The sequence below is a fragment of the Saccharopolyspora sp. NPDC002578 genome, from assembly GCF_053592695.1.
Map to the genome: position 1 here is coordinate 115,343 of NZ_JBSFWJ010000004.1, position 57,396 is coordinate 172,738.

The 57,396-nt window shown below is 71.5% G+C and carries 50 protein-coding genes (1 of these 50 running past the window's edge); 11 read left to right on the forward strand and 39 right to left on the reverse strand.

Features of this window, described 5'->3' with window-relative positions:
• From ileS to ftsZ, 8 genes are all read right to left on the reverse strand, one after another.
• Positions 1-1,217, reverse strand: the 5' portion of a protein-coding gene (gene ileS / locus ACWD38_RS03860; protein ID WP_450123300.1) for an isoleucine--tRNA ligase. It extends 1,987 nt beyond the left edge of the window; only the first 1,217 of its 3,204 coding nucleotides appear in the window; its start codon is at positions 1,215-1,217; its stop codon lies off the left edge, out of view.
• A 402-nt stretch (positions 1,218-1,619) separates the two neighbouring features.
• Positions 1,620-2,099, reverse strand: a complete 480-nt coding sequence (locus tag ACWD38_RS03865; RefSeq protein ID WP_184481335.1) for a hypothetical protein — start codon at positions 2,097-2,099, stop codon at positions 1,620-1,622.
• 115 nt (positions 2,100-2,214) lie between these two features.
• Positions 2,215-3,042 carry a DivIVA-like cell division protein Wag31 gene (gene wag31 / locus ACWD38_RS03870; RefSeq protein WP_184481337.1) on the reverse strand — a complete coding sequence of 276 codons (828 nt, stop codon included), beginning with the start codon at positions 3,040-3,042 and terminating at the stop codon, positions 2,215-2,217.
• A gap of 47 nt (positions 3,043-3,089) precedes the next feature.
• Positions 3,090-3,389, reverse strand: a complete 300-nt coding sequence (locus ACWD38_RS03875) for a YggT family protein (protein ID WP_184481339.1) — start codon at positions 3,387-3,389, stop codon at positions 3,090-3,092.
• Between the two features lie 19 nt (positions 3,390-3,408).
• A complete protein-coding gene (locus ACWD38_RS03880) occupies positions 3,409-4,056 on the reverse strand; it encodes a cell division protein SepF (RefSeq protein WP_184481341.1) in 648 nt (215 codons plus the stop codon).
• Positions 4,057-4,126: 70 nt separating this feature from the next.
• Positions 4,127-4,864 (reverse strand): YggS family pyridoxal phosphate-dependent enzyme, encoded by a 738-nt coding sequence (locus ACWD38_RS03885; protein WP_450123301.1) that lies wholly within the window; start codon positions 4,862-4,864, stop codon positions 4,127-4,129.
• On the reverse strand, positions 4,861-5,580 hold the full coding sequence (pgeF, locus tag ACWD38_RS03890; protein WP_450123302.1) for a peptidoglycan editing factor PgeF: 720 nt from the start codon (positions 5,578-5,580) through the stop codon (positions 4,861-4,863). Before pgeF ends, ACWD38_RS03885 begins: the two co-directional genes overlap by 4 nt.
• A gap of 141 nt (positions 5,581-5,721) precedes the next feature.
• Positions 5,722-7,086 carry a cell division protein FtsZ gene (ftsZ, locus tag ACWD38_RS03895; RefSeq protein ID WP_184481347.1) on the reverse strand — a complete coding sequence of 455 codons (1,365 nt, stop codon included), beginning with the start codon at positions 7,084-7,086 and terminating at the stop codon, positions 5,722-5,724.
• Positions 7,087-7,528: 442 nt separating this feature from the next.
• Here ftsZ and ACWD38_RS03900 point away from each other — a divergent pair, with 442 nt between their 5' ends.
• Positions 7,529-8,437 (forward strand): SDR family oxidoreductase, encoded by a 909-nt coding sequence (locus tag ACWD38_RS03900; RefSeq protein ID WP_450123303.1) that lies wholly within the window; start codon positions 7,529-7,531, stop codon positions 8,435-8,437.
• Here ACWD38_RS03900 and ACWD38_RS03905 read toward each other — a convergent pair.
• The 16 genes from ACWD38_RS03905 to ACWD38_RS03980 form a co-directional block, all read right to left on the reverse strand.
• On the reverse strand, positions 8,380-9,402 hold the full coding sequence (locus ACWD38_RS03905) for a helix-turn-helix transcriptional regulator (RefSeq protein ID WP_450123304.1): 1,023 nt from the start codon (positions 9,400-9,402) through the stop codon (positions 8,380-8,382). The genes ACWD38_RS03900 and ACWD38_RS03905 overlap by 58 nt on opposite strands.
• A 69-nt stretch (positions 9,403-9,471) precedes the next feature.
• A complete protein-coding gene (locus ACWD38_RS03910) occupies positions 9,472-10,275 on the reverse strand; it encodes a carbohydrate ABC transporter permease (RefSeq protein ID WP_184481353.1) in 804 nt (267 codons plus the stop codon).
• A complete protein-coding gene (locus ACWD38_RS03915; RefSeq protein WP_184481354.1) occupies positions 10,268-11,152 on the reverse strand; it encodes a carbohydrate ABC transporter permease in 885 nt (294 codons plus the stop codon). The genes ACWD38_RS03910 and ACWD38_RS03915 overlap by 8 nt, the downstream gene beginning before the upstream one ends.
• Complete coding sequence (locus ACWD38_RS03920; RefSeq protein ID WP_450123305.1) at positions 11,149-12,474, reverse strand: ABC transporter substrate-binding protein; 1,326 nt, start codon at positions 12,472-12,474, stop codon at positions 11,149-11,151. The genes ACWD38_RS03915 and ACWD38_RS03920 overlap by 4 nt, the downstream gene beginning before the upstream one ends.
• 349 nt (positions 12,475-12,823) lie before the next feature.
• Complete coding sequence (locus tag ACWD38_RS03925; protein ID WP_184481356.1) at positions 12,824-13,636, reverse strand: ESX secretion-associated protein EspG; 813 nt, start codon at positions 13,634-13,636, stop codon at positions 12,824-12,826.
• Between the two features lie 46 nt (positions 13,637-13,682).
• Positions 13,683-15,119, reverse strand: a complete 1,437-nt coding sequence (locus tag ACWD38_RS03930) for a PPE domain-containing protein (protein WP_450123306.1) — start codon at positions 15,117-15,119, stop codon at positions 13,683-13,685.
• Between the two features lie 53 nt (positions 15,120-15,172).
• Entirely contained in the window at positions 15,173-15,700 is a 528-nt protein-coding gene (locus ACWD38_RS03935; protein ID WP_184481360.1) for a DUF3558 family protein, read from the reverse strand.
• A complete protein-coding gene (locus ACWD38_RS03940; protein ID WP_450123307.1) occupies positions 15,697-16,233 on the reverse strand; it encodes a hypothetical protein in 537 nt (178 codons plus the stop codon). The genes ACWD38_RS03935 and ACWD38_RS03940 overlap by 4 nt, the downstream gene beginning before the upstream one ends.
• 170 nt (positions 16,234-16,403) lie before the next feature.
• Positions 16,404-17,147 carry a cell division protein FtsQ/DivIB gene (locus tag ACWD38_RS03945; RefSeq protein ID WP_343071522.1) on the reverse strand — a complete coding sequence of 248 codons (744 nt, stop codon included), beginning with the start codon at positions 17,145-17,147 and terminating at the stop codon, positions 16,404-16,406.
• Positions 17,144-18,610, reverse strand: a complete 1,467-nt coding sequence (murC, locus tag ACWD38_RS03950; RefSeq protein WP_343071523.1) for a UDP-N-acetylmuramate--L-alanine ligase — start codon at positions 18,608-18,610, stop codon at positions 17,144-17,146. The genes ACWD38_RS03945 and murC overlap by 4 nt, the downstream gene beginning before the upstream one ends.
• Positions 18,607-19,737, reverse strand: coding sequence for an undecaprenyldiphospho-muramoylpentapeptide beta-N-acetylglucosaminyltransferase (murG, locus tag ACWD38_RS03955; RefSeq protein WP_450123308.1), 1,131 nt, complete (start codon positions 19,735-19,737; stop codon positions 18,607-18,609). Before murG ends, murC begins: the two co-directional genes overlap by 4 nt.
• Positions 19,734-21,158, reverse strand: coding sequence for a putative lipid II flippase FtsW (ftsW, locus tag ACWD38_RS03960; RefSeq protein WP_184481366.1), 1,425 nt, complete (start codon positions 21,156-21,158; stop codon positions 19,734-19,736). Before ftsW ends, murG begins: the two co-directional genes overlap by 4 nt.
• 4 nt (positions 21,159-21,162) lie before the next feature.
• Positions 21,163-22,548, reverse strand: coding sequence for a UDP-N-acetylmuramoyl-L-alanine--D-glutamate ligase (murD, locus tag ACWD38_RS03965; RefSeq protein WP_343071524.1), 1,386 nt, complete (start codon positions 22,546-22,548; stop codon positions 21,163-21,165).
• Positions 22,549-22,824: 276 nt separating this feature from the next.
• A complete protein-coding gene (mraY, locus tag ACWD38_RS03970; RefSeq protein ID WP_184481368.1) occupies positions 22,825-23,901 on the reverse strand; it encodes a phospho-N-acetylmuramoyl-pentapeptide-transferase in 1,077 nt (358 codons plus the stop codon).
• Positions 23,898-25,412, reverse strand: a complete 1,515-nt coding sequence (locus ACWD38_RS03975) for a UDP-N-acetylmuramoyl-tripeptide--D-alanyl-D-alanine ligase (protein WP_450123309.1) — start codon at positions 25,410-25,412, stop codon at positions 23,898-23,900. Before ACWD38_RS03975 ends, mraY begins: the two co-directional genes overlap by 4 nt.
• Positions 25,409-27,112 carry a UDP-N-acetylmuramoyl-L-alanyl-D-glutamate--2,6-diaminopimelate ligase gene (locus ACWD38_RS03980; RefSeq protein WP_450123310.1) on the reverse strand — a complete coding sequence of 568 codons (1,704 nt, stop codon included), beginning with the start codon at positions 27,110-27,112 and terminating at the stop codon, positions 25,409-25,411. The genes ACWD38_RS03975 and ACWD38_RS03980 overlap by 4 nt, the downstream gene beginning before the upstream one ends.
• Before the next feature lie 928 nt (positions 27,113-28,040).
• Here ACWD38_RS03980 and ACWD38_RS03985 point away from each other — a divergent pair.
• Positions 28,041-28,406, forward strand: a complete 366-nt coding sequence (locus ACWD38_RS03985; RefSeq protein ID WP_184481374.1) for a hypothetical protein — start codon at positions 28,041-28,043, stop codon at positions 28,404-28,406.
• Positions 28,403-32,575: a type VII secretion protein EccCb gene (gene eccCb / locus ACWD38_RS03990; RefSeq protein ID WP_450123311.1), complete on the forward strand. Its 4,173-nt coding sequence runs from the start codon at positions 28,403-28,405 to the stop codon at positions 32,573-32,575. Before ACWD38_RS03985 ends, eccCb begins: the two co-directional genes overlap by 4 nt.
• A gap of 34 nt (positions 32,576-32,609) precedes the next feature.
• Here the strand turns inward: eccCb and ACWD38_RS03995 are convergent, their stop codons facing one another.
• The 4 genes from ACWD38_RS03995 to mraZ all read right to left on the reverse strand — a co-directional run bounded on the left by ACWD38_RS03995 (position 32,610) and on the right by mraZ (position 37,047).
• Positions 32,610-34,460 (reverse strand): peptidoglycan D,D-transpeptidase FtsI family protein, encoded by a 1,851-nt coding sequence (locus tag ACWD38_RS03995; protein WP_184481378.1) that lies wholly within the window; start codon positions 34,458-34,460, stop codon positions 32,610-32,612.
• Positions 34,460-35,251, reverse strand: coding sequence for a hypothetical protein (locus tag ACWD38_RS04000; RefSeq protein ID WP_450123312.1), 792 nt, complete (start codon positions 35,249-35,251; stop codon positions 34,460-34,462). The genes ACWD38_RS03995 and ACWD38_RS04000 overlap by 1 nt, the downstream gene beginning before the upstream one ends.
• The gene (rsmH, locus tag ACWD38_RS04005) at positions 35,248-36,240 is read right to left on the reverse strand and encodes a 16S rRNA (cytosine(1402)-N(4))-methyltransferase RsmH (protein ID WP_184481381.1); all 993 of its coding nucleotides are present in this window, start codon (positions 36,238-36,240) and stop codon (positions 35,248-35,250) included. The genes ACWD38_RS04000 and rsmH overlap by 4 nt, the downstream gene beginning before the upstream one ends.
• Positions 36,241-36,615: 375 nt before the next feature.
• Complete coding sequence (mraZ, locus tag ACWD38_RS04010) at positions 36,616-37,047, reverse strand: division/cell wall cluster transcriptional repressor MraZ (protein WP_184481383.1); 432 nt, start codon at positions 37,045-37,047, stop codon at positions 36,616-36,618.
• Between the two features lie 536 nt (positions 37,048-37,583).
• Here mraZ and ACWD38_RS04015 point away from each other — a divergent pair.
• From ACWD38_RS04015 to ACWD38_RS04025, 3 genes are read left to right on the forward strand one after another with little or no spacing between them, the layout of a single operon-like run.
• Positions 37,584-38,648 (forward strand): AAA family ATPase, encoded by a 1,065-nt coding sequence (locus ACWD38_RS04015; RefSeq protein WP_343071525.1) that lies wholly within the window; start codon positions 37,584-37,586, stop codon positions 38,646-38,648.
• A 4-nt stretch (positions 38,649-38,652) separates the two neighbouring features.
• Positions 38,653-39,912 carry a DUF58 domain-containing protein gene (locus ACWD38_RS04020; protein ID WP_184481385.1) on the forward strand — a complete coding sequence of 420 codons (1,260 nt, stop codon included), beginning with the start codon at positions 38,653-38,655 and terminating at the stop codon, positions 39,910-39,912.
• The gene (locus ACWD38_RS04025; protein WP_450123313.1) at positions 39,909-42,155 is read left to right on the forward strand and encodes a transglutaminase family protein; all 2,247 of its coding nucleotides are present in this window, start codon (positions 39,909-39,911) and stop codon (positions 42,153-42,155) included. The genes ACWD38_RS04020 and ACWD38_RS04025 overlap by 4 nt, the downstream gene beginning before the upstream one ends.
• A 685-nt stretch (positions 42,156-42,840) precedes the next feature.
• On the opposite strand, the gene ACWD38_RS04030 is transcribed toward ACWD38_RS04025, so the two are convergent.
• Together ACWD38_RS04030 and ACWD38_RS04035 are read right to left on the reverse strand one after the other, a co-directional pair.
• The gene (locus tag ACWD38_RS04030; protein ID WP_184481389.1) at positions 42,841-43,257 is read right to left on the reverse strand and encodes a DUF3040 domain-containing protein; all 417 of its coding nucleotides are present in this window, start codon (positions 43,255-43,257) and stop codon (positions 42,841-42,843) included.
• 251 nt (positions 43,258-43,508) lie between these two features.
• Complete coding sequence (locus ACWD38_RS04035) at positions 43,509-44,234, reverse strand: class I SAM-dependent methyltransferase (RefSeq protein WP_184481390.1); 726 nt, start codon at positions 44,232-44,234, stop codon at positions 43,509-43,511.
• Positions 44,235-44,337: 103 nt separating this feature from the next.
• Here ACWD38_RS04035 and ACWD38_RS04040 point away from each other — a divergent pair, with 103 nt between their 5' ends.
• Both ACWD38_RS04040 and ACWD38_RS04045 read left to right on the forward strand, forming a co-directional pair.
• Positions 44,338-45,225, forward strand: coding sequence for an AAA family ATPase (locus ACWD38_RS04040; protein ID WP_184481392.1), 888 nt, complete (start codon positions 44,338-44,340; stop codon positions 45,223-45,225).
• Positions 45,225-45,995 (forward strand): DNA-formamidopyrimidine glycosylase family protein, encoded by a 771-nt coding sequence (locus ACWD38_RS04045; protein WP_450123314.1) that lies wholly within the window; start codon positions 45,225-45,227, stop codon positions 45,993-45,995. The genes ACWD38_RS04040 and ACWD38_RS04045 overlap by 1 nt, the downstream gene beginning before the upstream one ends.
• Before the next feature lie 240 nt (positions 45,996-46,235).
• On the opposite strand, the gene ACWD38_RS04050 is transcribed toward ACWD38_RS04045, so the two are convergent.
• From ACWD38_RS04050 to ACWD38_RS04085, 8 genes are all read right to left on the reverse strand, one after another.
• Positions 46,236-47,513, reverse strand: coding sequence for a solute carrier family 23 protein (locus ACWD38_RS04050; RefSeq protein WP_184481396.1), 1,278 nt, complete (start codon positions 47,511-47,513; stop codon positions 46,236-46,238).
• Between the two features lie 176 nt (positions 47,514-47,689).
• A complete protein-coding gene (gene pspM / locus ACWD38_RS04055) occupies positions 47,690-48,520 on the reverse strand; it encodes a phage shock envelope stress response protein PspM (RefSeq protein ID WP_184481398.1) in 831 nt (276 codons plus the stop codon).
• A gap of 12 nt (positions 48,521-48,532) precedes the next feature.
• Positions 48,533-49,354 carry a PspA/IM30 family protein gene (locus tag ACWD38_RS04060; RefSeq protein WP_184481400.1) on the reverse strand — a complete coding sequence of 274 codons (822 nt, stop codon included), beginning with the start codon at positions 49,352-49,354 and terminating at the stop codon, positions 48,533-48,535.
• Positions 49,355-49,674: 320 nt separating this feature from the next.
• Complete coding sequence (locus tag ACWD38_RS04065) at positions 49,675-50,166, reverse strand: helix-turn-helix domain-containing protein (protein WP_184481402.1); 492 nt, start codon at positions 50,164-50,166, stop codon at positions 49,675-49,677.
• Positions 50,167-50,354: 188 nt separating this feature from the next.
• Positions 50,355-50,831, reverse strand: coding sequence for a nicotinamide-nucleotide amidohydrolase family protein (locus ACWD38_RS04070; protein WP_184481404.1), 477 nt, complete (start codon positions 50,829-50,831; stop codon positions 50,355-50,357).
• Positions 50,828-51,454 (reverse strand): CDP-diacylglycerol--glycerol-3-phosphate 3-phosphatidyltransferase, encoded by a 627-nt coding sequence (gene pgsA / locus ACWD38_RS04075; RefSeq protein WP_184481406.1) that lies wholly within the window; start codon positions 51,452-51,454, stop codon positions 50,828-50,830. The genes ACWD38_RS04070 and pgsA overlap by 4 nt, the downstream gene beginning before the upstream one ends.
• Positions 51,451-52,893, reverse strand: a complete 1,443-nt coding sequence (gene rimO, locus ACWD38_RS04080) for a 30S ribosomal protein S12 methylthiotransferase RimO (protein ID WP_221315901.1) — start codon at positions 52,891-52,893, stop codon at positions 51,451-51,453. Before rimO ends, pgsA begins: the two co-directional genes overlap by 4 nt.
• A gap of 47 nt (positions 52,894-52,940) precedes the next feature.
• The gene (locus tag ACWD38_RS04085) at positions 52,941-53,567 is read right to left on the reverse strand and encodes a Uma2 family endonuclease (RefSeq protein WP_184481411.1); all 627 of its coding nucleotides are present in this window, start codon (positions 53,565-53,567) and stop codon (positions 52,941-52,943) included.
• A gap of 137 nt (positions 53,568-53,704) precedes the next feature.
• On the opposite strand from ACWD38_RS04085, the gene ACWD38_RS04090 reads away from it, so the two are divergent.
• Positions 53,705-54,238 carry an amino-acid N-acetyltransferase gene (locus tag ACWD38_RS04090; RefSeq protein WP_184481413.1) on the forward strand — a complete coding sequence of 178 codons (534 nt, stop codon included), beginning with the start codon at positions 53,705-53,707 and terminating at the stop codon, positions 54,236-54,238.
• A gap of 51 nt (positions 54,239-54,289) precedes the next feature.
• Here the strand turns inward: ACWD38_RS04090 and ACWD38_RS04095 are convergent, their stop codons facing one another.
• The gene (locus tag ACWD38_RS04095) at positions 54,290-55,021 is read right to left on the reverse strand and encodes an alpha/beta fold hydrolase (RefSeq protein ID WP_450123315.1); all 732 of its coding nucleotides are present in this window, start codon (positions 55,019-55,021) and stop codon (positions 54,290-54,292) included.
• Positions 55,022-55,222: 201 nt separating this feature from the next.
• On the opposite strand from ACWD38_RS04095, the gene ACWD38_RS04100 reads away from it, so the two are divergent.
• Both ACWD38_RS04100 and ACWD38_RS04105 read left to right on the forward strand, forming a co-directional pair.
• Positions 55,223-55,789 (forward strand): phospholipase, encoded by a 567-nt coding sequence (locus ACWD38_RS04100; RefSeq protein WP_343071526.1) that lies wholly within the window; start codon positions 55,223-55,225, stop codon positions 55,787-55,789.
• 135 nt (positions 55,790-55,924) lie between these two features.
• Positions 55,925-57,142 (forward strand): alpha-hydroxy acid oxidase, encoded by a 1,218-nt coding sequence (locus ACWD38_RS04105; protein WP_184481421.1) that lies wholly within the window; start codon positions 55,925-55,927, stop codon positions 57,140-57,142.
• Positions 57,143-57,396 lie beyond the last annotated feature (254 nt).

Below are 57,396 nucleotides of genomic sequence, written 5' to 3' on the forward strand. Positions count from 1 at the left end.
GCCTCGAACACCTGCAGGCCCTCGTAGGGCGCCACTTCGGAGGTGAACTTGCCGTGCGCGTCGACCGGGACGACCGGCTCGATGCCGTGCGCGTCGGTGACGAGCTTGTCGTCCTCACCGAAGGCGGGCGCGATGTGCACGATGCCGGTGCCGTCCTCGGTGGTGACGTAGTCCGCCGCCAGCACCTGGTGGGCGTTGGTGTGCCCCGCGAAGAAGTCGAACGGCGGCCGGTAGGTCGTGCCCAGCAGCTCGGTGCCGGTGAACCGGGCGACCACCCGGTCCGCCACGTCCTCGCCCAGTTCCCGCGCGTACGCGCCCAGCCGGGCCTCGGCGAGCACGTAGCGCTCGGCGCCCTGCCCCGGCTCGACCAGCACGTAGTCCACGTCCGGGTGCACGGCGGCCGCCAGGTTCGACGGCAGCGTCCACGGGGTCGTCGTCCACACCAGCGCCAGCGCATCGTCGAACGCCTTGCCCGGCGCGGCGAGGCGCAGGCCCACGGTCACCGCGGGGTCCTGGCGCTGCCGGTAGGTGTCGTCCATCCGCGTCTCGGTGTTCGACAGCGGCGTCTCGCAGCGCCAGCAGTACCAGAGCACCCGGAAGCCCTCGTAGATCAGACCCTTGTCCCACAGGGTCTTGAACGCCCACATGACGCTTTCCATGTAGTCGAGGTCGAGCGTCTTGTAGTCGTTGTCGAAGTCCACCCAGCGCGCCTGGCGGGTGACGTAGTCCTCCCACTCGCCGGTGTAGCGCAGCACGGAGGCGCGGCAGGCGTCGTTGAACTCGGCGACGCCCATCGTCTCGATCTCGGACTTGGACGTGATGCCGAGCTGCTTCTCGGCTTCGACCTCGGCGGGCAGCCCGTGGCAGTCCCAGCCGAACCGGCGCTCCACCCGGCGGCCGCGCATCGTCTGGTAGCGCGGCACCGCGTCCTTCACGTACCCGGTGAGCAGGTGCCCGTAGTGCGGCAGGCCGTTGGCGAAGGGCGGGCCGTCGTAGAAGACGAATTCGTTGGAGCCGTGCGTCCCGGCTTCCCGCGACCGCACGCTCTCCTGGAACGTCCCGTCCTGGGACCAGAAGTCCAGCACTTCCCGCTCGACCTGCGGGAACGACGGTTGCGCGGCGACGCCACGTTCTGGGGCCGGGCGCTCCTGATCCGGGCGCTCCTGGGCAGTGCCCTCGGCGGACGTGCCGCCGAAGCGGACCTTCGGATAAGCCATCGCGGGTGTACTCCTCGCCGGTGTGTCGTCATCAGCCGCACGGACATCTGACTCGATGCCCACACGGGGACGACACGGCGCGCGACCGACCGGCCGCCCGCGTCCCGCGGTACCACCCCGCTTGCCGCCGCTGGTCGCGGCGGCCACTCGTTGCCGGCTGTGACGGGCCGAACCCGTCCGGTTCTACTGGGGCGGCCGCGAGGCGCGGTGCACCCGTTCTTCCGGAAGCTCCCCGGTGATGGCCGGATCAACGCCGAATGCGGGCCGGTCGCTCCCCGGCGACCAGCCCGCATTCAGCATAACCATCCGATGCCACCTGTTTTCCGCGACCACCGGTAACGGCCCTCGGTTCGAGATCAGGCGCCCAGGGCCCTGGGCAGCTGCTCGACGTTCGGGCCGATCTCAGCGCGCGGCGCGCGCCTGACCCGCCAGCACCGCGTCCGGGGTGCATCGGGCGCACGCGGTGAAGCCCAGTTCCCTGGCTTCACGCACCGGCAAGCCCTGCACTTCCAGGTCGCCGAGCCACTGACAGCTCGACAGGTGGTAGCGGGGGCGTTCGTCGACCACCACGACCTCGTCGTCGGATTCGGACACCAGCAGCGCGTCCGCCGCGTCGGTGTCCTCCTCGTCCGGCTCGTCGTGCTCGGCGGTGTCGTCGTCGGCCTGCGCCGTCGAGTCCTGCCCCGCCTCGCTCTCGGTCGCGGGCTCCGGCGACGACGAGCTCGCTTCCCGTCGCCGCCGAATCCGCTGCACCACGAGCAACGCCGCGGCCAGCACGCTGAGCAGCACCGACAACCACGCCCATTCGGGCTGGTCGATCAGCACCGACGTCACCAGCACGCCACCGGCCGCCAGGACCAGGATCAGCACTACCAACAACACGCCGAAATCTCCTTCACCGCACCGTTCGGGGACCCCCTTGTCCCCTCCGCAGCCCGCCACCCGCGGCACCCCTGCCGCAGGGCGGTTCGAGGCCGGCGGATCCGGTCACCGACCGCTAGCCGGCTTCGGCGGCACGTGCTCCGAAGCTGTAGGTGTTCTGCTGGCTCGCCGAACGGCTGCCGCTCTCGGCGGGTGCCGCCGATCCGCGGTCCTGCAGCTCACGCAGCTGCGACTCCAGGTAGGTCTGCAACCTGGTGCGGTACTCGCGCTCGAACGTGCGCAAGGTGTCGATCTTCTTCTCCAGCGCGTTCTTCTCCTGAGTGATGTTGCCCATCACCTCGGCGTGCTTGCGCTGCGCGTCGCGTTCCAGACCGGCGGCCTTCTCCCGGGCCTGCCGCTCCAGCGTCTCGGCCCGGGTCCGGGCGTCGTTGAGCATCGTCTCGGCCCGGGTGCGGGCCTCGTTGACCATGCTGTCGGACTTCGACCGGGCGTCCGAGAGCAACTGCTCGGACTTGGTGCGGGCCTCGGAGAGCATGCCGTCGGCCTCGGCCTTGGCTTCGCCGGTGAGCCGGTCGGCCATCTCCTGGGCGAGCCCCAGGACCTTGGCCGCCTGCACGTGGTGATCACCCCCCGGCGAGGTCTGCTCGGCCGCGGTGGGGGCCGGGACCGGCGCGAGCCGGCGCGGTTCCTCCACCGGAGCGGGGGCGGCGGGAACCGCGGACGCCTGACTGCGGGCGTCGTCGAGGTCGACCTGCGCGGTCTGCAGCTGGTTCTCCAGCTGCTCCATCTGGCTGCGCAGATCGTTGTTCTCCTCCACCAACCGAGCGAGCTCGGCTTCAACCAGGTCGAGGAACGCGTCCACCTCGTCCTCGTTGTAACCGCGCTTCCCAATCGGCGGTTTACTGAACGCGACGTTATGCACGTCGGCGGGGGTCAGGCCCACAAGATCACCTCACGCACTCTTCGGCTGCGGGTCACCCGGGTTCCCCGTTACCCGGACTGCGCCCATAGTTTCAACAGCAGCTGCATCAGTATGAACACAACCAGCAGCAGCACCATAATGGATAGGTCCAGCCCTACACCGCCGATCCGGACCGTCGGGATCACCCGACGCAGCAGCCGGATCGGCGGGTCGGTCACTGTGTAGATGCTCTCCAACGCGATTGCAACCCCTCCAGCGGGGCGCCAGTCGCGGGCGAACACCCGGACGAGCTCGATCACGATACGGGCCGTGAGCAGCAGCCAGAAGAAGAAGACCGCGTAATAAAGGACGATCAGCGCCAGTTCCACAGCTCAACTCTGCCACCGGTCAGCCGTAGTTGAAAAAGGCACCCTCGGCCAAGCGGCGCTTGTCCTCGGCTGCGACGTCCACGTTGGGCGGTGAGAGCAAGAACACCCGGTTGGTCACCTTCTCGATCGAACCGCGCATCGCGAAGGCCAGACCTGCGGCGAAGTCGACCAGACGCTTCGCGTCCGCTTCGTCCATCTCCGTCAGGTTCATGATCACCGGAGTGCCGTCCCGGTACTGCTCCCCGATCGTGCGGGCCTCGCTGTAGCTGCGAGGATGCAGAGTTGTGATCTTGCTCAAGTTGAAGTGGCTGCCGGTGTCGGTGACCGCGCGCAGCCGGGAGACGGACTCCCGCTCGGCGGCGGTCCGCGCCGCGGTCTCCGGCGACCACTGCCTGCGCGGCGGTTTGACCTCGCGGTACTCCTCGCCGCGGTGGCCGGTGTCCCGGCGCGGCGCGTCCCGGCTGCCGTGGTCGTCGAAGCCCTCGTCGGCCTCGGCCTCGTCCTGGTAGCCACCGCGCACCCCGACACGCCGACGTCCACCGACGCGGTCCGCGGGCGAGTCGTACTCGTCGGCGTCCCCGTAGCGGTCGATGTCGTCGTCGAACTCGTCGACTTCGTCGGCAGGCACCATGCCGAAGTAGGCCTTCAGCTTGTGCATCGTGCTCATCGGCGTGCCCTTCTTCCGCGACTCCTTCGAGCCGAGCGCGGTTCGACCGGCTTTCGACCCTCCGCCCAGGCTACGGCGAGATTAGCCGTCGCCCTCCCAGCAGCGCCGTTCCGACACGCACCCGAGTGGAGCCGTGCGCCACAGCACTCTCCAGATCACCGCTCATTCCCGCTGAGATCTCCCCAGCCTCGGGGAAGTCACGACGCAGCTGCGTAGCGATCAAGGAAAGTGTGTTGAACGCCACGCCCGACTGGGTGGACTGCGGCGCCACCGCCATCACTCCACGCAACCGGAGTTCACTCGTCGTCGTGATGGCCTCCGCGAGCGGCAGCACCTCGCCCGCCGCGCAGCCGCCCCGGCCCGCCGCCTCGTCCAGGTTCACCTGAACGAGAACTTCGAGCGGGCGTGTCCGCTCCCCCGCTTCGAGGGCGTTGCGGACGGCTCCGGACAGCGCTTCCACCAGCCGCGGGCTGTCCACCGACTCCACGACGTCGGCCCAGCGGGCCACCGACCGCGCCTTGTTCCGCTGCAGCTGCCCGACCATGTGCCAGCGAGCTCCCGCGTCCGGGCGCAGCTCGTCGAACTCGGCGACCTTCGGCCGCGCCTCCTGCTCGCGGTTCTCCGCGAACGAGGTGAGCCCCAGATCGGCCAGCAGCGCCACGTCCCGCGCAGGGAAGGTCTTTGTGACCGCCAGCAACTCGACGTCCTCCGCCGGCCGCCCGGCGGCCGCACAGGCCGCGTCGAGGCGCTGGCGCACCTCGCTCAGCGACTCGGCCAGTTCCGCGCGGCGGCGGTCGTCCTCGCTCACGACTCCTCCTCCGGTTCCGCCCACACCACTGCCGCGAACCTGCCCGTGCGGGGCCCGTCGCGACGGTGGCTGAACAGCTCGCGGGTCTCAATGGTGCACCGCGGATCAACCCCGATCTTCGCGATGCCCGCACCTGCCAGCTGCTCCCAGAGCCCGGCGCGCAGGTCCAGCCCCGGAGTGCCTTTGCGGGTGCGGCAAGCGCTGCCCGGCAGGTACTCCTCGACGTCGTCGCGCATCGCGGCGGGGACCTCGTAGCACCGGCCGCACGCGGCGGGCCCGAGCAGCGCCTCGATGTCGTCGAGCCGGGCGCCCGCTTCCCGCATGGTCTTCAGCGCTTCCACGAGCACGCCCACCCGCGCGCCGACGCGTCCCGCGTGCACCGCGGCCACGACCCCGGTCACCGGATCGCCCAGCAGCACAGGCACGCAGTCCGCGGTCAGCGCCGCCAGCGCGAGCCGGGGCCGGGCGGTCACCAGCGCGTCGGTGGCCTCCACCGGCTCCGGCTGCGGCCCGTCGACGAGCGCGGCGCTCTTGCCGTGGATCTGCTCCATCCAGACGAGCCGGTCCGGTCCCAGGCCGATCCCGTCGGCGAGCTTGCGCTCGTTGGCGGCCAGCGCGGCGGGATCGTCACCGACCCGGCCGCCGAGGTTGAACGAGTCGAACGGCGGTGCCGAGCTGCCGCCTTCCCGCGTGGTGATCACGCGCCGGATCCGCACTCTGTCACTCCCGATCTCGAGGGTTCGTCGCCGACTGGCGAAGTGCCGCCGTGCGGCGTGCTCCGCGCCGGAGCCGCGCACATGAATGGGCACCGGGACGATGTCGTCCCGGTGCCCATTCTCGCCTACGCGTGCGGGCGATCAGCGCCGCATGAACGGAGGAATGTCCACGTCGTCGTCGTTGTCGTCGGCGACCGGCATCGGGCGGGACGGCAGCTGGCCGCTCATGCCCTGGGTGCCGGTGTGCGACGGGTAGCCGCCGCTGGACCGGGTCGGCACCGACACGCCGGGCGTGCCGCCTTCGCCGTAGCCCTGGCGCGGCTCGTAGCTCTGCTGCTGGCCGTACTGCTCCCGCGGCTCGGGCTGCGGGGCCGGTGCGGGCGGCGGAGCCTGTTCCGCGGCGGGCTGGGCCGGCTGCGGAGCGGGTGCCGGGGGCGGTTCCGGAGCGGGTTCGCTGGTGCTGTCGACGACCTGGCCTTCGGTGACCTGCCCGGCTTCGCCACCGGCGACGGTGTCGCGCCCGCCGACCTTGGTCGGCTCGAGCTTCTTGTGCGTGGGGGCGCCCGCGTCGAATCCGGCGGCGATCACGGTGACCCGCACTTCGTCGCCGAGCGAGTCGTCGATCACCGTACCGAAGATGATGTTGGCTTCGGGGTGCGCGGATTCCTGCACCAGCGAGGCCGATTCGTTGATCTCGAACAGGCCGAGGTCGGAACCGCCCGCTATGGCCAGCAGGACGCCGTGCGCGCCTTCCATCGAGGCTTCCAGCAGCGGCGAGTTGATCGCCTTCTGCGCGGCCTGCACGGCTCTGCCCTCCCCGCGCGCGGAGCCGATGCCCATCAAGGCGCTGCCCGCCCCGGACATGACGCTCTTGACGTCGGCGAAGTCGAGGTTGATCAGACCCGGCGTGGTGATCAGGTCGGTGATGCCCTGCACACCGGACAGCAGCACCTCGTCCGCGGAGCGGAAGGCGTCCATCAGGCTGACCCCGATGTCGCCGAGCTGCAGCAGCCGGTCGTTCGGGATCACGATGAGCGTGTCGCAGCAGTCGCGGAGTTCCTTGATCCCCTGCTCGGCCTGGTTGGCCCGGCGCTTGCCCTCGAACGAGAACGGCCGGGTGACCACGCCGATGGTCAGCGCGCCGAGCTTGCGCGCGACGTCGGCGATCACGGGGGCGCCACCGGTGCCGGTGCCGCCGCCTTCGCCTGCGGTCACGAACACCATGTCGGCGCCCTTGAGGACCTCTTCGATCTCTTCCTTGTGGTCCTCGGCGGCCTTGTGCCCGACCTCGGGGGCGGCGCCTGCGCCGAGCCCGCGGGTCAGCTCCCGGCCGATGTCCAGTTTTACGTCGGCATCGGACATGAGCAGGGCCTGGGCGTCGGTGTTCACCGCGATGAACTCGACGCCCTTGAGCCCGACCTCGATCATGCGGTTCACGGCGTTGACACCGCCGCCGCCGATGCCGACGACCTTGATCACCGCTAGATAGTTGTGCGGGGGCGTCATCGGGTCCGCCTTCCTGATCGTGGCTGAGCGCTCTGCGTTGCTCGGACCGCCGCGGGTGCGGTCACCGTGGGAACCGGACAGGTGTCCGGAGCCGGCACGGGCACCGGCCGTTGCCGGGATGTTCCCGTGCGAGCACAAGATCGAAACGCGGTCAACCCCGTACCCGGTGCGGACCGTAGGCTTGCCCGCGCCACCGCGTCCAGCAGCCACGCCGGGAGTTCTCCCAGGTGTGTCATGCCACCCACGTCGCAGATCCGCCTCGACCGTCGTTCTCGCCTGCGCGGTGATCCACGTCCGCGATCACCACCGTTCACCGTACCGCGCGCCCGGGCACGCCGGGCGGCCCACTCGAAAACAATGGCGAGGAAATCCCGACGGCGGTTGTCCGGATTCGCCGCCAGCATCGGTCGAGCAGGTGGAGGGCCGATGAGGGAGCACGACGATGAATCAGCCGCTGCGCGGGAAGATCGCGCTGGTCGCAGGTGCTACGCGAGGTGCGGGACGGGGGATCGCGGTGGAGCTCGGCGCCGCGGGCGCCACGGTGTACGGGTCGGGCCGCACGACGCGCGAGCAGCGTTCCGAGTACGACCGGCCGGAGTCCATTGAGGACACGGCCGAGCTGGTCACGGCCGCGGGCGGCGAGGGGATCGCGGTCCGGGCGGACCACGCGGCGCCCGCGGACGTCGAGGAGCTGGTGGCTCGGATCGAGCGGGAGCAGGGGCGGCTCGATCTGCTGGTCAACGATCTCGGTGGGGAGAACCTGACCGACTGGAACAAGCCGGTGTGGGAGCACTCGCTGGACATCGGCCTGCGGCGGTTGCGGGTGGGCATCGAGGCGCACCTGATCACCAGCCACTTCGCGCTGCGGTTGTTGTCCCGGACGCCGGGTGGGCTGGTGGTGGAGCTCACCGACGGCACCTCGGAGTACAACGAGCGCTACCGCGGGGAGCTGGGCGCGTTCTTCGATGTGACCAAGATCGCCGCGAGCAGGATGGCGTTCGGGCTCGCGGAGGAACTGCGCCCGCACGGGAGCACGGCGGTCGCGGTCACGCCGGGCTGGTTGCGCTCGGAGATGATGCTGGAGCTGTTCGGCGTCACCGAGCAGAACTGGCGGGAGGCCACCGAACCGCACTTCGGCATCTCGGAGACGCCGCGCTTCGTCGGCCGGGGCGTCGCGGCGATGGCGGCTGATCCGGAGGTGTCGCGCTGGGCGGGCCGGACGCTGTCGAGCATCGAGCTGGCGCGGTTCTACGACTTCACCGACGTGGACGGTTCGCGGCCGGACTCGTGGCGCTACATCACCGAGGTCGTGGAAGCGGGTCTGCCGGAGGACGTCACCGGGTACCGCTGATCCGCCGCGTAGAGCTCGGCGAGGGCGGCGGCCGACCGGGCCATCCGCTCGCGCAGCGGTTCGGGCGCGAGCACGCGGACTTCCGGCCCGAGCCCGAGCAGCTGCTCGTGGGCGACGTCGAGGGATTCGACGGGCAGGGTCGTGGTCACCCACCCCTGCTCGTCGGGTTCGGCCGCCGCGGCGCGGGCGTCGGCGGCCGACGGGTGCCCGACGTGGACGTGCAGCGCGCGCAGTCCGGCGGGGCTGATCCGCACCGCGATCTCGTCCCGCAGCAGGGCGCGGGCGAATTCGGCGCCGCGGCGCGCCCAGAACTCGGGCAGCGCGAAGCTCTCGTCCCGGTGGAACGGTTCGGCGAGCTCGACCTGCCGGAACCGGTCGGCGCGGTAGACGCGGAAGTCGCCGCCGGTGCGACCGGCGAGGTACCAGACGCCCGCTTTGAGCACGAGGCCGTGCGGTTCGATCTCGCGGTGCACGTCGTGCTCGCCGCGCCGGTAGACGGCCCGCAGCGCGCGGTCCTGCCACACGGCGTCGGCGAGCTCCGCCAGCAGCGGCGGGGCCGCCGCATCCCGGAACCAGCCGGGCGCGTCCAGGTGGAAGCGGCCGGAGACGCGGTCGGGCACGTCCCGGTGGCCGGGCGCGAGCGCGGCGGAGATCTTGCGGCGGGCGCTGGAGACGGCGTCGGTGAGCCCCATGTCGGCGGCGGGCCCGGGAATCCCGGCCAGCAGCAGCGCTTCCGCTTCGGCGCGGTGCAGGCCGGTGAGCCGGGTGCGGTAGCCGCCGAGCAGCCGGTAGCCGCCGTGGCGGCCGCGTTCGGCGTGGATCGGCACGCCCGCTTCGGAGAGCGCGAGCACGTCCCTGACGACGGTGCGTTCGGTGACCTCCAGCTCCGCGGCGAGCGCGGGCCCGGTCATGGTGCCCCTGGACTGCAGCAGCAGCACCAGTGAGATCAGCCTCGCCGCCCGCATCGCGCTCCCCTCCCCGCCCGTCGCCGCAACGCTACGGCGAACCCCCGACAGCGCCGCCGGGAGAAGGGATCACTTCAGCCCGGTGGTCTTGAGCGAGTCGATCAGCTTGCGCTGGCCGAACAGGAACACCAGCACGGTGGGGACGGCGGCGACCAGCGCGGCGGCGATCACGTAGTGCTGCTTCGAGGCGTACTGCCCTTGCAGCGAGGCGATGCCGACCTGGACCACGCGCAGCGACTCGTCCTGGGCGACCACGAGCGGCCACAGGAACGAGTTCCAGTTGGTGAGGAAGAACAGCACCGCCAGCGCGGCCAGCATCGGCCTGCTCAGCGGCAGCACCACGTGCCAGTAGGTCCGCCAGTGGCCGCAGCCGTCGAGCTGAGCGGCGTCCTCCAGTTCGCGCGGCACCCCGAGGTAGAACTGCCGCAGCAGGAAGATGCCGAAGGCGTTGAACACGCCGGGCACGATGAGCCCCGCGTAGGTGTCGACCATGCCGAGGGTGCGCACGACGAGGAACAGCGGCACCAGGATGACCGGCAGCGAGATCAGCAGCGTCGCGATGATGGTGGCGAACGCGATGCCGCGACCGCGGAAGTGCATCCGGGCCAGGGCGTACGCGGCCATCGAGTGCAGCAGCAGCGCGACCGCGGTCACTGCGGCGGAGACGAACGCGCTGTTGGCGAGGTAGCGCAGGAACGGCACCTCGGTCAGCACGTAGCGCACGTTGTCGAGGGTGAGCGAGCTCGGCCACGTCGCGGAGTACAGCTCGGATTCCGGCCGGAACGCGGCCAGCAGCAGCCACAGCAGCGGGGCGACGGTCAGCAGCGCCACCAGGTAGGCGAGCAGGGCCTTGCCGCGCACGCGGCTACGCATCGAACCGGCCTCCTCGGGTCGCGGCGAACAGCAGGCCGGTGACGGTGCCCAGCAGCAGCACCAGCAGCGCGCAGATCGCCGCCGCGTAGCCGAACCGGCCGAACTGGAACGCCTGCTGGTAGGCGTAGTAGACGATGGTGGAGGTCGCGTTCGCGGGACCACCGGAGGTGGTCACGAAGACGAGGTCGAACGCCTGGAGCCCGGTGACGGCGTTGACCATCGAGGTGACGAGCACGAAGAAGCTGGTGGGCCGCAGCATCGGCCAGGTCACGTGCCGGAATCGGTGCCACGCGCCGGCGCCGTCCACGGTGGCCGCGTCGTAGAGGTCGCCGGGGATGTCGTTGAGGCCGCCGAGGAAGATGAGCATCTGGTAGCCCATCAGGAACCACACGCTGATCAGCACCAGCGTGACCAGCGCCAGGTCCGGGTCGCCCAGCCAGGAGACGCCGCCGAGCCCGAACGCCGCGCCGATGCGGTTGACCAGCCCGGTCTTGTCGGTGAGCAGGAACTGCCAGAGCAGTCCGACGACGACGAGGCTCACCGCGTTCGGCAGGAACAGCGCGGCGCGCACCGCGCCGACGCCGGGGAAGTGGTCGCGCACCAGCAGCGCCAGGCCGAGTCCGCACGCGAACACCAGCGGCACGAACAGGATCGTGTAGAGCGCGGTGACGCCGAAGCTCTGCCACAGCAGGCCGTCGCCGGCCATCAGCCGGAAGTTGCTGAGCCCGGCCCATTCCACGTTGCCGAAACCGTCCACTTCGAACAGGCCGACGACCAGCGCCAGCACCGTCGGGACGGCGACGAACACCAGCAGTCCCAGCCCGTCGGGTGCCAGGAAGCCCAGTGCCGCGCGGCCTTCGGCGCGTCGAGCGCTCATTGGATCGCCGCCCCGTCGTAGCCGTCGAGGAACGCGTCGATCTGCTCGGCGGCGCTCGCCGCGGCGGCACCGGGGTCGGCGCCGTCGAGCTGGGAGGCCTGCAGCGCGTCGGAGATCGCCCGGTACACCTCGGGCGGGTAGCGGGGTTCCGGGCGCGCGTCGGTCATGACCTGGTCGGCGAAGACCTGCATCGGCCCGTCGCTGAACGCGCCGTGCTCTTCGGCGGCGCGGCGCACCGAGCGGCGCGGCGGGATGCCGGTCTTGGCTTCGGTGTTCCACTGGCGCATCCGCTCCACGCAGGCCGGATCGGTGGACCCGAGCGCCCAGGCGACGAATTCGGCCGCGGCTTCCGGGTTGGCGCCCTTCGCGTTGGCGACCATGGCCCAGCTGCCCAGCGCGGTGGTGGACGTGGCGCCGGGCGGCGCGGGCATGGGGGTCACGCCGTAGCGGAAGCCGGGGGCTTGTTCGGCGATCTCGGCGATGCCCCAGATGCCGAGCTGCTGCATCGCGCAGTAGCCCTGGGCGAGGTTGGAGATCGAGTCGTTGCCGCCTTCGCCCTGCACCCGGCGGGGTGCGCTGCCCGCGCCCACCGCGTCCTGCCACAGCCGCAGCGCGCGCCGGGTCGCGGGCGAGTCGAACGCGCTGCGGTGCTGGTCGGGGGTGAGGACTTCGCCACCCGCCATCCACAGCCAGGGGTACCAGGTGAAGTTCTGGTAGTAGCCGGGGTTGGTCTCGAACAGCATCCCGAACCGGTCGGGGGTGGTGAGGCGGTCGGCGAGACCCAGCAGGTCGTCCCAGGTCGTCGGCAGGTCGCCTTCGGACAGCCCGGCGCGTTCGAAGGCGTCCTCGGCGTAGAACAGCGCGAGCGGCTCGATCTCCATCGGCAGCCCGTACACCCGGTCGTCGACGAGGCGGGTGGCGAGCACTTCGGGCAGGAAGTCCTCGCGCACGCCGGGTTCCAGGTGCGGGGTGAGGTCGGCGAGCGCGCCGCCGTTGTAGTAGCGCAGGAAGTCGCCGGGGCTGAGCAGGAACACGTCCGGCCCGGCGCCCGCGCTGAACGAGGTCTGCAGGGTGGGACCCGCCTTGTAGTCCTTGTTCGGCACGTAGCGCAGCCGGACCTGCACCTCGTGGGTGGCGTTCCAGTCCGCGGCGAGCTTGATGATCCAGTCGTTCTGGCTCTTGGTCTGCCCGCCGGGTCCGTAGAAGTTCCACAGGCTGATCTCGTGCGGGTTCCGCGCGGGTGCGCACCCGGCGGCACCGGCGAGCAGCACCGCTCCCGCGCCGCACAACGCGGTCCGTCGGCTGATCGCGGCGTCGGCCATCACAACCCCCAGAAAACGATTTCTGAAACCTATTCCGGGGTTGGATCATCGTCAATGCGCCATTCAGGGCTGCCCGTCGCGGCGCCGATCAGGACCGAATTCGACCTGATCGCGAATGCGAGGCTCCTTTCGGAGCAATCCGCTCATGTCCTAGGAGGACTCGCGGCCGGCGAATGCGCTCACCTCGGCCGAATCCCCTTCGTACACCCGATATCAAGGCCACTGAGCAGGGAGAATGCTTCTTCCACAGGCCCTCGGCGACCTCCTTCCGGCGACGATTCCGCTCGTGGACGAGCCATTCGGCGCGCCGGGTCCCGCAGTGCGAAGAACGCCCCCAGCCGGGCGTCGATCAACCTCGCACCGAAGCGACGAGTGCGTCGAGATGCATTCTGATCGTCCGCGCATCGGCCGGGGTGAGCGAATACATCCGCTCCCCCGTGGCGCCCCGCTCGTGGTGGTCGAGGTAGCGCCCGTCGGGCTCGGCGTTGTCGAACCAGCGCGCCACCGCGGAGCGCCGCTGCCGCCCGCCCGGTTCCCGCGCAGAGGCGGCGAACTGCCCTGCCCGCACGTGGGTGTCCGCGCCGATGCCGCGGTACAGCTCGACGAGCCGATCACCGCTGCCGCGCACCGGAGACATCTGCCGCAGGAACCCGCCCGGCGCCGGTTCCGCGTCCTCCCGCAACGAGCTCTCCGGCACCTGCACCCGGCCCCGGTTGCCGGGCGGGGCCGACGGCAGGGTCGCCAGCAGCACCTCCGGCAGCGAGACCTTCTCGTGCACCTCCACGGTCAACGCGCCGCCGAACCGGCCGCCCTCGTCCGGGGACTGCACGCCGAGCACCACCCGGCCGCCGTCGGTCAGCGCGGCGACGGTGCGCCACGCCGCGTCGGCGCCGAACTCGGGAAACCACAGGGAATCGACCCACAGGTACGGCTTGGTGAGCACCCGCAGCGCTCGCGCGAGCTCCGCCGGGACGTCGTCGTCGACCAGGATTCCCAGGTCCCGCAAGGTGCCCGCCTCCCGCCGGGCGACCTCGCCCAGCTGCCGCCGGGTCCGCCCGTAGGCGGGACCTTCCAACGGCAACGTGAGGTCGTCCAACCCCAGGTAGCTGCGCACCAGGTACAGGTGCAGCGGGTGCAGCCGCCATCGCACGATCAAGCTCATCGCTCCCCCTCGACCGGTGATCCCCCCACCGGTGTCCGAACCGGATTCACTCGCCGAACACGGGCGGAGCGGTGTTCGGCATGCCGTCCATCCAGACGTCGTCCTGCTCCTGGAGCCAGCCGGGGCGTTCGTGCTCGTAGTCCTCGCCGCCCTGCCCGCCGCGGCCGGCACCGCCCATGCCGCCGCCCATGGCGCCGCGCGCCCCACCGGCACCTCCCGCGGCGCCTCCGATGCCCGCCGCGCGGGGTCCGGCGCCGACGTTCGGCGTGCCGACTCCGGCCCGGCCGCCCGGCCCCGGCGGATTCGTCGTGCTCGTGCCGGTCTTGCCGCTCCCGATACCGCCGCCCGGCCCGCCTCTGCCGGTGCCGCCGCCGGTCGCCGGTCCACCGGCACGACCCCCGCCGCCTCCTCCGTGCAGCGGTGGCGCCACGGCCCCCGGCGGGAACTGCGAGTGGCCCGGGGGGCGCGGCGGGGTGCGGTCCTGCGGCGCTTCGGGTCGGTCCGGCACCCACGAAGGATCGGTCTTGGCGGGACCGTCCGGCTTCGTCCCGTCGGGGTACGGCATCGGCTGGACCTTCCGGTCACCGCCGCGCTCGTCCCCACCTCGGTCGTCCCCGACCTGGTCGTTCCCACCCCGGTCGCCTCGGCGGTCGGATCCTCCGGTCCCGCCGTTGCGGTCCTCCCGCGGATCCACGGGAGGCGGCGGCGGTTCCACGGGAGGTGGTTCGCTCGGCGGAGGCGGCGGCAGCGGGGCGCCATCCAAGCCCGGATAGGCCGGGACCGTGGCGTCGACGTCCTCATAGGTCGGGGTCAGCACCCGCTGCATGGTCTCCTGAGCGGCGCGCTCGGCCTCCTGCCGTTCCCGCATCTGGGCCAGTGCGTCCACGCCGCCACCGACGAGCCCGCCGGGGATGCTCGAGGCGATGGTGCGTCCGATGCTGAAGTCCTGCGGTTCCGGCACCATCGCCTTCGCCTGCCCGGCGGCCGAACCCGCTTCCTCGATCTTGTTCCCGGTGAGGTGGAACGCTTCCCCGCTGTCGGCCATCCACTTCACCAGCGGATCAGCCGAAGCCTTCGCCGCGTCCGCGGCGTCACCCTCCCAGCCACCGTCGATCGCGGCCTGCGCATCGCGCTGCAGATCCGGGCCTAGTTCTTTGAGCACGGCGCCGATCTCCCGCCATGCTCGGGCGATTTCCCGCGCCTGCGCCTGGTCGATCGACCGCTCGTTGATCTCGTACAACTCGGCGTGGCCGTAGGACTGCCAGTTCTCCTGCTCCGTGATCGACGGCGGATCGAACTCCCCACCGGTGTGCAACCGCTCGTTCTGCTCCGCCAGGGCGTCCCGCCGCCGTTCACCTGCCCGCGTGGCGTCCTGCGCGCGTTCGCTCTGCTCCCGCTGCGCGTTCGTGTCGTAACCCAGCCAGTGCGCACCAGCGTCGTGGACGGCGTCCCCGACCGCACCCGCCCACTCTCCGAACCCCATGCTCGTCCCCCCCCAGTTCGACATCGCCCCGCCTCACCCGAATCGGTCGATGATCAGTGCGGCATCCTCGGCGCGATCAACTCGGCGAGCCGCCAGGACTCGGCGCACTCGTCCCGTCCCTCGTCGTTGAGCTCCCCCGCCGTCACGATGATCACGCCACCCCCGGCGTCGAACATCGTGGAGCAGATCCGGCTCTTGGTCGCACTCGCATCGATCGTGTTTGCCGCAGGCCGCCCTTGGAGCTCACGGCGGTCGAACTTGGCCCAGTTATCCTGCGCCCCGTACTTCGCCACAGACATCCGCTGGTTCTTGAAGAAGCTGTACCCGAACGGATCGCCGTCGAAGTCGCATCCCGGCTCGGACGTGATGCCGTTGTTCGGGTGGCCGGGAACCCAGGCTCCGCGCTCGGTCAGTTCGTCGGCGGTGAGCAGGGCGCAGGGATCGACCGGAGAAAGCCCCGTCGCGGGTCTCGGCCGAGCTTGGTCCGGTTCGTCAGCCTCGGAATTCAGCGCACAGCCAGAACTCGCCAGCAGCACGCACACCCCCAACACCGGTACCGCTGCGCGGGCCCGAAGGCTCATCGCTGCTCCCCTCGGCTCAAATCCTCCGCGATCGATTCGTCCATGGATGAATAGTCTTTTTCCGCCTGACGGAACAGCTCAGCCCTCTTGCCAAGTTCATCCCCAAGCTTCGTGATCAAGTCAGCGGCACCGACACCAGGATCCACCGCCTTATGCTCAAACTTCCGGGATAACTGAACGGCCGAGGAGTACTCACCTAGCCCCTGAACACGCCCCAGCCGCTCAGCATCTCTCCGAACTCGAGCCAACCGCATTTGCGCCTTCTCGTACGCGGCCGCCGCCTTCGCCGCCGCATCGGGCTCGAACTTGAGCTGCCCGGAGGCGACCTTCCCGCGCACTTCGTCGGTCTGCGCGGAGATTCCACTCAGCTGCGCGGAGATGTTCCCCCAGCCGCCACCGCCGCCACCGGGGCTCCCCGCCCCCTGTTCGCCCGCCACAACGTCTCCTCGTGCCGCCCCCGTGGACACGACGAACATTATCGAATGACTGAATGCGAATGCCCGAATTTCGCACGATACGTCGATCAGATACACCCGTTGGACGTATGCACAATGGGAACGTCGGCCGATTCAACACCCGATGAGACGTACGATATTTCCGGTCGGCATATGCCGAATCGGATCAATCCGCGAACACCACGTCATCGGCGCGATGTGGAACTAACGCTAATCCCGCACTCGCGCGCATTCCACTCGCGAGACCGTCACGCCACGGTCGGCAGGTCCGGGCTGGTGACGTCGTAGACCTGGCCCTCGCGGGTGAGCAGCGGGATCAGGATCGCCGCTTTCCGGGCCGAGTCGCCGCTCTCGCCCCAGTGCACCTGCCGGCCTCCCGTCAACCCCAGGTACAGGTTGTGCGGCCGATCGGCGCGAACCTCGGTCACCTGGGACCGCAGCTGCGGCGGCAGCGCCGTGAGCACGATCATCGCCACCCGGACGCCTTCGGCCCGGTCATCGCCCAGCCGCAGCTGCGCGAGCCCGGCGGGCGGGCGCGGCACCGTGCGGAACGGCACCCCGGCCGCGTCGATCAACCGCACCCCGCTGTCGCCCGGCCCGTCGGCGGGCAGGTAGGCGACGGCGGTGCGCTCGGTGATCTCCAGCCGCACCGTCGACGGCCAGTCCAGGTGCACCTCGGAACCCGCGATCTCCGGGACCTCGCCCAGCCGCGAGCGGATGCCGTCGGAGTCGACCTGCAGCATCGGGTTGCCGAGTTCGATCCCGGCGGAGTCGAGCACCGCCTGTTCGGGAACCGCCGCGGCGCCCTCGACCCGCACCGACCGCACCCCGAGGATCGGGGTGAAGTACAGCAGGACGACCACGCCGGTGATCACCGACATCAGCACCGGCAGCAACCACCGGCGGTCGGGGCGGGACGCGCCGCCGCGCACCGGACGGCCGCGAGTGCTGCGCACTCCCGGCCGCCGCGATGCCCGCCCCGACGCGTTCACCCCGTGGCTCCGTCGGTGCCCGCGGCCCGTTCCAGCTCGACCAGGATCTCCGGGCCGAGCATCGTCACGTCGCCCGCGCCCATGGTGAGCACCAGGTCGCCCGGCGCGGCCAGGCCCGCGACCAGCGGCGCCGCGTCCGTCAGCGACGGTTCGAAGTGCACCCGCCGCGGTGCGCCCGGGATCGCGTCGGCGATGAGCGCGCCGGTGACGCCGGGCTCGGGGTCTTCCCGCGCGCCGTAGACGTCGAGCACCACGACTTCGTCGGCGAGTCCCAGCGCGGTGGCGAACTCGGTGGCGAAGGTGGCGGTGCGGGAGAACAGGTGGGGCTGGAACACGACGATCAGCCTGCCGTCGCCGACGACGGGCCGGGCGGCGCGCAGCTGCGCGTCGACCTCGGTCGGGTGGTGGGCGTAGTCGTCGTAGACCTGCACCCCACCGGCCTGGCCCTTGAACTCGAAGCGGCGGCGCACGCCGCCGAACGCGGCGAGCCCGTCGAGCAGTTCTTCCAGCGGCGCCCCGAGTTCGAGCCCGGCCAGCAGCGCGGCGACGGCGTTGCCGGCCATGTGCTCGCCGGGCACGGAGACCTGCACGTCGACGCGCTGCGGTCCGTCCGGGCCGCCGAGTTCGACGGCCGCGACACCGGCGCCGTGCTCGGGCCGGTAGTCGACGATGCGCGCGTCGCCCACGCCGTCCGCGTGCTGCCCGTAGCGGCGGACGCGCAGCCCGGCCGCTTCGGCCTGCCCGGCCAGCCGCGCGGAGCCCGCGTCGTCGGTGTTGACGATGAGCACCCCGCCCGGCTCGATGCGGCGGACGAACTCGTCGAAGACCTCGGTGTAGGCCTCGGCGGTGCCGTGGTGGTCCAGGTGGTCGGGTTCGACGTTGGTCACCACGGCCACTGAGGGCGCGAACACCAGGAACGACCCGTCGCTCTCGTCGGCTTCGGCGACGAACACGCCGCCTTCGCCGTGGTGCGCGTTCGCCCCGGACTCGTTGAGGTCGCCGCCGATCGCGAACGACGGGTCGAGCCTGCAGTGCTGCAGCGCGACGGTGAGCATCGAGGTCGTGGACGTCTTGCCGTGCGTGCCGGCGACGCAGGCGACCCGGTGGTCGGCCATCAGCGCGGCGAGCGCTTCGGCGCGGCGCAGCACGGCCACCCCGCGGCGCTGGGCTTCGACGAGTTCCGGGTTGTCCGGCCGGATCGCGGTGGACACCACGATCGCCGTCGGGTCCTCGTCGAGCTGGTCGAGGTTCTCGCCGCGGTGCCCGAGCGCCACGTGCGCGCCTTGCGCGCGCAGCGCCAGCACGGTGCGGGAGTCGCGGGCGTCGGAACCGGACACCTGCCGGTCGCGGGCCAGCAGGATGCGGGCGATGCCGCTCATGCCGGCGCCGCCGATGCCCACGAGGTGCACTCGGGACAGCAGGTCGTCGGTACCGCTGCGTTGCGCGGTCTGTGGTTCGGTCACTGGCCGGCCACCTCCAGCACGATTCGTGCGAGCACCTGGTCGGCTTCGCGATGTCCGGTGCCCAGCGTGGCACGACTCATCATCTGCAGCCGCTGCGGGTCGCGGCCCAGCGGCAGGATCTCGTTGATGACCTTGTCCGGGGTCATGTCCTCATCGGACACGAGCAGCGCGCCGCCGGCGGAGACGACGGGCTGCGCGTTGAGCGCCTGCTCCCCGTTGCCGTGCGGCAGCGGCACGAACACCGCGGGCAGGCCGACCGCGGAGACCTCGGCGACCGTCATCGCCCCGGAGCGGCACACCACGAGGTCCGCCGCCGCGTAGGCGAGGTCCATCCGCTCCAGGTACGGCACGGCGTTGTAGATCGGCGCGCCCGGCACCTGCTGCACGGCGAGGGTGTTCTTCGGGCCGTGCGCGTGCAGCACTCCGATGCCCGCCCGGCCGAGCGCCTGCGCGGCACCGGAGAACGCGGTGTTCAGCGTCTGCGCGCCCTGCGAGCCGCCGAACACGAGGATCGTCGGCGCGTGCGGGTGCAGCCCGAAGAACTGCCGGGCCTGCATGCGCAGCGCCGCGCGGTCGAGGCCGGTGATGGATTCCCGCAGCGGGATGCCGATGGGCCGGGCCCCGGCGAGTCCGCTGTCGGGGGTGGCGGCCAAGATCCGCTCGGCGAACCGGGCGCCGACCTTGTTCGCCATGCCCGCTCGGGCGTTGGCCTCGTGCACGACGATCGGTGTCTTGCCGCGCGCCGCCAGGTAGGCGGGGAGCGATACGTAGCCGCCGAATCCGACGACGACGTCGGCTTCGACGCGTTCCAGCACGTCCTTCGTCTTGCGCACCGAGTCCCACACCTTGCCCGGCATCTTCAGGAGTTCGGCGCTGGGTTTGCGCGGCATCGGCACCGGCGGCACCAGTTCCAGCGGGTAGCCGCGAGCGGGCACCAGCCGGTTCTCCAGGCCGCGCTCGGTGCCGAGCGCGGTGATGCGCGCGTCGGGCCGCAGCCTGCGCACGGCGTCGGCCAGGGCGAGGGCCGGCTCGATGTGTCCGGCGGTGCCGCCGCCTGCGACGACGACCGACAGGCCGCGCCGGGCGGGGTATCCGGGGTATCCGGGGGCCGGTTGCTGCCCGCTCAACGGTGTCCTCCTCGTGTCTGTGCCCGGGATCCGGTCTTGCCGCGGGCCGCGGTGCGGTTCCGCGCGTCCGGTGATCCCCGGCGGGTCGGCTGTGCCCCTGCGCTGCGCGCACCAGGGCGAGTCGAGGGTGCGGTGCGCGCCGCGCGGCGTTTCGCCGGCGGGCGGTAGGGCTCGGGTGTGGACAGCCGCAGCAGTTTCCCGACGCGGCCTGGTCCGAGGGACCGTAGCGCGGCGATCGCTTCGGGTTCGTGCCGGGCGAAGTTCGCCAGCAGCCCGAACACCAGCATGCTGGTCACCACCGACGAGCCGCCGGAGGAGATCAGCGGCAGCGGCAGCCCGGTGATCGGCAGCAGGCCCACCACGTAGCCCACGTTGATCGCGGCCTGTCCGACGAGCCAGGCGGTGAGGGTGGCGGCGACGAGCCGGATCCACGGGTCGGTGTTGCGGGCGGCGATGCGCATGCCGACGTAGGCGGTGGTGCCGAACAGGATCAGCACGACGGTGCAGCCGACGAACCCGAGTTCTTCGCCGATCACGGCGAAGATGAAGTCGTTGTGCGCGTTGGGCAGGTACTGCCACTTGGACCAGCCTTGGCCGAGGCCGCGGCCGAACAGCCCGCCGTCGGCGAGCGCGAACAGCGCCTGCCGCGCGTGGTAGCCGCGCCCGGTGGGGTCGGAGGCGGGGTCCAGGAAGGTGGTGATCCGGTCCATCCGGTATTGCGCGACCATCGCGAGCACGACGGCGGCGGTGATGGCGCCGAGCACGGACACGCCGAACAGCCGCAGCGGTGCGCCCGCGAACCACATCAGGGCGAGCAGCACGATGAACAGCGTGATCGTGGAGCCGAGGTCGGGCTGGAGCATGACCAGCGCGAACATCATCATCGCGGCGGGCACCACGGGCACCAGCAGGTGCCGGTACTGCGCGAGCAGCCCGCGCTTGGTCACCAGCACGTGCGCGCCCCAGAGAGCGAAGGCGATCTTGGCGAATTCGACGGGCTGGAAGGAGACGCCGCCGAGCACGAACCAGCTCTGCGCGCCGTTGCGTTCGGTGCCCAGCGGGGTGAGCACGAGCAGCAGCATCAGCAGGCAGCCGCCGAACACGGTCAGGCTGTGCTTGCGCATCTGCCGCACCGGCAGCCGCAGCGCCCCGTAGAACAGCAGCAGTCCGGCGGCGCAGTAGATGACCTGGCGGATGAAGATGTCGTAGGACGATCCGGCGCTGGTGAACGAGTCCACGCTGGACGCGGACAGCACCATCACCAGGCCGAACACGGTGAGCAGCCCGAACACGGCCAGCAGCAGGTGGAACGAGGCAAGCGGCCGGGTGAGCCACGCGGTCAACGGCGTGGTGATCGCGGCGATGCCGGTGGGGCGGCTGCTGCGGCGCGGGCGGCGCGCGGTGGCGGTGGAGGTGGCCACGGCGTCACCCGTCGGAGGGGGCGATCGTGGCGGGCAGCGCCCGCACGGCGTCGGCGAAGGCCCGGCCCCGGTGCGCGTAGTCGGTGAACATGTCCATCGAAGCGGCGGCGGGGGCGAGCAGCACCGCCGTGCCGGGGTCGGCGAACGCGGCGGCCTTGGTCACGGCCTGGGACATGCCCTCATCGTCTCCCGACGCGACCTGCTCCACGGGCACGTGCGGGGCGTGTCGGGCGAGTGCTTCGGCGAATGCGGCGCGGTCGCGGCCGATGAGCACCACGGCGGCGAGCCGGTCGGCGTTGCGGGCGACGAGTTCGTCGACTTCGGCGCCTTTGAGCAGTCCGCCCGCGATCCACACGACGCGGTCGTGCGCGCGCAGCGCGGCGTCGGCGGCGTGCGGGTTGGTGGCCTTGGAGTCGTCGACGTAGGTCACTCCGGCGATGTCGGCGACCGTCGCGGAGCGGTGCGCGCCGGGTTCGAATTCGCGGAGTCCGCGCTTGACGGCGTCGGCGGGCACGCCGTAGGCGCGGGCGAGCGCGGCGGCGGCGAGCGCGTTGGCCAGGTTGTGCGGGCCGCCGGGGCGCACGTCGGCGACGTCGGCGAGGACTTCGCGGTCGCCGAAGGCGCGGTCGACGAGCGCGGCGCCGGAGATGCCGAGCTGGTCCGGTCCCGGCTCGCCGAGGGTGAACGACACGGGCCTGCCCGCTCCGGTGGACAGGCGGGTGGACCAGTCGTCGTCGGCGTTGTGCACGGCGACGACGTTGCCCGCGTACACCTTGGCCTTCGCCGCGCCGTAGGCGTCGAGGGTGCCGTGCCAGTCGAGGTGGTCGTCGGCGAGGTTGAGCACTGCTCCGGCGTGCGCGGCCAGCGACCGGGACCAGTGCAGCTGGAAGCTGGACAGTTCCACCGCCAGCACCCGGTGCCCGGCGCGCACCGCGTCGACGACCGGGAGCCCGACGTTGCCGCAGGCGACGACGTCGAGCCCGGCGGCGCGCAGGATGGCTTCGAGCATGGTGACGGTGGTGGTCTTGCCGTTGGTGCCGGTGACGGCGAGCCAGTCGGCGGGTTCCGGGCGCTGCCGGTCGAGCCACCAGGCGAGTTCGACTTCGCCGAGGATCTCGATCCCGGCGTTCTCGGCGGCGGCCAGCAGCGGCGCGGTGGGCCGCCAGCCGGGGCTGGTGACCAGCAGCTCGGTCCCGTCGGGCGGTTCGAGCAGTCCGGGCACGAGGTGACCTCCGCCGTCGCGCACGGTGTCGAGCGCGGCCAGCCGCTCTTCGGACGCGTCGGTGACGGTGACCTCGGCACCGGCGGCCAGCAACGCCTCCGCCGCCGAGCGCCCGGACACCCCGGCCCCCGCGACGAGCACCCGCCGCCCCCGCAACGTTCGCGCCACCGCACTCTCCGTTCCTGCTCGACGACCCGCTCACCCACCGGGTCGTGGAATCCTTACCGAAGATCTTTTGATCATTGTCCTGTCAGCGGCGAAGCCGCTGAGCAGTGACCACCCTGGCAGGTCGACCACCGGCGGGTTCTCAGCGGTCTTCTCGCGAGGACGGCTTTTTCCCTCGTGGCGGAGCCACTCGGGAAAAAGACCCCGCAGCGAGAAGACCGCTGAGGTTCCGCTACCCGACCCACTACGCAGACCACTCCGAATCACCTCGACGACTCATCACACGTCGACGAGGCTGAGCCAGTCTGCGTAGAAGAGTCCGACGCCGAACAGGCAGCTGATGCCCGCCAGCACCCAGAATCTGATGATCACCGTGGTTTCCGCCCACCCGGCGAGCTCGAAGTGGTGGTGGAACGGCGCCATCCGGAACAGCCTGCGCCGGGTGCTGCGGAACACGACGATCTGCAGCACGACCGACAGCGCCTCGACGACGAACAGCCCACCGATGATGATCATGAGCAGTTCGGTGCGGGTCACCATGCTCAGCCCGGCGACGAGGCCGCCCAGCGCCAGCGACCCGGTGTCGCCCATGAAGATCTTCGCGGGTGCCGCGTTCCACCACAGGAATCCGATGCACGCGGCCATCGCCGCGGCGGCTACCACCGCGATGTCCAGCGGGTCCCGCACCGTGTAGCAGGCCGGGCCGGTGCCGCTGCCGCCCGTGCAGTCGTAGCGCAGCTGCCAGAACGAGATGAGCACGTAGGTGGCCAGCACCATCGCGGCGGTGCCGCCGGCGAGCCCGTCCATTCCGTCGGTGAAGTTGACGGCGTTGGACCAGCCGCTGATCGCCACGTACGCGAAGATCACGAACCCGATCGTGCCGAAGGACACGACGGTGATGTCGCGGATGAACGACAGGTGCTCGGAGGCGGGCGTGATCCCGTTGTTGTCCGGGAACCGCATCGCCAGGATCGCGAACAGCACCGCCGCGACCAGCTGGCCGACGAGCTTCGCGGTCTTGTTCAGGCCGAGGTTGCGCTGCTTGCGGATCTTGATGAAGTCGTCGAGGAACCCGACGATGCCCAGCGCGGTGGTCAGCCCGAGCACCAGCAGGCCGGAGACGGAGGGGCCCTCTTCGGCGACGGTGAGGTGGGTGACCAGGTACCCGACCCACATGGCGACGAGGATCGCCATGCCGCCCATCGTGGGCGTGCCGCGCTTGGCGGCGTGGGACTTCTGCACTTCTTCGCGGATCTCCTGGCCGAAGCCCTGCTTGGAGAAGATCCGGATCAAGTACGGGGTGAACAGGATGGAGACGACCAGCGCCACCGCTGCGGCGACGAGGATGCTCTTCACGGGTGACCCCCGGCTTGTTCGGTGGCGGTGTTCTCGGTGACCTGCTCGGTCAGCTGTTCCGCGACGCGCCAGAGCGCGGCGACTTTGGACGCCTTGGCGAGCACGACGTCACCGGGACGCAGCTCGGCGCGCAGCAGCGCGACGGCGGCATCGACATCCGGCACCTGGACCGACTCCTCTCCCCACGACCCTTCCAGCGACGCACCTTGGTGCATCGCGCGCGCCTGCTCACCGACCACCACGAGGCGGTCGATGTTGAGCCGGACGGCGAGCCGCCCGATCTCGTCGTGCGCGGCGACCTCGGCGTCGCCGAGTTCGCCCATGACTCCGAGCACCGCCCAGGCGCGGCCCGGTTTGCCCCTGGTCATCGAGGCGAGCGTTTTCAGCGCCGCGCGCACCGATTCCGGGTTGGCGTTGTAGGCGTCGTTGATGACGGTGACGCCGCCGGAGGTCTCGGTGACCTCCATGCGCCGGGCCGAGACCCGCCGCACGCCGCCGAGCCGGTCGGCGGCTTCCTCGACGCTCGCGCCGAGTTCCATCGCGATGGCGGCGGCGGTGAGCGCGTTGCCGATGTGGTGCTCGCCGTGCAGCGGCAGCCGCACCCGCGCGGAACCGGCGGGGGTGGCCAGCGTGAACGAGGCCCGCGCCTGCTCGTCGAGGTCGATGTCCTCGGCGCGCACGTCGGCGGCGGGGCTCTGCCCGACGAGCACGACGCGCGCGGAGGTCCGCTCGGCCATGGCGGCGACCAGCGGATCGTCGGCGTTGAGCACCGCGACTCCGCCGTCGGCCGCGGCGGGCAGCGCTTCGACGAGCTCGCCCTTGGCCTGCGCGACCGCTTCCTGCGAGCCGAACTCGCCGAGGTGGGCGCTGCCGACGTTGAGCACGGCGCCGATGCGCGGCGGCGCGACCTCGCACAGCGCCGCGATGTGGCCGACTCCGCGCGCCGAGAGCTCCAGCACGAGGTGCCGGGTGGTGTCGTCGGCGCGCAGCGCGGTCCACGGGTGGCCGAGTTCGTTGTTGAACGAGCCGGGCGGCGCCACCGTCTCGCCGGCGGGGGCGAGCACCTGCGCGATGAGGTCCTTGGTCGAGGTCTTGCCGGACGAGCCGGTCACTCCGACGACGGTGAGGTCGGGCAGCCGGTCCACCACGGCGCGGGCGAGGCGCGCGAGTCCGGCGAGCACGGCGGCACCGCTGCCGTCGGTGTCCCCGGCGAGCGCCATCACGCGGTTCGGGTGGTGTTCGGGCAGCTCCGGAACGATCACCGTCGGGATCGGTTCGTCCGCTGTGGACACTTCACGCGCGGCGAGCACGCCGGCGGCTCCGTCTGCGACGGCGCGGGCGGCGAAGTCGTGCCCGTCGACGCGTTCGCCCGGGACGGCCACGAACAGCCCGCCGGGGCGGACCTGCCGGGAGTCGAACTCCACGGAACCGGTGACGATCTCGGTCCCGTCCGCGTGGTGGAGCCTGCCGCCGACCGCTTCCGCGATGTCAGCCAGGCTGAGCCGGATCACCTTGCCTCCTCGTTGCTGCCCCGGCCACCGGCCGGGTAGGTCGGCTCCCCCGAGCTCTGCGTTCCCCCGCTGCCTTCGCCGAGCCGGGCGCTGCCGGTGTCGAGCCTGCGCCGCAGCGCCGCCGCCACCTCGTCCCGGTCGGAGAAGGGGTGCACCACGCCGGCGACGTCCTGCCCGGTTTCGTGGCCCTTGCCCGCGATCACGACGACGTCTCCGACGCGGGCCCGGTGCACGGCCTCGGCGATGGCCTCCCTGCGATCGCCGACTTCGAGCACCTCACCGCGTTCGCCCTCCGGCACGTCGAGCGCTCCGCCGAGCATGGCGGCGCGGATGTCGGCCGGTTCCTCGCTGCGCGGGTTGTCGTCGGTGACGACGAGCAGGTCGGATCGGCGGGCCGCGGCTTCCCCCATCAGGGGCCGCTTCGCGACGTCCCGGTCGCCGCCGCAGCCGAGCACCACGAGCACCCGGCCGCCGACGTGCGCCCCGGTGACCTGCGCGCGCGCCGCGTCGAGCACGGCGGCGACGGCACCGGGTTTGTGCGAGTAGTCCACCACGGCGGTGAAGTCCTGCCCGAGCGCGACCCGTTCCATCCGGCCGGGCACGTCCACTTCGGCGAGGCCCTGCTCGATCGCCGCCGCGGGCACGCCCGCCGCGGTGAGCACCCCGGCGGCCAGCAGTGCGTTGGCGATGTTGAACGGCCCCGGCAGCCGCAGCCGCACGTCCAGCGTCCCGTCCGGCCCGTGCGCGCGGAAGCGCTGCTCCCCGGTGGGGAACGCTTCGACGTCGGTCGCGGTCCAGGAGGCGTCGCCGGTGGTGGACACGGTGATCGTGTCGTCGGTGACGAGCCGCTGCCCCCAGCCGCCGTCGACGCACACCACTTCGTGCTCGGAGCGGCCGTCGAACAGCAGCGCCTTCGCCTGGAAGTAGTCGTCGAGGTCGCGGTGGAAGTCCAGGTGGTCCTGGGAGAGGTTGGTGAACGCGCCGACCGCGAACCGGGTGCCGCCGACGCGGCCCAGCGCGAGCGCGTGGCTGGAGACCTCCATCGGCACGTGCGTCACGCCGTGCTCGACCATCACCGCCAGCAGCGCCTGCAGGTCGGGAGCTTCGGGCGTGGTGAACGCGCTGTCGAGGCGTTCGCCCGCGATGCGGGTCTCCACGGTGCCGACGAGGCCGGTGGTGTGACCGGCGGCGCGCAGCGCGGACTCCAGCAGGTAGCTCGTGGTCGTCTTCCCGGACGTGCCGGTGACGCCGAGGATGGTGAGCCGCTGCGAGGGGTCGCCGTAGATGCGGGCGGCGGCGGAGCCGAGCACGCCGCGCGGGTCCTCGTGCACCAGCAACGCGACCTCACCGGCGACCACCCGCGGGTGGTCCAGCAGGGCGACGCGGTCCACACCGGCCTGGTCGGTGAGCACCGCGGTGGCACCGGCGGTGAGCGCGTCGGCGGCGAAGTCGGCACCGTGCACCCTGGTTCCGGGCAGCGCGGCGAACAGATCACCGGCCCGGACTTGCTGAGCTCGCAACGTTGCTCCGGTCACCAACCCATCACCAGGGTTGTGACCAGGCACGTTGATGACCCGTGCGCCGATAGTCTCGGCGAGTTCGTGGATCTGCACCGGCTCGACCTGAGCGGGTCGAGGCGGGGCTGTCGCGACCGCGGAAGGCACGTCGCGCAAGGCTACCGGTACCACCTGACGGGTCATGCTCATGGTCACCTCTGCGCACAGCGCGTTCTCGGACTGGGCCGTTCGGAGCAGCCCGCGGGACGGGCCGACGTCCAGTAGAACGCCTCCGGCGCGTCCCCGTCGGCGGGCCTCGCCACCGGCGCGGCGGCCGGTGCCGCGCGACGCGCGGAATGGTCGTCGCGGTACCGCGGAGAATGCGCGCGGGAATGCGCGGCGAACGCACTCCGCAATTCACCCGATGGAACTCCGGGAGCGGGGCACTCGTTCCTCCCACCGGCGGAATCCGTTTCTCGAAACCAGTTTCGAATTCGACGCCGGGCGGGTGATCCGGAAACCGCCGATTCCCCGATCCGGCTCCGCGGCGAACCACGTCGAACCCCGTCAGGGTCCCTGACCTGGCCTGCGCGGACGCAGCGCCGCCACCGGCACCGGAGCGGTGCGCCCGCGAGCGAAGGGAAATGCCGGCCATGACCTCGGTCACCCGCACCCCGAAACCCCTACTTGTGGGCGGGGCCGTTCGCGGGTGACGACTGGTCCGTCTCGTGCAACTTCCGGCGGATCGTGGTGCGAACCGCCGATCGTCGTTTAGCGTTCATCTCGCCAGGTCGGTGATTCCGCGGATTTCGGGAGGATCGGTGGAAGAACGACTCGGGCGGGGGGCGGCTCCGGCCGCGAGCACCGCCGGAGCGGCGACGCAGCGGGTGCCGTCGCCATCGGAATTCGACGATCACCTCGGGTCCAGCGGCCCGCGCATCCCGTCCTGAGCTCCGGGCGTGCACGGGCCGTGGCGCGAGCGGCCCGTGCACGTCGCGGCGCACCGATCCGGCCGGATCGCATCGCGCCGCAACGGTCGCACGTCCTCGATGAGCCCCGGAAAAGCTCCACTACCGGCGGTCGGTCTTTGATATACCGGGTGTGATCACTGCTCGCCGAGCCGGGGGATCGCATGCCTGAGATTCGCGTAGCGCTGGAAGCACCGGACATGGCTCCGGAGAGACTCGATCACGCCACCCACTTGATGCAGTTCAACTTGAAGAAGGTCGGCGGCCTGGCCGTGCACCGGGTGCGGGAGGCACCGCCGCCGGACAGCCTCGGCACCGGGGCGCTGATCGCGGAACTGCTGGTAGTCGGCTCGGTGGGCGTGGGCACGGCGAGCACCCTGTCCTCCGTGCTCACCAGCTGGCTCGAATTCCACAGCCACCGGGCGATCACCTTGCGGGCCGGGGACGTGCACCTGCGCGCGGACGCCGACACCGACGGCGAGGAGATCGAATCGGTGCTGCTGCGGATGACCGACGCGAGCGGCGCGTGAGCCGTGACGGCGCGAGGTACGCGCTGCTGGTCGCCACCTCGGAGTACTTCGACCCGCGGCTGCGCGGGCTGCACGCCTCGGAGGAGACCCAGGAGCTCAAGCAGCTGCTCGCCGACCACGACATCGGCCGGTTCGACGTGGTGCACGCCCTCATCAACGAGACGAAGGCGGCGATCGAGCGGGCCATCGAGGAGCTGTTCGCCAAGTGCGAGCCGGGCGACGTGGTGCTGCTCTACATCGCGGGCCACGGCATCAAGAACGACGACAACCAGCTGTTCTTCGCCGCGGGCAACACCGACTTGAACCTGCCCTACTCCACGGCGGTGCCCGCGCAGATCGTGCACCGCATGATCACCGAGTGCCAGGCCGGGTCGAAGGCGGTCGTGCTGGACTGCTGCTACAGCGGCGTGTTCAACGACGGTGCTGTTCCCCGCTCCGGCGACGCGGTGAACCTGGAGGAGCAGCTCGGCGGCGGGCTGTTCACCATGACCGCCAGCAACGAGATCGAGTACGCCTACGAGACCCCGCGGCCTCGGGAGGACCGGCCGCAGCCCGGGTCCACCTTCACCTCGGCGATCATCGAGGCGATGCGCACCGGTGCGCCCGACACCGACCACGACGGCAAGATGACCTTCAACGAGCTCTACAAGTTCGTGCACAAGCGGGTGACGGAGGAAGGCAGGCAGACCCCCACTCGCGGCGGGAACCAGCACGGCGACATGATCTTCTCGTGGGTCCGCGGCGCCCGCTACACCGTGGACCTGCGCCCGGTGCGGATCGGCGAGCTGCTCGCCGATCACCCCAAGGACGGCGACGCGACCTCGCCGGTGCCCATCGGCCGCACCCGGGCGTCGGACCGGCAGTCCGTGGAGCACGTCGAGCTGGACCTGTTCCGGCACAACACGCACGTGGCGGTGGTGGGCCGGATCCACTCCGGGAAATCGACGCTGCTGGAGACCTTGATCTACAGCCTCACCGCGATCAGCGGCGCCGACCAGGTGCAGTTCAAGTGCCTCGACGGCGACGGCAGGCTCGCCGGGCTGGCGCAGGTCTACTCGGCGGGGCACACCGCGGAAGCGGTGATCGAACTGCTCGGCGAGGTCAAAGAGCTGATCGCCCGGCGCCGCGAGCTGTTCGCGGCCGGCATCTCCACCATCGCGCGCTACCGCAGGCTCCGCCGGGAACGTCCCGACCTGTTGGAGGGGTCCGATCACGCCGAGACGTTCCTGATCATCGACGGGTGGGCGTGGTTCGCCGGCCACGTCCCGGACCTGGCCGACGCGGTCATCGAGATCGCCAGCGCGGGGCTGACCTTCGGCGTGCACGTCATCGTCACCGCACGCGGCTGGTCGGAGCTGCCCGACGAACTGGTGGACCTGATCTCCGGCCGGATCGAGCTGTCCTTGCCGGACCCGGCCGAGTCCAAGCTGGACCCGGAGCTCGCGAAGCTGCTGCCCACCGAGGGGTGGGCGCAGCACGAGGGACGCGCGTTCCAGATCGCCCAGCCGCACTTCGACGAGTCCCCCGACGACATCGCGGGGCTGGTGGCCGCGCTGTCCGGCACCGCCGAGCCGGAGGCCGCACCGCCGCCCGCGCCCTCGTCCAGCGGCGCGCTCGGTCTCTTCCCGCTGCTGGGCCGCCCCGACGTGACCGCGTTCGACCCGAGCGAGACCTGGCGCCCCCGGCTGATCGAGCAGCGCTACCAGGCCGTCATCGGCGCCTGGGACGACACCCCGATCACTCTCGACCTCAAGGACGCCGCCAAGGGCGGCATGGGGCCGCACGGGCTCTGCGTCGGCGACGCCGGATCCGGCAAGTCGGAGTTCCTGCGGACCTTGGTGCTGTCGCTGATGGCCACGCACTCCCCCGAAGAGGTCAACTTCGTGCTCGTCGACTGGGCGGGTGACGGGACCTTCGCGGACTTCCGGGACGCCCCGCACGTCTCGGGGATCATCCCCACCCTGCGCGAGGATCCGCGGCTGGTCGCTCGCATGGGGGAAGCCCTGTCCGGTGAGATCCAGCGCCGCCAGGCGCTGCTGGGCAAGGTGCGGGCGCGCAACGTCTGGGAGTACCGGACCGAACGCGTCGAGCAGGACCTGCCCGCGCTGCCGATGCTGCTGGTGGTGATCGACGAGTTCACCGAGCTGCTCCACGAACAGCCCGAGCTGGCCGACCTGTTCGCGATGATCGGCCGGATGGGCCGTTCGCTGCAGGTGCAGCTGCTGCTGTCCGGGCGCCGCGTCGAGGAGTCCGCGCTGCGCGGCCTGGACGGGCACCTGACGTACCGGATCGCGCTGCGGACGCTCAACGCCGCCGATTCCCGCGCCGCGATCGGCGAGGGCGACGCCGCGGAGCTCCCCGACACCGGTGGTCACGGCTACCTCCGGCACGCGGCCGGGGTGCACCGGTTCCGCGCCGCCTACGTCTCCGGTCCCGCGCACGGCGATCAGCGCACCGGGGCGGAGTCGCGCAGCGAGCTGCGGCTCGCGGTGCGCCGGATGCGCGGCACCGGCCCGACCGCGAAACCGATCTGGCTGCCCCCGCTGCGGGAACCCCCGACGCTGGAGAAGCTGCTGCCACCGCTCGCCGAACGGCGTCGCGGACCGCGGCTGCGCACGCCGATCGGCGTCGTCGACATGCCGTACGAGCACAAGCAGGAGACGGTGCGGGTCGACCTGTCCGGGGGTTCCGGGCACGTGGCCGTCGTCGGGTCGCCCGGTTCCGGGAAGTCGGCCGCGGTGCGCACCTTGCTGCTGTCGCTGGCCCAGACCCACACCCCGGAGGAGGTGCAGTTCTACTGCATCGACCTGGGCGGCGGCCGCCTGCGCGCGGTGCGCGACCTGCCGCACGTCGGCGCCGTCTCCGGGCGCGACGCCCCGGACGTGCTGCGCCGCACCATCGCCGAGCTGCGTGTCCTGCTGGCCTGGCGGGAGGCCCGCTTCATCGACCGCGGCATCGACTCGATGGAGACCTACCGCGATCAGCGCCGCCGCGGCGAAGGGCTCGACGATGATTCTTACGGGGACGTCTTCCTGATCATCGACGGCTGGGCTGCGCTGCAGGACGAGTTCGACGGCGCGGACCGGGACGTGGTCAACCTCGCTTCCCAGGGCCTCGGTTTCGGGCTGCACGTGGTCGTCACCGCGGACCGGTGGTCGGAGTTCCGGCCCGCGCTCAAGGATCTGCTCGGCACCCGGCTGGAACTGCGCTTGGCGGAACCGGCCGAGTCCGAGATCGACCACGACGCCGCCGAGCGGGTGCCCGACGACGAACCGGGGCGCGGCCTGCACCCGCCGAAGCTGCACATGCTCACCGCGCGCGCCGAGGGCGCCGAGGGCGAGGCCGGGGTCGCGGAGATGGTCGACAAGCTCCGCGACGGCTGGCCCGGCGCCCGCGCGCCCAGGGTCCGCCTGCTCCCGCTGCACTTGCCCTACGAGCAGCTGCCCGTCCCGGAGCGGCAGTCCCGGCCGGGTCTCGTGCCGATCGGCGTGAACGAGGACGGCATGGAGCCGATCCACCTGGATTTCCGGGCGGAACCGCACTTCTACGCCTTCGGCGAGGCGGCGGCGGGCAAGACCTCGTTGCTGCGCACCGTGATCCGCGGCATCACGACCCGCTACACCCCGAAGCAGGCCATGATCGTGCTGATCGACGTGCGGCGCGGTCTGCTCGGCTTCCCGAAGAGCCCGTACCTGGTGGAGCACGCGGTCAGCACCGACCAGCTGCGGGCCGCGGTCCGGGACTTGGCGGCGACGGTGCGCGACCGGCTGCCCGGTCCGGGCGTCGTGCGCGAGCGGTCGCGCACGCACCCGTGGTGGACGGGACCGGAGCTGTTCGTCGTGGTCGACGACTACGAACTCGTCTCCGCTCCGGGCGACAACGCGCTGGCGCCGCTGTCCGAGTTCGTGGCGCAGGCCTCCGCGGTGGGCCTGCACCTGGTGCTGGCCCGCGATTCGGCCCGCGCGAACCGCGCGCTGCACGACCCGATCATCGGCAGGATGCGCGAGATCTCCACTCCGGGCCTGCTCATGAGCGCCGACGCCGCCGAGGGCAGGCTCATCGGCAACGTCACCGCGAGCACGCTTCCGCCCGGCCGCGGCACCCTGGTCAGCCGTTCCCTCCGCAGCGGACCTCAGCAGATCCAGATCGCCCACATCCGGCCGGAATGACTCCGCCCCGGATGGCCGGGTGCGATCCCGGCGGTCACTTCACCTGCAGCACCTGTCCGGGCGCCGGGTTCGGCGACAGCGGAATGCGGTAGCGCAAGGTCAGGTAGTCGGCGATGTCGTGGAACAGCGGTGCCGACGACTTCGATTCCGGCGTGCCGCTCTTCGGCGCGTCCAGCATCAGCCCCACCACGAACCGCGGGTTGTCGGCGGGGACGATCCCGGCGAACGTGATCCAGTAGGTGCTGTTGCTGTAGCACTTGCAGGTCGGGTCGATCTGCTGCGCGGTGCCGGTCTTGCCGGAGATCTGGTAGCCCTCCAGCGCCGCGTCCGCGCCGGTGCCCTGCTGCGGTTCCTCCTGGACGACGGCGCGCAGCATGTCCTTCACGGTGTGCGCGGTCTCCGGGTTGACCACCCGCACGCCTTCGGGTCGGGGGCGTTCCACGCGCTCGCCGTCCGGCCCGGTCTCGGCCGCGATCACCCGCGGTGGCACGCGCACGCCGTCGTTGGCGATGGCCTGGTACATGCTGGCCATCTGCAGGACGGTCATGGACAGGCCCTGCCCGATGGGCAGGTTCGCGAACGTGCTGCCGGACCAGTCCTTGCGCGGCGGCACGAAACCGGCGCTCTCCCCCGGCAGTCCGATGCCGGTGGTCTCGCCGAGCCCGAACTTGTGCACCAGGTCGTTGAACCGGTCTTCGCCGAGCCGCTGCGCCGTCATCAGGGTGCCGACGTTGGAGGACTTGCCGAGCACGCCGGTGAAGGTCAGCGGCACCGTGCCGTGCGACCACGCGTCGCGGACGGTCCGGTCGGCCACCTTGATGCTGCCCGGCACCTGCAGCACGGTCTCCGGGCGCAGCAGGCCGTCCTCGATCGCCCCGGCGGCGGTGATCACCTTGTTCACCGAGCCAGGTTCGAACGGGTTGGTCACCGCCGGGTTGCCCAGGCCGTCCGGTCCCCAGGACGGCGAGTTCGGGTCGAAGGACTTGTCGTTGGCCAGCGCGTACACCTCACCGGTGTGCGCGTCGAGCACCACCGCTCCCGCGCTGCGCGCTCCGGCTTTGCGGGCGTAGTCGGAGAGCTTGTTCTGCACCATGTACTGCAGGTCGGAGTCCAGCGTCAGCTCCACGTCGGAGCCGGGCACGGCCGGTTCCAGCTCCCGTTCGGTGCCGGGGATGACGAGGTCGCTGCCCATCGCGGTGTCCGAGACCTTCTTGCCGTCGGTGCCCGCGAGCAGCTTGTCCATCGAGCTCTCCAGCCCGAGGCGGCCTTCGATCTTGCGCGCGTCCTGGCTCCACCGCGCCCCGCCGAGCACGTTCGCCCCGTTCTCGCCCGCCGGGTATTCGCGGGTGGCCCGGTACTCCTCGCCGATCTGCGGGTACTTCTCGGTGATCGTGCGGGCGAGCGCGGGTTCGATCAGCGGGCCGATCGTGGTGTAGGTCGACTTCGAGAACAGCGCCGCGAGCACGTCCTGCTCGGCGACGCGGTTGCCGAGGGTCTTCGTGATGAACCGCGCGATCTCCCGCTTGTACTGGTCCGAGGTGGGTTCCGAGGGATCTTCGGCGTGCGCCTTGTCCTGCTCGTCGGCGAGCCGCGTCGGCGTCGCGTAGAGCTGGCGGGCCTCGCTGCTGAACGCGAGCACGTTGCCGCTGCGGTCGGTGAAGGAACCGCGTTCGGCGGGGATCGCGTCGTTGGTGAAGCGCTGCTGAGCCGCCGCGGCGGCCAGGTCCTGCGCGTCGAAACCCTGCACCATGATCAATTTGGTGCCGGTGAGCACCAGTGCCACGACCAGTAACAACCGGCCGATGCGCAACCGCCTGGCGCTCCCGGCCACGTCGGTGCGCGCGGTCCGCCTCCCCCCGGCGGTCCGCGTCCCCCTGCGCACCATCAGTCCCCCTCCACCGCCGGAATCAGCGCGGCCTGTCGCTGCGGCGCCGGATCTTGCGCTCCGGGCGCCGGGTTCTGCTCGACCGGTTTCGGCGGTGTCGCCGGCCCGGTCGCGGCCTGCGGCTCACCGATCACGTGGACCGAGCCGTCGGGGTGCGTCACCAGGTGCGCGGGCGGTCCGGGCGGCGCCACCATGCCGAGCTCCGTCGCCTTGCGCTCCAGCGCGGGCGTGGAGTCGAGGTTGCTGACCTCGCGCAGCAGCTGCTCGCGGTGCTCGTTGAGCGCGGTGACCTCTTGTTCCGCCTGCTGCAGGCGGTACGAGCCGCCGACGGCGGCGATCGACAGCGACAGCGTCGCCACCAGCCCGACGCCGAGCAGGCCCATCACGGCGACCACCAGCGGGGCTCGCGACGTGGCGACCTTCGCCTGCAGCTGCCGGGCTCGCGGGCGCACCGCGGCCAGCCGCCACTGGCGGGGCTGGCGCTGCTCGGCCGCCTGGCGCTGGCGTCGCGGCCTGCGCTCCACGGTCTCCCTGGCGGAGCGGTCCCGCCGTTCCTCGCGGCGCGCGTAGGCGCGCTCGGCCGTCGCGGACCGGGTCCGCGCCTTCGAGGTCTGGGACTTCTTCTGCGGCTGCGCCTTCTTCGCCGGCTGGGTCTTGGTGGCCTGGTTCTTCGCCGCCCGGGTCGTCGTCGTCTTCGACTTCGTCGCGGAGTTCGACCGCTTGGCCGGGTCCTTCTTCTCCGCGGTGCCGGTGCGCGCTGCGGGCTTCTTGGCGCGTGCGGGTGCCGTCATGCCGCCTCCTTGATCCGTTCGGCGGCGCGCAGCCGCACCGAGGCGGCCCGCGGGTTGTCCGCCGTTTCCCGTTCACCGGCGAGTTCGGCGCCGCGGGTGAGCAGCCTCAGTTCGGGACCGTGGCCCGGCAGTTCCACCGGGAGGTCGACCGGGGTGCGTGACTTCGCGCGTTCGGCCAGTTCGCGCTTGACGATGCGGTCCTCCAGCGAGTGGTACGACAGCACCACGATCCGCCCGCCGGTCGCGAGCGAGTCCAGCGCCGCGGGCATCGCCCTGCCCAGCACGTCGAGCTCGGCGTTGACCTCGATCCGCAGTGCTTGGAAGGTGCGCTTCGCGGGATGCCCGCCGGTGCGGCGGCTGGCCGCGGGCACCGTGTCGTAGAGCATCCGCACCAGGCGGTCGCTGTGGTCGAAGGGCTCCTTGGCGCGTTCCCGCACGATCGCGTTCGCGATCTTCGAGGCGAACCGCTCCTCCCCGTACTGGCGCAGGATCCGCGCCAGCTCGCCGGGCGAGTAGGTGTTGAGCACCTCGGCCGCGGTGCGCTCGGCACCGGGGTCCATCCGCATGTCCAGCGGCGCGTCCTGCGAGTAGGCGAAACCGCGATCGGCCTCGTCCAGCTGCAACGACGACACCCCGAGGTCGAACAGCGCACCGTCCACAGTGGGCAGTTCGAGGTCGGCGAGCACGTCGGCCCACTCGTCGTAGATCGCGTGCACCAGGTGCAGCCGGTCCCGGAAGGGGGCGAGCCGCTGCCCCGCGAGCCGCAGGGCCTCCGGGTCCCGGTCCAGCCCGACGAGCGTCAGCTGCGGGTGCGCCCGCAACAGCGCTTCCGCGTGGCCGCCCATGCCGAGCGTGGCGTCCACCACGACCGCCGGGCCGCCGCTGAGCGCGGGCGCCAGCAGTTCCAGCGTCCGATCCAGCGCCACCGGAACGTGCCGGTCCTGGGCAGAACCCCGCTCGGCGTCTCCTGGCGAGTCCTCCTGCGCCACGGCGGTTCCTCCCTCCCGCAAACCGGTCACTGCTGCCGTGCTCCTCTGTGTTCTCGTGTCGTTGTCGGTTCGTCCGGGTCCGCTGGACCCGATCGCCACCACCTGCCGCGACTCCACCGCGATGGGCGAACCCACCACCGCGCGAGTCCACGGAGGACGAACGCCGTCCCGGCCGTCCGCGACCCGGGCGCCGCCGCCCGGACGGGCCCGTCGCCGCGGCCCGCGCACGTCCGGAGTTCCGCACCCGGCTCGCCGAACCGCGCGAGATCCACCGCTCCTGGTGACCTCAGGTCCCAGTCCGCTCGGGGTGTTCTGGTGCCGGGGAAGGTGCACCAGGACACGTGAGCGGACCGAGGCCTCACGCCACCGGGACCGCTAGAAGACTCCGGGCAGGACCTCCTCCCGGGCCTGCGCGTAGCTCTCCTCGTGCTCGTCGAGGTAGCTCTGCCAGCTCTCGGCGTTCCAGATCTCCAGCCGGTTGATCGCGCCGATCACCACGCAGTCCTTCTCCAGGCCCGCGTAGCGGCGCAGTTCGGCGGTGATCGGGATCCGGCCCTGTCCGTCCGGCCGCTGCTCGTCGGTGCCCGCGAACAGGTACCGCTGGTAGGCGCGGACGGATTCGTTGGTCAGCGGAGCCTCGGCGACCTTGCGGGCCATCTGCTCGAACTCGGCGCGCGGGAAGACGTAGAGGCAGTGGTCCTGTCCTTTGGTGACCATCAGCCCCCCTGCCAGTGCGTCCCGGAACTTCGCCGGCAGCGTCAGACGACCTTTGTCGTCGAGCTTGGGGTTGTGGGTACCGAGGAACATCCCGGTCCACCTCCCCCCTCGGGCCTGCGGCCCGACGACTCCACCTCGACGGGAGACCGGCGATGCCGACCACCCCGCACTCCCCGGAGCCGGGCGGGACCCCCGTCTGCCCCACCGAGCGCCACAGTACCCCACTTCACTCCACCGTCAACCTGGAACGCCGTCCGACGCGCCACGGCGTGTCGGACGTTTGCCCAGCTAGGGGGCCTCTGAAGGAAAGCCCGCGGAGGTGGGGGACGGGTGGGGGACGAGTGGGGACGCCGGCCGGAAACGACCTCCCGGCGGCCGCCGATCATGCCGGGGAGCACTCCGGGCCGCCTTCGGGCGCCGCCGCGGGTCCGCGGTGGGGGAAGGTGGGGAACGCCCCAGGACACCGGCACCGGTACGGCGGCCGCCTGCGGTTTGGCACACTGCAAAGGCACCTGAGCGCGCGATCGCCGACCACACGACCGCCGATCGCCGGTCGACGGGCGCCGGCAGCGACGTCAACGCGGACGCGGCGTGCCGCTGCGCTCGGAGGAACACCTGGAGGTTGCGTGACGCCCAACATGCCCACGTCCGGCACTGCGTTCGCCGGTGGCGGGCACGCCGACGCCGTGACCCGCGGCAACGGCGGGCACGTGCGGGAGACCGAGCCCGCGACGATCGCCACGCTGCACGGCACCGTGCAGCGGATCGCGGCCAACGTCGAGCAGGTCCTCGTCGGCAAGCCCGAGGTGGTGCGGATCGCACTGGTCACCCTGCTCGCGGAAGGCCACCTCCTGGTGGAGGACGTGCCGGGCGTGGGCAAGACCTCGCTCGCGAAGGCTCTCGCCCGCTCCATCGACTGCACCGTGAACCGGATCCAGTTCACCCCGGACCTGCTGCCCAGCGACATCACCGGTGTCTCGCTCTACAACCGGCAGGCCGAGAGCTTCGAGTTCCGGCCCGGCCCGGTGTTCGCGAACATCGTCGTCGGCGACGAGATCAACCGCGCGTCCCCGAAGACCCAGTCCGCCCTGCTGGAGTGCATGGAGGAGGACCAGGTCACGGTCGACGGCGAGACCTACGCGCTGGACGCGCCGTTCATGGTGATCGCCACCCAGAACCCGATCGAGATGGAAGGCACCTACGCGCTGCCCGAGGCGCAGCGCGACCGGTTCACCGCGCGGGTGTCCATCGGCTATCCCGATCCGCAGGCGGAACTGGCGATGGTCGACGAGCACACCGGCCGCGAACCGATGGAGCAGCTGCGCCCCGTCGCCGACGCCGACCAGATCCGCGCGCTGCTGCGCGCGGTGCGCGGGGTGCACGTGAGCACCGAGCTGCGCCGCTACGTGATCGACCTGGTCACCGCCACCCGCACCTTGCCGGAGCTGCGGCTCGGCGCCTCCCCCCGGTCCACGTTGCAGCTGGTGCGCGCGGCCCGCGCGCAGGCCGCGCTGTCCGGGCGGGACTACGTGATCCCGGACGACGTGCAGAACGTCGCGGTACCGGTCCTGGCGCACCGGCTGGTGCTGACCAGCGAGGCGCGGGCGACTCGTCGTTCCGCGTCCGACCTGGTGGGGTCGCTGCTGCGCCGGGTCGAGGTGCCGCGCGGCGACACCGGGCCCCGGCGGTAGGCCCGTGCTGTCCGGCCTGACCGTCCGGGGCCGCTGCCTGCTCGCCGCGGGCGTGGCCGCGGCGGTGTGCTCGCTCGTGCTCGACGAACGGGACCTCCTGCGGATCGCGGCGTTCGTGGTGGTGCTGCCGCTGCTGGCGCTGCTGCTGGCGAGCCGGGCGCGGCACGGGGTGCGCGTCCGGCGGGAGGTGCTGCCGGGGCGGGTCCCGGTCGGCGGGAACGTCGCGGTGCGCCTGCACGTCACGGGCTCCGGCGGGGTGCCGGTCGGCGGGCTGCTGCTGGAGGACGGCGTGCCGCACGCGCTCGGCGGTCGGCCGCGGTTCCGGCTGGACCACGTGCGCCGGTCGGGCGCGGTGCTGGAGTACCCGGCGAGCCCGGGGCTGCGCGGAATCCACCAGATCGGCCCGTTGCGCACCCGGATCGGCGATCCGTTCGGCCTCACCGAGTTCGAGCACGAACTGGCCGGCCGCAGCCGTCTGGTGGCGGTGCCGAAGGTGGTGCCGCTGGGCGGGTTGCCCGCCGGTTCAGGTCTCGGCACCGGGGAGGACGGGTCGACGCGGCTGCGGGCCGGGCACGGCGACGACGACACGATGGTCCGCGAGTACCGGCACGGCGACGACATCCGGCGCGTGCACTGGAAGAGCACCGCGAAGCGGGACGAGCTGATGGTGCGCGTCGAGGAGCGGCCGTGGCACGGCGGCGTGACGGTGCTGCTCGACCGGCGGTCCGCCGCGCACCGCGGGACGGGCGCGGCGGCGAGCTTGGAGTGGGCGGTCTCGGCCGCCGCCAGCATCTGCGCGCACCTGCACGCGAACGGCCAGCAGGTCCGGCTGGTCACGGAGGACGCCGCGACGCTCAGCGGCGGCCCCGGCCCGTTCGACGGCGGCCAGGACGATTCGGCGATGCTGGACGCGCTGGCGGCGGTGCGCCCGTCGGCGCAGCGCGACCTGGTGTGCCCGCAGGATCCGGGCAGCGGTCAGGAACTGATCGCGGTGCTGGGCGCCACGACCACCGCCGGTGTGCAGGAGCTGACCCGGCTGCGCCCGGAGCGGGCGCGCAGCCTCGCGCTGCTGCTGGACGTGCGCACGTGGGCCGGTGATCCGTCCGATGGTTCGTTCGCGCCGCAGCGCACCGCGGAGCGGTTGCGCGCTTCCGGCTGGACCGTGGTCGTCGTCGACGGGCCGCGGTCGTCGCTGGCGGGCGCGTGGGGCAGGTTGTGCCAGGCGGCGCCGGTCGGCACCGCCGGTTCGGGGGCGATGTCGTGAGCACTCGGGTTCGTCCGGCGAGCACGACGGCGGTGTCGACGCTGGCCGCCGTGGTGGCGACGCTGACCGCGTCGACCGCGTTCACCGGCATCCTCGGCGACGGCCGCTGGATCGTCCCGGCGGTGCTGGCGGTCGTCGTGGTCGGCGGCACCGGTCTGCTGGGGCGCACGTTGCGCTGGTGGACGCCGCTGATCTTGCCCGCGCAGGCGGCCGTGCTGGCGATGCTGCTGTCGGCGCTGTTCACCGGGCAGGCGCTGCTGGGGTTCCTGCCGGGTTCGGGTGCGCTCGGCGAGCTGTCCGGGTTGCTCGGTCAGGCGATGACGGTGGCGCGGGAGGGCGTTCCGCCCGTTCCGGTGGAGCTCCCGCTGCAGGTGCTGATCTGCCTCGGACTGGGCGTGGTGGCGCTGCTGGTCGACGTGATCGCGGTGAGCGCGGGCGTGCCCGCCGTCGCGGGGCTGGTGCTGCTGTGCGTGGTGGCGATCCCCGCGTCGCTGGCGCCGAACATGCTGCCGTGGTGGACGTTCGTGGCAGGCGCCGCGGGTTTCGCGTTGCTGCTGGCGTGCTCCGGCAGGCATCGCCACGGCAGCGGCGGCCGGGAGGAACTGGGCCGCCGGGGCGTGGCGCTGGCCGCCGCGGCCGGGGTGGTCTCCCTGCTCACGGGTGTCGTGTTCACCGGGGTGGGCACCGAGGGCCGGTTGCCGGGTGGCGCCGCCACGGGTTACGGGTCGGGCACCGGCGGCATCGGGTTGCGGCCGTTCACGTCGCTGCGCGGCCAGCTCGACCGGGACAGCCCGGTCGACCTGTTCCGGGTGCGGGGGTTGCCGGAGCCCACGTACCTGCGGGCGATGACGTTGCAGCACTTCGACCCGGGCCGCGGGTGGGAGCTCGGCACGCTCAACGCCGGGGTGGACGCCCGCGAGCCGCTGCCGCTGCCGACGGGCACGAACACGCTGGCGCAGGGCCCGACGGCCACGGTGAACATCGATCCCGTCGGCTACCGCGATCCGTGGCTGCCGATCTTCGGCCTGCCGCGGTCCGTGGACGGGATGGGTGATCAGTGGCGCTACGACCCGGGCAGCGGTGTCGTGTTCACCCAGACCCGCCAGGAGAGCAGGCCGTACGTGGAGACGGTCACGTTGCCGTCCCCCACTCCGCAGCAGCTGCGCGAGGCGAACGGCCCGGTGGACGTGGCCCCGGAGTACTTGAACACCGATGGCGTGTCGCCGCGCATCGCGGAGCTGTCCCAGCGGCTCACCGCGGACGCGCCGACCGACTTCGACAAGGCCGTGGCGCTGCAGCGGTTCTTCACGGACCGTTCGAACGGGTTCCGGTACGACCTGAGCACGGGCCCGTCGACGAGCGGGAACGCCTTGGAGGACTTCCTGTTCCGCGGCAAGCGGGGCTTCTGCGAGCAGTTCGCCTCGTCGATGGGCGTGCTGCTGCGCTCGGCGGGAGTGCCCGCTCGGGTCGCGGTCGGGTTCACCTCCGGCTACCGCGACGGGGACGAGCGCGTGATCAGCACGAACGACGCGCACGCCTGGGTGGAGGCGTACTTCCCGCAATACGGCTGGGTCACGTTCGACCCGACTCCGCTGGCCGATGGCCGCACGGCGCTGCCCGAGTACTTGAACCCGCCCGCCCCCGCTCCCGCTCCGACGCCGGATTCGGGCGAGCAGCAGCAGCCGACGGAGTCCACCGCTCCCCAGCCGGAGGCCCCCGTCCCCGGTGACGCCGAGCAGGCCCCGGCTCCTGAGGCGCCGCGGCCTGGTTCCGGTGGTGCGTGGGTCGCGACGGGTCTCGTCCTGCTGGCGGCGCTGCTGCTGGGCATGGCGCCCGCGGTGCTGCGCGAGATCAGGCGCAGGCGGCGGCTGACCGCGATCCGCGCGGACGCGCCCGGCGCCGCGGGCTCGGCTTGGCGAGAGCTGCTGGACGAGTTCACCGACCGAGGCGGCGCCCCCGCTGACACCTCCGCGACGGTGCGCTCCACGGCGGCGACCATCATCACCACCCACGACCTGGACGAGGACGCCGCCCGAGCGGTCCACGACCTGGTCACGGCGGTGGAACGAGAGTGGTACGCCCCCACCGGCCACACCACGACCACGATGGCACCACCCCCCGCCGACACCCTCGCCCGAGCCCTCAGCGCCCTCCAGCACCGGTCTCCCCTGACCTGGCGCCAACGCCTCCTCCCCCGCTCAGTGCTCCCCCACCGCCCCGGCCAGCAAGACACAACCCCCTGACACCACCCGGAGCACACAACCGCCCAGCTGAGCGACCGAAGTCGGCTCACCGGGAAGAAAACCCCAGGCCAAGAGCCCGCGCAGCAACCGGCGAAGCCCATCAGCAAGGCTGCCCAGCACCAGAAGGCGGCACCTCGACCGGCAAAGCCACACAGCAGGCAAGCAAAGCCCCACCGAAGGCAACACCCAGCGGCGAAGCCGCGCCTGCCTGGCGGCCGAAGGCCGTACCTAGCGGCGAAGCCGCGCCTGCCTGGCGGCCGAAGGCCGTACCTAGCGGCGAAGCCGCGCCTGCCTGGCGGCCGAAGGCCGTACCTGTATTCGCGCAGCGAATAGCCCACGTCCAAAAGCCCTCACCCGCGGGTTCTCAGCTGCTTCCTCGCGAGGACAGCTTTTCCCTCGTGGCGGAGCCACTCGGGAAAAAGATCCCGCAGCGAGGAAGCAGCTGAGGTTCCGCCACCCGGACACCAAAGCAAAACGAGCCGTGGAAGCAATCCCTAAAGCCGACCTTCCACCGCACCACAGCAACCACACGCCCAAACCGGGGAAGGCTCTCAAACCCGACCCCACACGCCAAGCCGAACCCGACACCCCAACCCCACGCCAAGCCGAACAAGACTCCAAAGCCCAACAAACCCGGCGACCGAGGGTCACCGGGTTGATGGTGCAAGTGGGCTGTCGTCCGGGGTTACTGCTCGAACCGCTTCCGGAAGCGTTCTTCCATCCGCTGGGCGAACGACCCGCGTTCCCGCGGTTCGGGCTTCTTCCGGTCACCGCCGGAGGAGCCTGCGTTCGCTTCCCCTTCGGATTCCGCTTCTTGGCTGCCACCGCGCATCGCGGACAGCACCAGCACGGCGCCGCCGAACATCACGAGGAAGCCGAACACGCTCACCACGGGGATGTCGGCCGGTTTGAACGGCAGCACCACGCCGAGCACCAGCAGGATCAAACCGAGCGCGAACACGGCGATGCCTTGCAGGCGGCGGCGCCGCGACGGACGGTGCAACCGTCCACCGCGCACGGTGGAGACGAACTTCGGATCCTCGGCGTAGAGCGCGCGCTCGATCTGGTCGAGCAGTCGCTGCTCGTGCTCGGAGAGCGGCATGGCTCCTCCTCCGGCACAGGTAACTCGTGGCGCCGGAGACTCGGAGGCACGCCTCCGAGTGGGAACCCGGCGAACGCTTGGGGGCGTCACCGTCGAGGATACGGTTCCCGCGACGCCACGACTACCCGCAGGGGTCAGGTGACGGATGCAAGGTTGCCGACATCATCCCCTCGGATCAACCGAACGGCCCAACACCTGGGATTCGACCCGGGTCGCCGTCCCGGTTCGCCTCGTCGTCCGGGCCGTTGCGGTCACCCTGGGAGACGTCCGATGGCGTGCAGCCGGGTCGCGATGTCCCGCAGCGGCGGGGTGGCGGCGACCGCGCGTTCGAGTTCGGCGAGCGTGTCGGCGCCTTGCCCTTCGTGGACGGATCCGGGCACCAGGTCGCTGAACACGCCTTGGCCTTGCACGAGGTCCACGACGAGTCCCGCTTCCCGCATGCGCAGCGCGAGTTCGTCTCCGTCGAACCGGCGCAGCACGGTGTCCCCGTCGCCGTCGTGCCTGCCGTCGGGGTCCCGGAACACGTGCAGCGCGTCGGCGGGCCGCCCGGCGAGCGCTCGGGCCAGCACCGCCGCGTAGCGGTTGGACACGAGCACGGACACGGCGCCGCCGGGGGCGGTGGCGGTGACCAGCGAGGCGAGGGAGGCGGCCACGTCGTCGACGTATTCGAGCAGGCCGTGGCCGAGGACCAGGTCGGCGCCGCCGGGCGGCGCGAACGCGTGCAGCGCTTCGGTGTCGCCTTGCAGCGCGGTGATCAGCTGCGCCACTCCGGCGTCGGCGGCGCGGCGTTGCAGGGTGGCCAGCGCGTTCGGGCTGGGGTCGACGACGGTGACCTCGCAGCCCGCGGAGGCCAGCGGTACGGCCCAGACTCCGCTGCCGCCGCCGACGTCCAGGACGCGGGGCGGGCGTCCGTCCCGGCGCGCACGGGCCTCGGTGATCTCTTCTTCCAGCACCCGGTGGACGGCGTCGGATCTCATGGGCAGCAGCGTAATGGCGGGTCAGGCACGGCGACGCACCGGCGGGGCGGGACGCCGGGGCGCAGCAGCACACGAGATCGGGCCTGTTCCGTAGGCTACGGGCGTGCAAACGGTGGCAGTGCTCAGCCTCAAGGGCGGTGTCGGGAAGACGACCGTGGTGCTCGGGCTCGCTTCGGCGGCCATGCGCCGCGGCGCGCGGACCTTGGTGGTCGATCTTGATCCGCAGTGCAACGCGACGGCCGCGCTGGAACCGGACGAGACCCGCCTCGGTCTCAGCGATGTCCTCGCCGACCCGCGGGCGGAGGTGGTGCGTTCGGCGGTCGCTCCCAGCGGGTGGGGCGAGGAGGTCGACGTCCTGGTCGGTTCGGAGGACGCCGAGCTCTACAACGGCGGCCCGGACGACGGCAAGGGCGGCTTGGCGAAGCTCACCGAGGCCTTGTCCGCGCTGGATTCGCTGATCGCCGAGGGTGAGCTGCCGTACCAGCTGGTGCTGCTGGACTGCCCGCCGTCGCTGGGCAGGTTGACCCGGTCGGCGTTGATCGCCGCTGACCGCGCGCTGCTGGTCACCGAGCCGACGATCTTCGCGGTGTCCGGGGTGCAGCGCGCGTTCGAGGCGGTGCAGGCGGAGCGCGCGGCGAACAATCCGCGGCTGCAACCGCTGGGCGTGGTGGTCAACCGGGTGCGACCGCGGTCGCACGAGCACCAGTTCCGCATCGAGGAGTTGCGGGAGATCTTCGGCCCGCTGGTGATGCCGGTGGCGTTGCCGGATCGGCTCGCGGTGCAGCAGGCGCAGGGCGCGTGCCTGCCGATCCACCAGTGGGGCACGCCGGGCGCCCGCGAGGTGGCGTTGGGCTTCAACCTGCTGCTGGCCCGGACGTTGCGCGCGGGCCGGCGCAGGCCGGGCACCGAGCCGGCGCTGGACGATTCGTTCGACGACGATCCCGGCGATCACGACCCGGAGCTCGACGACGGGTCGCTGCCGGGGGCCTGATGCCCGAGGGGGACACGGTGTTCCTGACCTGCCATCGCCTGCACCGGGCGTTGGCGGGCGAAGTGGTGGTGCGCGGCGAGTTCCGCCATCCGCGGCTGGCCGAGGTGGACGTGACCGGCCGGACGGTGCGCGAGGTGCGCCCGGTGGGCAAGCACCTGCTGGTGCGCTTCGAGGGCGGCTGGACGTTGCACAGCCACTTGCGCATGGAGGGTGCTTGGCACTTGTACCCGCCGGGGGCCCGGTGGCGTCGTCCGGCGCACCAGGTCCGCGCGGTGCTCACGGTGGCGCGGTGCAGCGCAGTGGGGTTCGAGCTGCACGAGCTGCGCTGGATCCGCACGGCGGACGAGGGCGAGCTCGTCGGGCACTTGGGGCCGGATCTGCTGGCCGAGGGGTGGGATGCGGCGTCGCACGCCGAGGCGGTGCGCCGCCTCACGGCGGATCCGGCCCGCGAGGTCGGTGCGGCGCTGCTGGACCAGGCGGTGCTGGCGGGCTTGGGCAACATCTACCGCACCGAGGTGTGCTTCTTGCTGCGGCGAGCGCCGTCGACGCCGGTGGCCGAGATCGACGCGGACCGGGCGGTGCTGCTGAGCCGTCGCCTGCTGCTGCGCAACGCTTGGCACCCGGAGCAGTCCACGACCGGCGATCCGCGCCGCGACGCCCGCCACTGGGTGTACGGCCGCCGCCACTGCCTGCGCTGCGGCGGCCCGGTCACCCGAGACGCACCCCCCGGCGACCGGATCACCTACCACTGCCCCCACTGCCAACCGTGAGTTCCGGACCGGCCAGCGCGCCCAGTCACGACCAGCCGGGTTCGTCCTCGTCCTGTCAGCGGCGAAGCCGCTGAGCAGCGACCAGCTTGAGCAGGCCGAACACCCGCGGGTTCTCAGTCGTCTTCTCGCGAGGACGGCTTTTTCCCTCGTGGCGGAGCCACTCGGGAAAAAGATCCCGCAGCGAGAGAACGCTGAAGTTCCGCCACCCGACCACCCGAGCAGGACGAGACCGGAGCCCCCTCACACCTCACGGTGGGTGGAGATGGTGTCTGCTAGGCCGCGTAGCACGGGGTACACGAGCACGATGCCGATGGAGCCCCACACGAGTCCGGTCAGGCGCAGCGCTCCCAGCGACAACGTCAGGTCGCCGACTCCGGCGACGAGGGCGGTGCCGAGCACGGTGAGGTTGACGGGGTCGGCGAAGTCCACGCCCGCTTCGCTCCAGATCCGCACGCCGACGAGCGCGAGCACGCCGACGACGACGAACAGCGCTCCGCCGAACACGCCCAGCGGCATGGTGCTGATCAACGCGCTCAGCTTGGGGCAGAACGCGAGGAGCACGGCGCCGACGGCGGCGATCATGCACGCCGCGGTCGAGTAGACCCGTGCCGCGGCCATCACGCCCACGTTCGGGGCGTTGCTGCTGAGCGCCGAGCCGCCACCGGCGCCGGCCAGGGCGGTGGCGAGGCCGCCGCCGATGAGCGCGTCGCCGACTTGGCCGTCCAGGTTCCGCCCGCTCATCGCGGCCACGGCTTTGACGTTGCCGACGAGTTCGGCGAGCACGACCAGCACCATGGGCGCCACGAACGGCACCGCGGACAGGTGCAGCTGCGGGCTGACGAGTTCGGGCAGCCCGAACCAGGGCGCGCGGGCGACGGCGTCGAGCCGGGCCGGGTCGACCTGCCCGAGCAGGGCGGCGCTGATCCAGCCGCCGAGCACGCCCAGCAGCACGGCGAGCCGCCGCGACATCCCGCGGCTGAGCACGGTCGCGAGCACCACGATCACCAGGGTGATGGCGGCGGGCACGGGCTGGACGCCGAACGAGGACACGGCTTGCGGCGCGAGGCTCAAACCGATCATCAGCACGATGCCCCCGGTGACGACCGGGGGCATCGCCGTTTCCAGCAGGCGCACGCCGAGCGCTTTGACCGCCACCCCGAAGGTGCACACGACCAAGCCGACCATCATGATCGCGCCGAGCAGCGCGCCTTGGCCGGCGCCGCCGTGGTCGACGGCGGCGCCCATCGGCACCACGAACGCCACGGAGGCGCCCAGGTAGGCGGGGACCCGGTTGCGGGTGATGAGCAGGAAGAGCAGCGTGCCGAGGCCGGACAGCAGCAGTGTCGTGGAGGCGGGGAATCCGGTCAGCAGCGGCACGAGCATGGTGGTGCCGAACATGGCGATCAGGTGTTGCAGGCCGAAGCCGACGGTCAGCGGCCAGCTGAGCCGTTCGCCGGACCCCACGACCGCTTCGTCCACCAGCTGACGACCGTCGCCGTGCACGGTCCACAACGCCACAGTGCCCTCCCCGACTTTCCCCTCCCCGGGGAAACGTTGCCACGTAACGTAGCGACAGTGGGAAGATTACTATTCGGCATCACATAATCAACCCGTCATGGGCTCATTCGAGTGAAAAATGGGTCACGCGTACTGACGTGGAGTCATCAGGGCGTCGTGCTTGACCGGTGCTTTCGTCACTGGCGGGACGAGTCCGCGGTCCCGCTCCCCCAGCCCAGCTCGTGCAGCGCGGTGGCGAGCCCGGCCAACCTGTCCGTGGCGTCCTGCACCGCGTGGCGCTGCTCCGGCGCCCCGCTGGCCGCGACCGCGCGTCCCGCGGCGGCGACCAGGTAGCGGTAACCCTCGATGCCTTCGTCGAGTTCGTCGCGCAGGCGTTTCGCGTCGGCGCGCAGCTCGTCCTGCTCGGTCGCGGGCACGTGCGGCAGCGCCGCTTCCACCGCCTGCAACCGGGAAGCGACCTCGCGCAGCGCCGTCGCGGCCCGGTTCGCGGTGGCGCGAGCATCGTCGGCTTCGGCGAAACCGTCCGCGGTGAGCTGCGTCAACGCCTGGTGCATGCTCTGCTCGGCGTCGCGCAGCAACCGCATGGGTTCGCGCGCCCGCGAGCCGCTCGGCGGCAGTTCCACGGGTTCCGGCGCCGGTTCCGGCAGCGGCGCCTTGAGCAGCCGCCGGTAGCGCCGCCATTCGGCGAACGAACCGAACGCGGCCGCGACGGCGACCCCGCCGAGGCCGAACGCGGCGACGTCGAGCGAGGTCTCCAGCACGCCCGGGGCCACCGGGATGCCGAACTGGTGCGGCGCGAACGACACGTACGCGCCGGCACCGAGTCCACCCGTGCTCACCACCCCGGCGGTGGCGTTCTGCCGTGCGCGCTTGCGCTTGCGCAGCAGCCGCGCACGGGGATCCCGCCACTGGGCGAGCTTGCGGCGGACCTGGCCGACGACGGGGCCGCGCAGCTCACGCAGCGCGGCCTCGCCCCATTCCGCGAGTTCGTTCTTCCGCGGCGGCATCGTCTCGGCCGATCAGGCCTGGCCGGTCTGCGGGTTCTGCTGCTGCTGCGGGCGGGTGGCCGGCTCGGCCACGTCCCCGCTGGCCTGCTGTCCCCCGGTGACCTGCTGCTGGCCGCCGCCCATCGAGGCGCGGAGCTGCTCCAGCCGGTTGGCGCCCGCGGCGTCGACGGAGGCCTGCTGGACCTCCATCATCCGGCCCTGCACGCTGTTCTGCGCCAGCTCCGCCTCACCGAGCGCGGTCGAGTAGCGCTTCTCGATCTTGTCGCGGACCTCGTCCAGCGACGGCGTGGTGCCGGGCGCGGCCATGTCGCTCATCTGCTTGAGCGAGTTCGACGCCTGCTCCTGCATCTTCGCCTGCTCCAGCTGGCTGAGCAGCTTCGTGCGCTCGGCGATCTTCTGCTGCAGCATCTGCGAGTTGCGCTCGACGGCCTGCTTGGCCTGCTCGGCGGACTGCAGCGACTGGTCGTGCAGCGACTTGAGGTCTTCCACCCCCTGCTCGGCGGTGACGAGCTGGCTCGCCAGCTGGCTGGCGGTCTCCTCGTACTTCTGCGCCTTGGCGACGTCGCCTTCGGCGCGCGCCTGGTCGGCCATCACCAGGGCCTGCCTGGCCGAGGACTGCAGCTTTTCGACTTCGCCGAGCTGGCGGTTGAGCTTCATCTCAAGCTGCCGCTGGTTGCCGATCACCGAGGCCGCCTGCTGGGAGAGTGCCTGGTGCTGGCGCTGCGCATCCTCGATGGCCTGCTGGATCTGCACCTTCGGGTCGGCGTTCTCGTCGATCTTCGACGAGAACGACGCCATCAGGTACTTCCAGAACTTCACGAACGGATTGGCCATCTCCTCCGCCTGCCTTCTCTCCTGCCGGTGCTGCCCGTGCGCGTTGTGCGACCGCCGCGAACCTCGACCCGACGTCTGAGGTCCGGCGCGAGCCGGCTTCAGCCACGTCGTGTCCTGTCCTCATGATGCCGCCGCACCCATCGTGTCAGGGCGCGGTGTCCGGTTCCACCAGGATGCGTAGATCTCCGGGAATTTCCCCCGGGGACCACGAACGGTCACGACATGATCGAACCAGCACCGCCACCCGAGCTTTCGCCCGGGTGGCGGCCACGGTCCGCACGGTCCACCTGATCAACGCGGCGGAGCCCCGAGAGGTTCCTTCAGGCCGCGACCACCACGCCGCCGGAGCTGCGCAGCGGCGGGCTGATCCGCTGGCTGAGCACCGGCTGCAACCGGTGTTCCTCGGTGAGGTCTTCGCTGGAGAGCTGCGCGTCGATTCCCGCTGCCTCGGTGTCGGCGAAGTCGGCGCCGGACAGGTCGGCTTCGCTGAGGTCGGCCCCCATCAGGCTCGGCACCAGGCGACCACCGTCGAAGTCCGCGGTCCGCTGCTCGACCATCGCCGGGGCGAGCACGGAGCCCGAGCCGTCGAGGTCACCGGCGACCGTGACCAGCAGTTCCGGCAGTGGCAGGTCCAGCGCGCCGCAGATCGAGGACAGCAGCTCGCTCGACGCTTCCTTGCGCCCCCGCTCCACCTCGGAGAGGTAGCCGAGGCTCACCCGGGCGGCGCGCGAGACATCTCGCAGCGTACGAGACTGAGCGGTCCGGGCGCGGCGCAGCCTTTCACCGACTGCTTCCCGCAACAACACGGTCATCGCGCGCCTCCCTCCTTCGTCGCTTACATCGTGCGCTACGCGTCAACGCCCCCTACGTTACTCATCGCGACGCGGTTTACGAGAGCGATCACCCTCTAATCCGCCGAGGGCGAACGTCCGCGCACCGGCGCGCAAGCGCGAATCGGTGACGATTCCGCAGCACTGGGCCGTCTGGACACTCCGCACCCTCAACGAAGAATCGTGGCGAAGTGTTCCAACGCCACTCGAACGGCCGCCGTCCGCACGGCCGCGCGATCACCGTCGAGCCTAGTGGAGAGCACGGTGGTGCCGGTCGCTCCCGCGAATCCCAGGTGCACGGTGCCCGGCGCGGCCCCGTCCTGCGGGTCCGGTCCGGCGACCCCGGTCAGGCCCACTCCCCAGGTGGCCCCGCAGCGCTCGCGCGCTCCGGCCGCGAGCTGCTCGGCCACCTTCGGCTGCACCGCGCCACCGGCCGCCAGCAGCGCGGGGTCGACCCCGGCGAGGTCGGACTTCAGGTCGGTGGCGTAAACGATCAGCCCGCCGCGCACGACGGCGCTGGCGCCGGGCACGTCGGTCAGCACGACCGCCAGCAGTCCCGCGGTCAAGGATTCGGCCGTGGCGACGGTCTCGCCGCGACCGCGCAGCAGTTCCAGCACGTCGGCCGCGCCGGCGGTCGAGCCGGTCACGAGCGCGTCGCCGTCGTCCGGCGGCCTTGCGCCCGCAGCCGCACGGCCTGCACCACGTAGTCCACTCCGGTCACCACGGTGACCAGCACCGCGGCGCCCATCACGATCCAGCGCACCGGTTCGATCAGCCCGCCGAGCGGCACCAGGTACGCGGTGATCGCGATGGCCTGCAGCAGGGTCTTGAGCTTCCCGCCGCGGCTGGCGGGGATCACGCCGTGGCGGATCACCCAGAACCGCAGCAGTGTGACGAACAGCTCCCGCGCGATGATCAGCAGCGTGACCCACCACGGCAGGTCGCCGACCACGCTGAGGCCGATCAGCGCGGCCCCGGTCAGCGCCTTGTCCGCGATCGGATCGGCGATCTTGCCGAAGTCGGTGATCAGGCCGCGCTTGCGGGCGAGTTCGCCGTCGATGCGGTCGGTGATGGCGGCGACCAGGAACACGACGACCGCGGCCCACCGCCACAGCGGCTGGTGCCCGTCCTCCCACAGCAGCGCCACCAGGAACACCGGTACCAGCGCGAGCCGGGAGACGGTCAGCACGTTGGCGATGTTCAGCAGCGGCACCTGGCGGGGCTCCCCGCCTTGAGCGGGTGATCCCGAGGCCGCGCCTTCGGTCGTCATGGTGTCTCCCCGGACCGTTGCCGTTCGGGCTCGTCGCCGATGGGGCGCACCACGAGGTCGACGCCTTCGCTGGCGATCACCCGGCAGTGCAGCACGTCGCCCACGGCGACCGTCCCAGGATCAGTGACGAGGCATTCGCCGTCCACCTCCGGGCCCTGGTGCTCGGCGCGCCCGGCGCAGCCGTCCTCGTGCTCGGTGTCGCGTTCGATCAGCACCCGGACCTCGCTGCCGATGCGGTCTTCGGCGCGCTGGTCGGTGAGTTCGTCGACGAGCGCGGACATCGCGGCGACGCGTTCGGCGACGACGTCCTCGTCGAGCTTGCCGTCGAAGCCTTCGGCTTCGGTGCCGTCCTCGTCGGAGTAGCCGAACACGCCGACGGCGTCGAGCCGGGCGCGGGTGAGGAAGTCGCGCAGTTCCGCGAAGTCCTCCTCCGTCTCGCCGGGGAAGCCGACGATGACGTTGCTGCGGATCCCGGCTTCGGGCGCGAGCTCGCGGATCTGGTCGATGAGCCCGAGGAAGGATTCGGTGGAGCCGAAACGCCGCATCCGGCGCAGCACGGTTTCGCTGGCGTGCTGGAAGGACAGGTCGAAGTAGGGCGCGACGCCGGGCGTGGTGGCGATGGCGCGGACCAGGCCGGGCCGGGTCTCCGCGGGCTGCAGGTACGACACGCGCACGCGGTCGATGCCGTCGATGCCCGCGAGCCGGGGCAGCAGGGTCTCCAGCGCGCGGGCGTCGGAGAGGTCCTTGCCGTAGGAGGTGGAGTTCTCGCTGACCAGGAACAGCTCGCGCACGCCCTGGGTGGCCAGCCAGGCCGCTTCCCCGAGGACTTCGTCGGGCTTGCGGGACAGGAAGGAGCCGCGGAAGGCGGGGATGGCGCAGAACGTGCACCGCCGGTCGCAGCCGGAGGCCAGCTTCAGCGAGGCGACGGGGGCGTCGTCCAGCCTGCGGCGCGTCACCCGCGTCGAGGGCACCCAGCCGTGGCCGGGCACCGCGACCTCGGCCGCGGCGGCGGGTCGTTCGACCGGGGTGATCGGCAGCATGGTGCGCCGGTCCCGCGGCTGGTGCGAGGCGAGCGGGCGGTCCTCGATCACGTCGTCGAGCCGCTCGGCGAGCTGCGCGTAGTGGTCGAAGCCGAGCACCGCGTCCGCTTCGGGCAGCTGGTCGGCGAGTTCCTGCCCGTAGCGCTCGGCCATGCAGCCCACCGCGACGACCTTCGCGCCGGTGTCGGCGGCGGCCAGCAGCGTGTCCACCGAGTCCTTCTTCGCCGATTCGACGAAACCGCAGGTGTTGACGACCACGACGTCCGCGGAGTCCTCACCGTCGACCAGGTTCCAGCCGCGCTCGTGGAGGTTCCCGGCGAGCTCTTCGGAATCGACTTCGTTGCGCGCGCATCCCAGAGTGACCATGGACACTCGGCGCGGTGTGGACCCAGCAGGCATGACCCGAGGTTAGCCGTCGCCCTGAGCCCCGCTGCGCCCGCGCCCGGTCAGCGCTGCAGCAGGACGTCGACGGGGATCTCCGCGGCCACGTCCCCCGGCAGCTTCAACGTCTCACCGGAGGCGTAGGTCGCGGCGCTGCGGTACTCGCCGCCCTCCGGACGCCACAGCACCTTCGCCTCGCGGTGGCGCCGGTCGCCGATGAGGTACACGGGGATTCCGGCCCGCGCGTAGGCCTCGGGCTTGATCCGCAGATCGTCCTCCCAGTTCGAGGAAGTGATCTCGACGACCAGGTGGAACACGTCGGCCGGGTACTGACCACCGGGCTTGCGGTGGTCGCGGAAGTCCTCGTCGACCACGGAGAGGTCCGGTAGCGCGTAGTCACCGGGCCCGTCGGGCAGCGCGACGCCGATGTTCTGGAGCACCTCGAACTGATCTTCTTCGACCGAGGCACGGTCCAAGATGCGCATGAGCCTGGTCAAGGCGACCGCGTGGCCGCCGTCGGGAGGTGGAGTCACGACGACCCTTCCGCTGATCGCTTCGATCCGGAAGCCGTCCAGCTCGGGGTTCCGCCACAGCCGCTCTGCGGTCTCGCGCGCGGTAGGGGTCTCGTCCGAGCACTCCGGGGATTCCGGGTGGCGGTCGTGCGTTCTGCGTTCAGGCATCGTGGCGGTCATCCCCCACCTCCTGGTTCGAGCCTAGCGCACAGCACCACCGTCGGTAACGATCATATCACTGTGCGAAGTCGGCCGATTACCGTGTGCAGCCCAAGGGCACGTCGACTCCAGCGTGCCGGAAAGGTAGCATCTTGACCATGCATGATTATGCGGCCGAGGTGATATCGATTCGGCGGGCACGGGTGGGGGACGTCCGCGGGATCAAAGCCCTGGTCGACTCGTACGCGGGCAAGGTGCTGCTGGCCAAGGAACTCGTGACGCTCTACGAGCACGTCCAGGAGTTCTGGGTCGCCGAGCTCACCGCGCCCGACGGCCCGCCCCGCGTGGTCGGCTGCGGCGCCCTGCACGTGCTGTGGGAGGACCTCGCCGAGATCCGCACCGTCGCGGTCGATCCGGCGGCCCGCGGTCACGGCGTCGGCCACCGCGTGGTCGGCCGTCTCGTGGAGCTCGCCGTCGAACTCGGCCTGACCCGCGTCTTCGTGCTCACCTTCGAGACCGCGTTCTTCCAGCGCCACGGCTTCGCCCCGATCGACGGCGCCCCGGTCTCCCCCGACGTCTACGACGAGATGCGCCGCTCCGCCGACGAGGGCGTCGCCGAATTCCTCGACCTCCCGTACGTCAAACCCAACACCCTCGGCAACACCCGAATGCTCCTCGAACTCCCCACCTGACGAGCCTCACGTGTCGGATCCGCACCGCGATCAGTGTCGCGGCGGTCGGCTTCAGAACAGGTCCGCGACGGCGGCGTTGGTCTTGGTCGGGTCTTCCAGCCAGAGTTCGTGGGTGATGTCGTCCAAGCGGCGGACGTCCCAGCCGAGGCGTTCCAGGTCGGCCGCCAGTTCCGGGGGCACGACCGCGTCGCCTTCGGCGGAGAGCAGCACGGTGCTGGGCACGGCGGGCGCCGCGGGGACGAACGGGTGGTGGGCGATGTCCCGGTACACCTCGCCGATCATGCGCCGGTCGAACTTCCGCTTGGCCTGCGCGGTGAGTTCGCGGGTGCGCGGGGTGTGCGCCGCGGCGGCCTGCTGCTGGTGGCCGCGGCGGGCGAGGGCGCTGATCACGAGGCTCAGCGTCGGGGCCGCCCAGAACAGCCGGGCGCGCCAGCCGCTCGTGGGCAGCGCCAGCTGGAACCCGGGGTCCAGGTACAGCGCGTACCGGGGTGCGAGCGCTTCGACCGCGCGGGGCACGATCGAACCGCCCAGCGAGTGGCAGGCCAGCACGTCCAGGCCCGTCGGCAGCGTGTCGACGAGGTCCGCGGCGAAGTCGTCGATCAGGTAGGAGTCGCCGCGCGGGCTGTCCCCGTGGCCGCGCAGGTCGACCGCGATCACGGTGTGCTCGCCACCGTCGACCAGCGGCGCGGCGAAGTCGTGCCACAGCTCGCCGGACTGCCCCAGGCCGTGCACCAGGCCGACAGTGCTGGGTCCGTCGCCGAACGTCGTCGTGTTGAGCTTCATCGCCGTCCGTCTCCGCAGGTGATCGACACCGAGCCTAGGCGGCGGCGTGGCGCCGTCCCCGAGACCACCGGGCACCCGTCGGCGGCACGTCATCCGAGCTTCATGCGGCGAAAACCCGCCTGATCCCGCGCGTACCTCGCGAAACGGCTATAACACCGGTGTTGATCCTTGCAGGCCCCACCCTGATCACGAGGAGATCCCGTGTTCCGTTCCGCCACTTCCCGCCGCGGTCTCGTCGCATCCGTCGCCGCGGGCGCCGCGATGCTGCTGTCCGTCGGCACCGCCCACGCCGACCTCTCCGATGACGAGTTGCAGCAGGTCACCGACCAGTACCTGTTCGAGACCTCGTTGAGCGACTTCATCGACCTGCGCTCCGAGCAGCCGCACTCCGGACAGCTGGACTGGTCGTCGGACAGCTGTTCCTGGTCGCCGGACGAGCCGCTGGGCTTCGACTTCTCCACCAGCTGCGACCGGCACGACTTCGGCTACCGCAACTACAAGGCGCAGGACCGGTTCTCCGAGGACAACCGGTTGCGCATCGACGACAACTTCAAGGCCGACATGTACTCGGGCTGCGATGACGACTCGACGTGCAAGGCGGCGGCGAACGTCTACTACGAGGCCGTGCGCCAGTTCGGCAACATGAGCACGTCCACGTCGTCGGCCGTCGAGCAGGCCGAGATCAAGCCGGTGCACGCCGAATCCGGCCAGGTCGTGGGCTTCGAGGGCAAGACGCGCACCGGGGAGACGATGCGCTTCGACTCCTGATCCGATTCGCCGATGCGGGCGCGGTCACCGGTTCCCGGTGGCCGCGCCCGTTGCCGTCGGACGGTTTTTCGCCGCCACCGCGCTGGGTAATGTCGCCCGCGTCCGGCGATGACGACGTAGAGGAGACGGTGCTCGATGGTGCGGCGGCAGATTCCACGCTGGTCCGAGTTGCGCCCGCTGCTGCGGGTGGAACCGCCGAAGTTGAACCCGACGCAGCGGCGGCTGTCGCAGGCGCACACCATCGCGGACCTGCGGTCGATCGCGCGGCGCCGCACCCCGCGCGCGGTGTTCGACTACACCGACGGCGCGGCGGAGAGCGAGACGAGCCTGCGACGAGCCAGGCAGACGTTCAGCGAGATCGAGTTCCACCCCTCGGTGCTGCGCGACGTGTCCACTGTGGACACGAGCAGGACGATCCTCGGGAAGCCCTCGGCGATGCCGTTCTCGTTGGCCCCCACAGGGTTCACGCGGATGATGAACCACGAGGGCGAGCCCGCGGTGGCACGGGTGGCCGAGCGCGCCGGCATTCCCTACGGCCTGTCCACGATGGGGACGACGTCCGTGGAGGACCTCGCCGCGGCGGCGCCGGGCGCGCGCAAGTGGTTCCAGCTCTACGTGTGGCGCGACCGCTCCGCGGGCCTGGAACTGGTGCGCCGGGCGAAGGAGGCCGGGTACGAGGCGCTGATGCTCACCGTGGACACGGCGGTCGCGGGCGCGCGGATGCGGGACGTGCGCAACGGTTTGACGATTCCGCCGTCGCTGACGGTGAAGACGATCGCCGACGGCGCGCTGCACCCGGCGTGGTGGATCAACCTGCTCACCACGGAGCCGTTGCGGTTCGCGTCGTTCACCCGCTGGGAGGGCACCGTCGCCGAGCTGATGAACGAGATGTTCGACCCGTCGCTGAGCTTCGCCGACGTGGAATGGCTGCGGGAGATCTGGGACGGCCCGCTGATCATCAAGGGCCTGCAGAACGCGGCGGACGCGAGCAAGGTCGTGGAGCTCGGCGCGGACGCGGTGATCCTCTCCAACCACGGCGGCCGCCAGCTGGACCGGGCGCCGACGATGCTGGAGCTGCTGCCGCGGGTGCGCGACGCGATCGGGGATCGCGGCGAGATCATGCTGGACACCGGCATCCTCAACGGCGCCGACATCGTGGCGGCGGTGGCGCGCGGCGCCGATTCCTGCCTGGTGGGCCGCGCCTACCTGTACGGCCTGATGGCGGGCGGTGAGCGCGGTGTCCAACGAGCCGTCGACATCCTGCGCACGGAGATCGAGCGCACGATGCGCCTGCTCGGCGTGGACTCCCTGACCAAGCTCGACGACTCGTACGCGACCTTGCGCCCCCACTGAGGATCACGCGTCAGCGGCGAAGCCGTGCCCTGGGCGGGCGAAGCCACACCTGCCTCACGGCGAAGCCGTGCCTTGGACGAGCGAAGCGAAGTCTGCCTTGCGGCGAAGCCGTGCCTGGATTCGCGAAGCGAATAGCCCACGTCGAAAAGCCGCTCACCGGCGGGTTCTCAGCGTTCTTCTCGCGAGGACAGCTTTTTCCCTCGTGGCGGAGCCACTTGGGAAAAAGATCCCGCAGCGAGAAGAACGCTGAGGTT

What these genes read in the sequence shown, in the direction of transcription:
- ACWD38_RS03935 (WP_184481360.1), bottom strand. Translation starts at nt 15,700, where the DNA reads ATGAGCCTTCGGGCCCGCGCAGCGGTACCGGTGTTGGGGGTGTGCGTG.
- ACWD38_RS04035 (WP_184481390.1), bottom strand. Translation starts at nt 44,234, where the DNA reads ATGAGATCCGACGCCGTCCACCGGGTGCTGGAAGAAGAGATCACCGAG.
- ACWD38_RS03915 (WP_184481354.1), bottom strand. Translation starts at nt 11,152, where the DNA reads ATGAGCGCTCGACGCGCCGAAGGCCGCGCGGCACTGGGCTTCCTGGCA.
- ACWD38_RS03910 (WP_184481353.1), bottom strand. Translation starts at nt 10,275, where the DNA reads ATGCGTAGCCGCGTGCGCGGCAAGGCCCTGCTCGCCTACCTGGTGGCG.
- mraZ (WP_184481383.1), bottom strand. Translation starts at nt 37,047, where the DNA reads ATGTTCCTCGGTACCCACAACCCCAAGCTCGACGACAAAGGTCGTCTG.
- ACWD38_RS03980 (WP_450123310.1), bottom strand. Translation starts at nt 27,112, where the DNA reads ATGACCCGTCAGGTGGTACCGGTAGCCTTGCGCGACGTGCCTTCCGCG.
- rimO (WP_221315901.1), bottom strand. Translation starts at nt 52,893, where the DNA reads ATGCCTGCTGGGTCCACACCGCGCCGAGTGTCCATGGTCACTCTGGGA.
- ftsZ (WP_184481347.1), bottom strand. Translation starts at nt 7,086, where the DNA reads ATGACGCCCCCGCACAACTATCTAGCGGTGATCAAGGTCGTCGGCATC.
- ACWD38_RS04030 (WP_184481389.1), bottom strand. Translation starts at nt 43,257, where the DNA reads ATGCCGCTCTCCGAGCACGAGCAGCGACTGCTCGACCAGATCGAGCGC.
- ACWD38_RS04085 (WP_184481411.1), bottom strand. Translation starts at nt 53,567, where the DNA reads ATGACCGCCACGATGCCTGAACGCAGAACGCACGACCGCCACCCGGAA.
- pgsA (WP_184481406.1), bottom strand. Translation starts at nt 51,454, where the DNA reads ATGACGACCGAAGGCGCGGCCTCGGGATCACCCGCTCAAGGCGGGGAG.
- ACWD38_RS03930 (WP_450123306.1), bottom strand. Translation starts at nt 15,119, where the DNA reads ATGGGGTTCGGAGAGTGGGCGGGTGCGGTCGGGGACGCCGTCCACGAC.
- ACWD38_RS03985 (WP_184481374.1), top strand. Translation starts at nt 28,041, where the DNA reads ATGCCTGAGATTCGCGTAGCGCTGGAAGCACCGGACATGGCTCCGGAG.
- ACWD38_RS03905 (WP_450123304.1), bottom strand. Translation starts at nt 9,402, where the DNA reads ATGCGGGCGGCGAGGCTGATCTCACTGGTGCTGCTGCTGCAGTCCAGG.
- ACWD38_RS04045 (WP_450123314.1), top strand. Translation starts at nt 45,225, where the DNA reads ATGCCCGAGGGGGACACGGTGTTCCTGACCTGCCATCGCCTGCACCGG.
- ACWD38_RS04065 (WP_184481402.1), bottom strand. Translation starts at nt 50,166, where the DNA reads ATGACCGTGTTGTTGCGGGAAGCAGTCGGTGAAAGGCTGCGCCGCGCC.
- ACWD38_RS04095 (WP_450123315.1), bottom strand. Translation starts at nt 55,021, where the DNA reads ATGAAGCTCAACACGACGACGTTCGGCGACGGACCCAGCACTGTCGGC.
- ACWD38_RS04000 (WP_450123312.1), bottom strand. Translation starts at nt 35,251, where the DNA reads ATGACGGCACCCGCACGCGCCAAGAAGCCCGCAGCGCGCACCGGCACC.
- ACWD38_RS03995 (WP_184481378.1), bottom strand. Translation starts at nt 34,460, where the DNA reads ATGGTGCGCAGGGGGACGCGGACCGCCGGGGGGAGGCGGACCGCGCGC.
- ACWD38_RS04060 (WP_184481400.1), bottom strand. Translation starts at nt 49,354, where the DNA reads ATGGCCAATCCGTTCGTGAAGTTCTGGAAGTACCTGATGGCGTCGTTC.
- pspM (WP_184481398.1), bottom strand. Translation starts at nt 48,520, where the DNA reads ATGCCGCCGCGGAAGAACGAACTCGCGGAATGGGGCGAGGCCGCGCTG.
- ACWD38_RS03900 (WP_450123303.1), top strand. Translation starts at nt 7,529, where the DNA reads ATGAATCAGCCGCTGCGCGGGAAGATCGCGCTGGTCGCAGGTGCTACG.
- ACWD38_RS04105 (WP_184481421.1), top strand. Translation starts at nt 55,925, where the DNA reads ATGGTGCGGCGGCAGATTCCACGCTGGTCCGAGTTGCGCCCGCTGCTG.
- ACWD38_RS03925 (WP_184481356.1), bottom strand. Translation starts at nt 13,636, where the DNA reads ATGAGCTTGATCGTGCGATGGCGGCTGCACCCGCTGCACCTGTACCTG.
- ACWD38_RS04090 (WP_184481413.1), top strand. Translation starts at nt 53,705, where the DNA reads ATGCATGATTATGCGGCCGAGGTGATATCGATTCGGCGGGCACGGGTG.
- ACWD38_RS03880 (WP_184481341.1), bottom strand. Translation starts at nt 4,056, where the DNA reads ATGAGCACGATGCACAAGCTGAAGGCCTACTTCGGCATGGTGCCTGCC.
- ACWD38_RS03920 (WP_450123305.1), bottom strand. Translation starts at nt 12,474, where the DNA reads ATGGCCGACGCCGCGATCAGCCGACGGACCGCGTTGTGCGGCGCGGGA.